This is a genomic window from Streptomyces sp. Root1310, assembly GCF_001426425.1.
Lineage (GTDB): Bacteria > Actinomycetota > Actinomycetes > Streptomycetales > Streptomycetaceae > Streptomyces.
Map to the genome: position 1 here is coordinate 1 of NZ_LMEQ01000006.1, position 57,671 is coordinate 57,671.

Here is a 57,671-nt window from a genome sequence, read left to right on the forward strand (position 1 = left end):
GTTTCGGTGGTCATAGCGTGAGGGAAACGCCCGGTTACATTCCGAACCCGGAAGCTAAGCCTTACAGCGCCGATGGTACTGCAGGGGGGACCCTGTGGGAGAGTAGGACACCGCCGAACAATCTTTGGAAGGACCCCTGGTCCCAGCGTTCAGCTGGGACCAGGGGTCCTTTTTGTTTTTCTGTAGCGCGCCGGGTACCCGGGTGCGCGAGAATGTTTGCGGTACCGAAGACAGGAGTCACCGATGTCCACCAACTCTCCCGACGATCGACCGGAGCGCGACCAGCGGCGACGGGACAGTAGTGGGGACCGTGACAACCGTGGCGGCGACCGCGGGGACCGTGGCGGCTTCCGACGTGACGACCGGCGTGATGATCGGGGTTCGCGTCCGGCGTTCCAGCGTGACGACCGTGGGCCGCGTCGCGACGACCGTGGTGAGCGTCCCCCCTTCCGTCGCGATGACCGACGGGATGACCGGCGTGATGATCGGGGTTCGCGTCCGGCGTTCCAGCGCGATGACCGYGGTGACCGTGGCCCGCGCCGCGACGACCGTGGTGAGCGTCCCCCGTTCCGTCGGGACGACCGTCGCGATGACCGCCGGGACGACCGTGGTGATCGGCCCGCCTTCCGTCGGGACGACAACCGTGGCGGTGGCTTCGACAGGGGTGACCGTGGGCCGCGTCGGGACGACCGTGGTGGACGGCCCGGTGGGTCCGGTGGGTTCCGGGGTCGTGACGGGCGGGACGACCGCCGGGACGACCGGCGTGGTGGCGGGCCTCGTTTCCGCGACGAGCGGGACCGGGACCGTGAGCCGATCAAGCGGCTGCCGATCCCGGAGGACGTCACCGGCGACGAGATCGACAAGGACGTACGGCAGGAGCTCCAGAGCCTGCCCAAGACCCTTGCCGAGGATGTCGCCAAGAACCTGGTGATGGTTGCCCGGTTGATCGACGAGGACCCCGAGGGTGCCTACGGGTACTCGAAGGTGGCCCTGCGGCTCGCTTCGCGTGTCGCCGCCGTGCGGGAGGCGGGCGGGTTCGCCGCGTACGCCACCCAGAGGTACAGCGAGGCGCTCGCCGAGTTCCGTGCCGCGCGCCGGATGAGCGGCGGTGTCGAGCTGTGGCCCGTCATGGCCGACTGTGAGCGTGGGCTCGGGCGGCCGGAGAAGGCGCTCGACATGGCCGGTGCTGCCGAGGTGAACAAGCTCGACAAGGCCGGCCAGGTGGAGATGCGGCTCGTCGCGGCGGGCGCCCGGCGTGACATGGGGCAGCTGGACGCGGCCATCGTGACCTTGCAGAGTCCTGAGCTCGCCGCCGGCTCCGTCCAGCCGTGGACCGCGCGGCTGCGGTACGCGTACGCCGACGCGCTGCTCGCCGCCGGGCGCGAGGGCGAGGCACGGGAGTGGTTCGCGAAGGCCCTCGAGGCCGACCGGGACGGCAGCACGGACGCCTCCGACCGGCTCGCCGAGATGGACGGGGTGGACTTCGTCGACGCCCTGGTCGAGGACGAGGACGAGACCGCGCCCGGGATCGAGTCCGAGGACACCGTCGTCGAGCAGGCGAGCGACGCGGAAGAGGCCGAGGACGCGGTCGAGGACTCGGGCGAGGGCCACGTTGGTCGGGACGAGGCCGGCCACGCCGTCGTCGACCGTGACGAGGACTGACGTAGGCCGCTAGCAGCGGCGAGGGGCGGGATCCGGTAGGCACCGGGTCCCGCCCCTTCGTGCGTTCGGGGTGCGGTGCGTTCAGAGATCGAGTGCGCGCAGGACCAGGCCCGAAGCGGGCTTCGGGCCGAACGACGTCGACTTGCGGGGCATCGTGACGCCCTGCCGGGCGAGATCGCGGACGACCTCCTCGCGGACGGGGTGCAGCAGGACCGCCGTACCGCCGTCGCGTTCCGCCTTGCGTACCGTCGCGGCGGTGTCGTGGATGTAGGCGATGCGGGCGGGGTCGTCCTCGGGGATGTGCCAGACGTGGTCGAGGAGCGTGGCGTGCAGGACCGTGGCGTCCAGGGTGCGCCAGGCCTCGGGGAAGTCGGCGGGGATCGTGCGGTCCAGCAGCGCGGGGTCCGGGCGGTCGACGAGGTGGAAGGCGCCGTCGCCCGCCAGCAGGAAGCCGTTGCCCGCGCAGGCCGCGTCCGCGAGGACGTCGAGGGCCTGCGCGAGAGGGACGTCCAGGCGCTGGACGCGGAAGCGGCCGTCCAGTGCGGCGAGCGCGTCGGCGACCGGGAAACCGTGCAGGAGGCGGTGGATGGCGCGGACGCGCAACGGGAAGCGGGCGGTGTCCACCAGGAGGACCAGACCGTGGTCCCAGGGACTGGGGGAGGGGTGCTCCGCGCGTAGACGCAGATAGGTCGCCCAGCGGTGGTGACCGTCGGCGATGAGGGCCTGGTGGTGGGCCAGGTCCGCGAGGACGCGGGCCGTCTCGGCGGGGTCGGTGATCGCCCAGAGGCGGTGGCTGTAGCCGTCCTCGGTGGTGGTGGACAGGAGCGGGGGACGCTCCGCCGCGCGGTCCACGATCTCTGCCGCCGTGCCGTTGCCGCGGTAGGTGAGGAGGAGGGGTTCGAGGTTGGCGTGCGTGGCACGCATCAGGGCGGCTCGGTCCGCGACGATGTGCGGCATGACGTCCTCGTGGGGAAGGACGATCCCCTCCGAGGGCTCCGAGACGCGCAGGGTGCCGATCAGGCCGCGCTGGAGCATGCCGTCCGCGTGCCGCTGCTCGTAGACGTACAGGGCGGGCTCGGGATCCGCGGTCAGGACGCCCTCGGCCAGCCAGCCGCGCAGGGTGTCGGCGGCCTGTTCGTTGCGGGCGGCGGGAGTGGTGGCCTGGGGCAGGATCAGGCGGACGATGTTGTACGGGTCCGCGTCCTGGAGGTGGTGCAGGCCGTCGGGACGGACCACTACGTCGTACGGCGGGGACGTGACGGCGGCGAGACTGCCGACCCGGTCGGGGTCGTAGCGCAGGCCTCGGAACGGGGTGAGTTCCAGGCCTCGGGGCGCCGTTGCTTCCGAGTGACCTGCTGAGTTCATCCCGGCATCGTACGTCTGTCGGTGTCTGTCGGTGGCATGCGGGATGATCGGGGGAAAGCGGAGCGAACGAGGAGCGATGTGGAATGAGCCGGAGCGTCAGGACGAGGCCCGAGGGCAGTGGGCAGGCCCTGAGCGAGGCGTACGACACGGCGCTGCTCGACCTGGACGGGGTGGTGTACGCGGGGGGCGACGCGATCGCGTACGCCGTCGAGTCGCTGGCCACCGCGCGTGCGGGCGGGATGCATCTCGCGTACGTCACCAACAACGCGCTGCGGACGCCGGACGCGGTGGCCGGGCATCTGACGGAGCTGGGGATACCGACGGGCGCCGGCGACGTCATCACCTCGGCGCAGGCGGTCGCGCGGCTGATCAGCGAGCAGGTGCCGGCCGGCGCGCGGGTGCTGGTGATCGGCGGGGAGGGCCTGCGGGTCGCGTTGCGCGAGCGCGGGCTCGAGCCGGTGGAGTCGGCGGACGACGACCCGGCGGCCGTGGTGCAGGGGTTCGGCGGGCCCGATCTGCCGTGGGGGCGGTTCGCGGAGGCTTCGTACGCCGTCGCGCGCGGGGTGCCGTGGTTCGCGTCCAACACCGACTTGACGATCCCCAGCGGGCGTGGCATCGCGCCGGGCAACGGCGCGGCGGTGCAGGTCGTGCGGATCGCGACCGGTGCCGAGCCGCAGGTCGCGGGCAAGCCGCTGCCTCCCATGCACCGGGAGACGATCCTGCGGACCGGCGCCGAGCGGCCGTTGGTCGTCGGGGACCGGCTGGACACGGACATCGAGGGGGCGTTCAACGGCGAGGTCGATTCGCTGCTCGTCCTCACCGGCGTCACCGACGGGGCGCAGCTGCTCGCCGCGCCGCCTCGGCACCGGCCGACGTATGTCGACGGCGATCTGCGGGGGATGCTCACCGGTCAGCCCGAAGTCGCCGTGGACGGTGGCGGTTTCCGCTGCGGTGGCTGGACGGCGAGCGCGGGTGCCGAGAGCCTGGAACTGGCGGGGGACGGCGAAGCCCTGGACGGGCTGCGGGCGTTGTGCGCGGCGGCCTGGACGGCGGCCGGTGAGGGGACGTGTGAGCTGGACGGAGGGAAGGCGCTGGCGCGGCTGGGGTTGTGAAGCGCGGGGCCTGAGGAGGCGTGGGCGGTGGGGCCGCGAAGCGGTGATGCTGTGAACCCCGGCACGGGTAGTGATCAGGGATCGAGACAGGTTGGCAGGGTAGGCTAACCTAACTGCGTGTTGGTCGACAGTGTTCCCGAACAGCGCGCGGAGACCGCCCCCGCGCCTCCAAACCGCCGGGCGATACGTTCCGTCGGGCTGCTCGCCGCCCTGGCGGTCCTGCTGCTGGTGGCGGTGGCGAGCATCGCCGTCGGGGCCAAGGAACTGTCCGTGGCGCAGGTGCTGCACGGACTGTTCGAGGACTCGGGGACCTACGCGGACGTCGTGGTCGACGAGCGGTTGTCGCGGACCGTGCTGGGGCTGCTGGTCGGGGCCGCGCTCGGACTCTCCGGTGCCGTGCTCCAGGCGCTGACGCGCAATCCGCTGGCCGATCCCGGGCTGCTCGGCATCAACGCGGGCGCCTCGGCGGCCGTCGTCACCGCCATCACCTACTTCGGCGTCACGAGCCTGACCGGCTATGTGTGGTTCGCCTTCTTCGGGGCGGCCGCCGTCGGTGCGCTGGTCTGGTTCCTCGGCGGGAGCCGGGGAGCCACGCCGGTGCGGCTCGCGCTCGCCGGCACGGCGATCAGCGCAGCGCTCTACGGCTATCTCCAGGCCGTGATGATCATGGATGGCGCGGCGCTCGCCAGGATGCGGTTCTGGACAGTCGGTTCGCTGTCCACGGCGACCGACGACACCATCCGGCAGGTGCTGCCCTTCCTGGTCGTCGGCAGCCTCCTCGCGTTCGTCCTCGCCCGGCCGCTGAACGCCGTGGCGATGGGCGACGACACCGCCAGGGCGCTCGGCGCCGACCTCAACCGCACGCGGGCGCTGTCGATGCTGGCCGCCACCGTGCTGTGCGGTGCCGCGACCGCGGCCTGCGGGCCGATCGTGTTCGTCGGGCTGATGGTCCCGCACATCGTCCGTTCGTTCACCGGCCCCGACCTGCGCTGGATCATGCCGTACGCGGCCGTCCTGTCGCCGGTGGTGCTGCTGGGCTCCGATGTCATCGGCCGGGTCGTCGCCCGGCCCTCGGAGGTCCAGGTCGGCATCATCACCGCGATCATCGGCGGGCCGGTCTTCATCTTTCTCGTACGACGGCGGAGGACGGCCCAGCTGTGAAGACCGCGCAGAAGATCCCGCACGGCCGCCCTCGGGCGCTGCGTACCCCGGGCGGGTTCTCCGTCCGGCTGGAGCCGCGGGCGCTGATCGTCGTCGCCGCGCTGGTGGTGGCCGCGCTCGCCGCGAGCGTGGTGCTGATCGGCACCGGCGACTTCCCGATCCCGCCCGCGGACGTCGTGAAGACGCTGCTCGGCGACGGCAACGCAGGCCAGGAGTTCATCGTCAACGAGCTGCGGCTGCCGCGGGTCCTCGTGGGCCTGCTCGTCGGGGCTTCGCTGGGGCTCGGCGGCGCGCTCTTCCAGGCCGTGTCGCGCAACCCGCTGGGCAGCCCCGATGTGCTGGGGCTCGGGCAGGGCGCGACGGCCGGTGCGCTCGTGATGATCGTGCTGTACTCCGGGACCGCCACCCAGGTGACCGTCGGCGCGCTGGTGGGCGGCCTGGTGACCGGGGCCCTCATCTACCTGCTGGCATGGAAGCGGGGCGTCCACGGGTACCGGCTGGTGCTCGTCGGCATCGGCATCTCGGCGATCGCGACGGCGGTCAACGGCTATCTGATGACCAAGGCCGACTTCGTCGACGCGGCCCGCGCGGTCGTGTGGATGACCGGCACCCTCGACGGCCGTGACTGGAAGCAGGTCTGGCCGCTGCTCGCGCTGGCCTGTGTGCTCGTGCCGCTCGTGCTCGCCAACGCGCGCGGGCTGCGGATGATGGAGATGGGCGACGACGTCTCCCACGCGCTGGGGGTGCGGGTGGAGCGCGTCCGGCTGGTACTGATGGTCTCCGCCGTGCTGCTGACCGCGGCCGCCACCGCCGCCGCCGGGCCCGTCAGCTTCGTGGCGCTGACCGCGCCGCAGCTCGCCCGGCGCCTGACCCGCTCGCCCGGGCCCAATCTCGTGCCGTCCCTGTGCATGGGCGCCGCCCTGCTGGTCACCGCCGACTGGGCCTCGCAGCGCCTCTTCGGCGACGGACACCTGCCCGTGGGCGTGGTCACCGGTGTGCTGGGCGGGGTGTACCTGCTGTGGCTCCTCGTCACCGAGCGCAGGGCGGGCCGGATATGAGAGGCGCGGTCGACGACACCGGCCGCCCGGCCGACCGGAACAATCCAAGGAGCACCGTGAACCGCCTGTCCGCCGAGAACGTCACCCTCGCCTATGACCAGCGGGTCATCGCCGAACAGTTGTCGGTGGAGATACCGGACAACTCCTTCACGGTGATCGTCGGCCCGAACGCCTGCGGCAAGTCGACGCTGCTGCGGGCGCTGTCGCGGATGCTGAAGCCGAGTCAGGGCCGGGTGCTGCTCGACGGGCAGGTCATCCAGTCGATGCCCGCGAAGAAGGTCGCGCGGACGCTGGGGCTGCTGCCGCAGTCGTCGATCGCACCCGACGGGATCACCGTGGCCGACCTCGTGGGCCGCGGCCGCTACCCGCACCAGGGCATCCTGCGCCAGTGGTCGGCCGAGGACGAGCGGATCGTTCAGGAGTCCATGGCGCAGACCGGGGTCGCCGAGCTCGCCGACCGCTATGTCGACGAGCTGTCCGGCGGCCAGCGCCAGCGGGTGTGGATCGCGATGGCCCTCGCCCAGCAGACACCGCTGCTGCTGCTCGACGAGCCGACGACGTTCCTCGACATCCAGCACCAGATCGACGTCCTGGACCTGTGCGCGGAGCTGCACGAGGAGCAGGGGCGCACGCTCGTCGCGGTGCTGCACGACCTCAACCACGCGGCCCGGTACGCGACCCACCTGATCGCGTTGAAGGACGGCGAGGTCATCGCGCAGGGCGCGCCGAACGACATCGTCACCGCCGCCCTGGTGGAGGAGGTCTTCGGGCTGCGCTGCCAGGTCATCGACGACCCGGAGACGGGGACCCCGCTGGTGGTTCCGGCGGCGCGCACGGCGCGGGCACGGGCCGGACAGGCGGCGCGGGCGGTCGCTACAGAAGTTTCCTGAGCTGGAACAGATCGCGCAGCCCCGCCTCGAGCTTCACCCGCCCCGAGCCCCAGGCCTTGGCGAAGTTCAGCTCGCCGGCGACCAGCGCGACCAGGTCGTCGCCCGTCATGGTCAGCCTGATCTGGGCCTTCTCCGCCGGAGGCCCCTGAAGGGTGTCCTGCACGACGATCCGGCCGTCCGTCATCCGGCCGACGAACGTGACGTCCAGGTCGGTGATCCGGCAGCTCACCGAACGGTCCAGGGCGGCGGCCGTCCGGACGTCCCCTTCGGCGCTGCGCATGTTGTCCGAGAGCTTCTCGAGTGCGGCGCGGCACTCCTCGATCGTGGCCATCGTGATCGACGGTACCCCAGGCCTTCGAGGTAGCGTCTTCGCATGAGCGACACAGCGCCGGAGCCGGGACCGGAGCCGGAGACGGAGACCGTCCCGCGGACCGTGCCCGAGGAACAGGAGCGGGAGCACGATCCCGCCGCGCCCGCCCCGCTGGGCGTCCCGCGGACCCCCACCGGCAACGCGGAGGCGGACGCGCTGCTGGACCGGCTGGCGGACGCCGACCACCTCGCCACCGACGGACACGTCGAGGTGTACGAGGATGTACACCGGGGGCTGCGCGACGCGCTCACCGCGCTCGACGCCCGCCCGGGACCTCCGGTGCCCCCGGCGTCACACCAACACAGGAGCTGAACCGAACGTGGCAGGAGTCGCACGACGCCGTCTGGACGCGGAGCTGGTCCGCCGCAAGCTCGCGCGCTCGCGTGAGCATGCCGGGCAGCTGATCGCCGCCGGGCGGGTCAGCGTCGGCAAGACGGTCGCGACCAAGTCCGCGACCCAGGTCGAGACGGCGGCCGCGATCGTCGTGGCCGCCGCCGACGACGACCCCGACTACGTGTCCCGGGGCGGCCACAAGCTCGCCGGCGCGCTGGCCGCGTTCGTGCCGCAGGGGCTCCTGGTGGAGGGGCGGCGGGCGCTGGACGCCGGCGCGTCGACCGGCGGGTTCACCGATGTTCTGCTGCGGGCGGGGGCCGCCCACGTGGTCGCCGTGGACGTCGGATACGGACAACTCGCGTGGTCTCTTCGGAGCGATGAACGCGTCACCGTCAAGGACCGTACGAACGTACGTGAGTTGACGCTTGAAGCGATCGATGGGAAGCCTGTGGATCTTGTCGTGGGGGACTTGTCCTTCATCCCGCTGGGGCTGGTGCTGCCCGCCCTGGCACGGTGCACCGCGCCGGACGCGGACCTGGTGATGATGGTCAAGCCGCAGTTCGAGGTGGGGAAGGAACGGCTCGGCAGCGGGGGTGTCGTACGGAGTCCGCAGCTGCGGGCGGAAGCGGTGCGGGGTGTGGCCGGGAAGGCGTGGGACCTGGGACTCGGGGTGAAGGGTGTCACCGCCAGCCCGCTGCCCGGACCTTCGGGCAATGTCGAGTACTTTCTGTGGCTAAGGGCCGGGGCGCCTGCCCTCGACCCGGCCGACGTCGACCGTGCAGTTGCGGAGGGGCCGCGTTGACTCAGAACCGAGCTCGTACTGTTTTCCTGCTCGCCCACACCGGGCGGCCCGCGGCCATCCGCAGCGCCGAGCTGGTCGTCAAGGGGCTGCTGCGTGAGGGCATCGGGGTGCGCGTCCTGGAGTACGAGGCCGCCGACCTGCCGCTGCCGGAGGAGGTGGAGCTGGTCTCCGAGGCCACCCCGCAGTGCCTGGAGGGATGCGAGCTGCTCATCGTCCTCGGCGGCGACGGCACGCTGCTGCGCGGCGCGGAGTTCGCGCGGGCGTCCGGGGTGCCCATGCTGGGCGTCAACCTGGGGAGCGTCGGCTTCCTCGCCGAGGCCGAGCGCGACGACCTCGACAAGGTCGTCGACCGGGTGGTGACCAAGGCCTACGAGGTCGAGGAGCGGATGACCGTCGATGTCGTCGTGCACCGCAACGGGGACATCGTGCACACCGACTGGGCGCTGAACGAGGCGGCCGTGCAGAAGGCCGGAGCGGAGAAGCTGCTCGAGGTCGTGCTGGAGATCGACGGGCGGCCGGTCACCGGGTTCGGGTGCGACGGGATCGTGCTGTCCACGCCGACGGGGTCGACCGCCTACGCGTTCTCGGCGGGCGGGCCCGTGGTGTGGCCCGAGGTCGAGGCGCTGCTGATGGTGCCGATCAGTGCGCACGCGCTGTTCGCGAAGCCGCTGGTGACCTCGCCGGACTCGGTGCTCGCGGTGGAGGTGCTGCCGCACATTCCGCCGGGCGTGCTGTGGTGCGACGGGCGGCGGACCGTCGAGCTGCCCGCCGGCGCCCGGGTGGAGGTACGGCGGGGGGCCGTACCGGTCCGGCTGGCCCGGCTGCATCACGCGTCGTTCACGGACCGGCTGGTGGCGAAGTTCGCGCTGCCCGTCTCCGGCTGGCGAGGGGCGCGTCACTAGCGGTCCGCACGCTCCGGGGCCCCGGGTGAAACTGCACTCACCCGGGTGACACGGCGCCGTCGATACACATTCTTCACCTGCGGGTTCCCCTTCCGGGGCCGGGGGGCGTCGCACTTCCTCCCCCCGACCTCGTAAGGTCTTGTCCGTGTTGGAGGAGATGCGGATACGGTCGCTCGGAGTCATCGACGACGCGGTCGTCGAGCTGTCGCCAGGCTTCACCGCTGTCACGGGTGAGACGGGCGCGGGCAAGACCATGGTGGTCACCAGCCTCGGGCTGCTGCTGGGCGGGCGCGCTGATCCCGCGCTCGTGCGGATCGGCGCCGAGAGGGCGGTCGTGGAGGGGCGCATCACCATGCCCCCGAACGCCTCGGTGGTGGTACGGGCCGAGGAGGCCGGGGCCGAGCTCGACGACGGGGCGTTGCTCATCAGCCGTACCGTTTCCGCCGAAGGGCGGTCGCGGGCGCACGTGGGCGGGCGGAGTGTGCCCATGGGCGTGCTCGCCGAGCTCGCCGACGAGCTGGTCGCCGTCCACGGGCAGACGGACCAGCAGGGGCTGCTGAAGCAGTCCCGGCAACGACAGGCGCTCGACCGGTACGCGGGCGACGCGGTGACCGTGCCGCTCGCCAAGTACACCGAGGCCTACCGGCGGCTGCGGGCCGTCGCCGTCGAGCTGGAGGAGATCGTCACGCGCGCGCGTGAGCGGGCCCAGGAGGCCGACATGCTGCGCTTCGGGCTCGACGAGATCGCCGGCGTCGAACCGCGCGCCGGAGAGGACGTGGAGCTGGCGGAGGAGGCCGAGCGGCTCGGGCACGCGGAAGCGCTGTCGTCCGCCGCCACGGCCGCCCACGCCGCCCTGGCCGGAAATCCGGAGGACCCCGAGGGCATCGAGGCCACCACGCTCGTCGCGGGCGCGCAGCGGGCCCTGGAGGCCGTCAGGTCGCACGATCCGGCCCTGTCCGCGCTCGCCGACCGGATCGGGGAGATCGGGATCCTGCTCGGCGATGTGGCGGGCGAGCTCGCGGGGTACGCCGACGACCTCGACGCCGATCCGCTGCGGCTGTCGGCCGTCGAGGAGCGGCGGGCCGCGCTCACCGCGCTCACCCGCAAGTACGGGCAGGACGTGGCCTCCGTGCTCGTCTGGGCCGAGCAGAGCGCCGCGCGGCTCACCGAGCTGGACGGCGACGACGAGCGCATCGACGAGCTGACCGCCGAGCGGGACGCGCTGCGCGCCGAACTCGGCGGGCTGGCGCAGGCGCTGACGGACGCGCGCACGGACGCCGCCGAGCGGTTCGCCGCCGCCGTGACCGCCGAGCTGGCCTCTCTCGCCATGCCCCACGCGCGCGTGTCGTTCGACATCCGGCAGACCGAGGACCCGGAGGGCGTCGAGGTCGGCGGACGTCCGGTCGCCTACGGGCCGTCCGGGGCGGACGAGGTCGAGCTGCTGCTCGCCCCGCACCCCGGCGCGCCGCCGCGGCCCATCGCCAAGGGCGCGTCCGGCGGTGAGCTGTCGCGCGTGATGCTGGCCGTCGAGGTCGTGTTCGCGGGGACGGATCCCGTGCCGACGTATCTCTTCGACGAGGTCGACGCGGGCGTGGGCGGCAAGGCGGCCGTCGAGATCGGGCGGCGCCTCGCCCGGCTGGCCAGGACCGCTCAGGTCGTCGTGGTCACCCACCTTCCGCAGGTCGCCGCCTTCGCCGACCGGCAGCTGCTGGTCGAGAAGACCAACGACGGGTCGGTGACCCGGTCCGGCGTGAAGGTCCTGGAGGGCGAGGACCGCATCCGGGAGCTGTCCCGGATGCTCGCCGGTCAGGAGGACTCCGAGACGGCCCGGGCACACGCCGAGGAACTGCTGGCCACGGCCCGCGCGGACGGCTAGCGGGGGTCGGCCCCGCCCCGCCCCGGTTTCGTCGGGTCCGGGCGCCGGGCGGCCGCCGGGCCGTCCCTGAGGGCGAAGGCACGGCCACCCAGGGGGACGGGGGCGGCGGGGCCCGGCGTTCGCGGTGGCGTCCGGGCGACCCGGGAGACGGCGACGGCTCTGCGCGCCTCGGCGCCCGCGTGGCCCGCACGCCGGGAGCGCGAGAACCGTGGGGGGCGGGCGGTCGGGCTGTGTCCCGGTTCGCTTCGCCCCGGCCGCCGTTGTGGCTGTCGGGCCTGTGGAGGGATGGGCCGCGTCGGCTGCCGTGTCTGGCGTTGGCCGCGGCCGGGAGTGCGAGGCCGCGTCGGCGGACGGTCGGGCTGTGTACGGTCCGCTGCCTGCGTGCCTGCGTGCCTGCGTGCCTGCGTGCCTGCGTGCCTGCGTGCCTGCGTGCCTGCGTGCCTGCGTGCCTGCGTGCCTGCGTGCCTGCGTGCCTGCGTGCCTGCGTGCCTGGCCGCTGCTGCGACTGGCGTGTTTGTGGAGGGATGGGCCGCGTCGACTGCCGTGCCGTGCCGTGCCGTGTCGGGCCTGGCGTGGCCGTTGCCGGGATCTGGGGGGAGCAGGTGAGCGAGGCGGCGGGGGCGGTGCTCGGGTAATCGAACGAAACCCCGGCTTATCTCACCCGTGTGGGTGATGAGGGGGGCCTTGTGACCGGGTGTCAGGGTGCTCGGCGGCACGGAACACCCGTACGTGCTGGCATCCTTGGGCGTAGTACGTGGAGGAACGCCAGCGGTCCACCCCTCCGCCCGGTCCCTCTGTACGTTTCTTCGTGACTGTCCGACGCCGAACCAGGAGCCCCGGCCACGTGAGCAGCCACTCACCGCACGGCCAGTCGTCGCTGCGCACCGTGCAGGTGCTGGGCGGCGGCAATGCCGGCAGCAGCGCGCACGTGCGTTCCCTGGCGGCGGGGCTTGTCGCGCGGGGCGTGCGGGTGACGGTGTGCGCCCCCGGAGAGGCGGATGACACCTACGACTTCACGGGGGCCGGAGCCGAACACGTGCACGTGCCGCGCAGCAGCGATCCGGGATCCGTGGCGGCGCTCCGGGCGGCCTGCACGGATGCCGACCTCGTCCACGCGCACGGACTGCACGCCTCGTTCCGGGCCGTCCTCGCGCTCAGCGGCCGGCGCACCCCGCTCATCGTCACCTGGCACAACCGCGCGCACGCCGAGGGGGCCCGCGCCCATCTGCTGCGGCTGCTGGAACGGCGGGTCGCGAGGACGGCGACCGTGGTCCTCGGCACCACCTCCGACCTCGTCGACCGGGCCCGCAGGACCGGGGCACGGGACGCACGGCTCGCCGCCGTGGCGCTGTCCCGGCCCCGCCGGACCGAGGGGAACGAGGAGTCAGATCGGCCGCCCTCGAAGCTGCGGGCCGAACTCGGCGCCATAGGGCGTCCGTTGTTCACGGCCGCCGGGCCCCTGGACGGTCTCCGCGGTCACGACCTGCTGCTGGACGCCGCGCGGGTGTGGCGCGGACTCGACCCCGTGCCGCTGGTCGTGGTGGCGGGGGAGGGGCCGCGGCGGGCGGAACTCCAGCGCCGCATCGAGGACGAGGAGCTGCCCGTCCGGCTGCTGGGGCGCCGCGACGACGTGGGCGAACTGCTCGCCGCGGCCGACCTCGCGCTGCTGCCCGGGGGCGGGGAGTCCCGGTCGGTCATGGCCCAGGAGGCCCTGCACGCGCGCGTGCCGCTCGTCGCCGCCCGCACCGGCGGCATCCGTGAACTCGTCGGCGACGCGGCCGAACTGGTCCCGCCGCACGACCCGGAGGCCTTCGCCGCGGCCGTCGTACGCCTCCTCGACGACCCCGGACGGGCCGAACGCCTCCGGGATCTGGGCACCCGGCAGGCGGCCGGCTGGCCCACCGAGGACGAGACCGTCGCCCAGGTCCTCAGCGTCTACGACGAGCTGACGCAGCCCCAGCCGATGATCTGATCCTCACGCCACGTGCCGCCGCGCCCGCAGGGCCAGGCTCAACGCCAGGACCGTCTGCGGGTCGTCGAGGTCGGTGCCGAGCAACTCCCCTATGCGGGCCAGGCGGTTGTACAGCGTCTGGCGGTTCAGATGCAGCTCGCGGGCCGTCTCCGCCTTGCGGCCGGCGTGGGCGAGGTAGGTCTCCAGGGTGGGCAGCAGGGGCGGCTTGGAGCGGTGGTCGTGGTCGCGGACCGGGCCGATCGCGCGGTCCACGAAGGCCGCCAGGTCGGGATGGTCGCGCAGCCGCCACAGCAGGAGGTCGATGTCCAGGCGACGGGCGTCGTACCAGGGGCGGTCCGACAGGCCCTGCGCGGCGGTCGCCGTCTCCGCGGCGTGTCTGAGGCCCGCCGAGGCGGCCGCCCAGCCGCCCGCCACCCCGACCACCACCACCGGCGGCTGAGCCCCCGGCCGCTGCATCCCGGCCCGTTCCACCCCGGCCCGCAGCGCCGCCGCGACCCGGTCCGCCACCGCCGAGCGCTCCGACTCCGATCGCAGGCCCAGCAGCAACGGCACCCGGCCCTCCACCGGCCGCACACCGAGCAGCACGGGCACGCCCACCGACGCCAGCTCCTCGGCGACCGCCCGCGCCAGCACCGCCCAGCCTCCGCCGGGGGAGAGACCGTCGCCCAGCCGCATGACGACCGGGAGCAGCGGACTGGGGCCCGGTTTGAAGCCGAGGACGCGCGCCTGCGCCGGGGCGTCCTCCGCGGCGATCCGGCCCTCGGCGAGGTCGGTGAGGAAGTCGCCCCGGCCGCGTGCCGCCAGCTCCTCCTCCTGGCGGGCCTGCATCAGCACCACGGCCAGGATCCCGGCCGCGCGCTCGGCGGCGATCCGGTGCACCGGTGCGAGAGGGGCGCGCACGGGCAGCAGCACGAGCCGGGCGCGCACCGAACCCGCCCCCGGCCCGCCCCCGGGCACGTCCACCAGCACCGAGCCGGCGGGCGGCGGCGCGTCCTTGTGCGGCCCGCGCAGGCCCTCCCACACCTGGAGCGGGTCCGCGCCCTCGGGCCCGGCTCCGGCGGCGTACAGAAGCTGCCCCTCGGTCGTCTCCAGGAAGACGGGGTTGCCGCTGAAGTCCGCCAGGATGCCCAGGACCTGCGGTATCCCACCCCCGCCGAGCAGCGCTTCGGTACAGCGCCGGTGCACTTCCTCGGCCCGCTGGAGCAGCGCGTAGTGCCCGTTGACGATCTCGGTGTGGATCTCCTCCGTGACGGTCACGAACGGCACCTCGCGGTGCAGCTGGACCAGGGGGAGCCCGGTCGTGCGCGCCGTCTCGACCAGGGCCGCGGGCAGCCGGGTGAAGCGCGGGCCCAGCTCCATCACCAGCGCCGCGATGCCCCGCTCGGCCAGCGTGCGGACGAACGCCCGCTGCTCGGCCGGACGGGTGCCGAGGCCGTAGCCCGTGGTCAGCAGCAGCTCGCCGCCCTTGAGCAGCGAGGCGATGTTCGGCACCTCGCCCGCGTGCACCCAGCGCACCGTGCGGCCCAGTCGGTCGGCGCCCGCCAGGATCTCGGGGAGCCCGCTGCGCAGGCCGGGCAGCTCCAGCGCGCGTCGCACGGTGATGCCGGCGCTCTGGCTGTCGAATCTGGGGTCCGTGCCGCTGTCCATGCAGCGGACGCTACCTGCGCGGACGTCCCGGTGACAGTTCCGTCCGGCATGGGGCGGTCGTCGCCGGGTAGCGGCGGCCACCGTGCGCGCCCGGATCGACGCCTACGCGGAGGCGGGACTCGACGAGATCGCGCTCGTCCCGGCGACGGCCGCAGATCCGGCGGGGGAGCGGACGCTGACGGCGCCGGCGGGTCTCGCGCAGGTCTGACGGGACGGACCCACCGCTCGCGCCGGCAGCCCGGGCCGACGGGTCGGCGGGCTTCGGCCCCGGCCCGGACGGCAGCCCGGAGGGCAGCCCGGAGGGCAGCACCAAACCGACAGCTCGGGCCGGGAGCCCGGATCGACTGCCCGGCCGGACGCCCGGACCCACTGCCCGGATGGACTGTCCGGACCCACTGCCCGGACCGACCGCTCGGGCGCCGGCGGATCTCAGGCCGGCTTGATGTTGTGGTTGAAGCGGAAGACGTTGTCGGGGTCGTAGCGACGCTTCACGTCCGCGAGCCGTCGGGCGTTCGCCTCGCCCACGCCCGCCACGACCCGGTCGGCACCCTCGTCGCCGATGAAGTTGAGGTAGACCGCGCCCGTGCTCCACGGCTGTACGTCGGCCCGGACGTCCCGGACCCACTGGACGCACCGCTCGTCGTCCGCCGGGTCCTCCCACAGCCCGAAGGGGTGCACGCCCCAGGGCGCGTCCCGGTAGGGCACGGGGTACTCGTGCGGCCCGGCGGCGATCGCGCCGCCCTGCGGGAACAGCGCGTGCATGGTCCCCGTCGGCACGGGCATGGCCCGGCCACGGGCGCAGTACACGTCCACGAAGTCGTCCGGGGCGCCCGTCAGGTACTCCGCAGACCAGTAGTTCCGCATCCCGGGCGGATCGTCGATCATGCACTGGACGTCGGCGTACGGCATCGCCCCGACGACCTCGCTCTCGTGCGGCATCGCCAGCAGGGGTTCGGCGAGCTTGCGCATGTCCTCCTCGGAGCCGGCGTACGTCAGCAGCACCCCGCACAGCAGCGTGCCGATCAGGTGCGGCGGGACGAACTCCTCCGGCGGCCCGGTGAGGTAGATGACGGCGCCGGACGCCTCGTCCGGACCGGCCGTGATCACGTCCCGGTAGGTGCGGGTGACCTCGGCGCCGAACTCGGGCAGGTACAGCAGCAGCGCGATGGAGAACTCGGGCAGCTCGTACAGCTTCAGGGTGAGCGCGGTGGCGACGCCGAAGTTTCCGCCGCCGCCGTGCAACGCCCAGAACAGGTCCGGATTCTCGTCGGCGTTCGCGTGGACCCGCCGGCCGTCGGCGGTGACCAGCTCGACGCCGAGCAGGTTGTCGACGGCCAGCCCGCAGCAGCGGTCCAGCCAGCCGGTGCCGCCGCCGAGGACGAAGCCGCCGACGCCGGTGGTGGAGGCCCGTCCGCCGGTCGTGGCCAGACCGTGCGGCTGGCAGGCGCGGTCCAGGTCGCTCATCGTGGCCCCGCCCGCGACCCGTACCGCCTCGGCGGCCGGGTCGACGGTGACCCCGCGCATATGACGCAGGTCCACCACCACGGCCCCGTCGCCCAGTGCCATGCCCGCGACGCTGTGTCCGCCGCCGCGCACCGCGACGTGCAGGTCCAGGTCCCGCGCGAAGCGCACCGACCGCACGACATCGGCCTCGTCCACGCACTGGGCGATCACGGCGGGACGGCGGTCGATCATCGAGTTGAAGACCGTACGGGCCTCGTCGTAGCCCGGATCCTCCGGGGCGAACACGTCGCCGACCAGTTCCTCGCGCAGCGCGGCGAGGGCCGCGCCCGCCTTCGATGGGGAGGCCATGAGGCGCCCCCTTCCGTACAGGGGCAGAGGGCTCCAGCGTAGGCGCGCGCGGCCGCCCGGTCCTGTTCGGCGGCCGCGCGTCACCGGTCCGTAAGATCCCGGTGCCGGCGTTCAGCCGCCGTACGCCCCCGACGCCGTCAGGCGCAGGGCCGTGTCGATCAGCGGGACGTGGCTGAAGGCCTGCGGGAAGTTGCCGACCTGGCGCTGCAGGCGCGGGTCCCACTCCTCGGCGAGCAGACCGAGGTCGTTGCGCAGCGAGAGCAGCTTCTCGAACAGCTTGCGGGCCTCGTCCACCCGGCCGATCATCGCGAGGTCGTCCGCCATCCAGAACGAGCAGGCCAGGAAGGCGCCCTCGTCGCCCGGCAGGCCGTCGACGCCCTCGTCGCCGCCCGAGGTGGGGTAGCGCAGGATGAAGCCGTCCGGGGTGGACAGCTCGCGCTGGATCGCCTCGATGGTGCCGATCACGCGCTTGTCGTCCGGGGGCAGGAAGCCCATCTGCGGGATGAGCAGCAGGGACGCGTCCAACTCCTTGGAGCCGTAGGACTGCGTGAAGGTGTTGCGTTCCTTGTCGTAGCCCTTCTCGCACACGTCCCGGTGGATGTCGTCGCGCAGCTCGCGCCACTTCTCCAGCGGGCCGTCCGCGTCGCCCGACTCGATCAGCTTGATCGTGCGGTCGACGGCGACCCAGGCCATGACCTTGGAGTGCACGAAGTGGCGGCGCGGACCGCGCACCTCCCAGATGCCCTCGTCCGGCTCGTCCCAGTGCTGCTCCAGGTAGCGGATCAGCTTGAGCTGGAGCAGGGAGGCGTAGTCGTTGCGGGCCAGGCCGGTCATGTGGCCCAGGTGCAGGGCCTCGGTGACCTCGCCGTAGACGTCCAGCTGGAGCTGGTGCGCGGCGCCGTTGCCGACCCGGACCGGACCGGAGTTCTCGTAGCCGGGCAGCCAGTCCAGCTCGGCCTCGCCCAGCTCGCGCTCACCCGCGATGCCGTACATGATCTGCAGGTTCTCGGGGTCGCCGGCGACGGCCCGCAGCAGCCACTCGCGCCAGGCGCGGGCCTCCTCGCGGTAGCCGGTGCGCAGCAGCGAGGACAGCGTGATGGCCGCGTCGCGCAGCCAGGTGTAGCGGTAGTCCCAGTTGCGGACGCCGCCGATGTCCTCGGGCAGCGAGGTGGTGGGCGCGGCGACGATGCCGCCGGTCGGGCCGTAGGTCAGCGCCTTGAGCGTGATCAGCGAGCGGATCACCGCCTCGCGGTAGGGGCCGTGGTACGTACAGTGCTCGACCCACTCGCGCCAGAAGTCCTCGGTCGCCTGGAGCGACTGCTCGGGCTCGGGCAGCGCGGGCGGCTCCTTGTGCGAGGGCTCCCACGAGATCGTGAACGCGATCCGGTCACCCGGCGCGACCGTGAAGTCCGCGTACGTGGTGAGCGACTTTCCGTAGGTCTCGCACTCGGTGTCGAACCACACGGAGTCCGGGCCCGCGACGGCGACGGTGCGGCCCTCGTGCTTGTGCACCCACGGCACGACCCGGCCGTAGGAGAACCGCATCCGCAGCGCGGAGCGCATCGGGACGCGGCCCGAGACACCCTCGACGATCCGGATCAGCTGGGGCGCGCCGTCGCGAGGGGGCATGAAATCGGTCACCCGGACGGTGCCGCGCGGGGTGTCCCACTCGGATTCCAGGATGAGCGAGTCGCCCCGGTAGGTGCGCCGGGCCGCGCTCGGCGGCGGGGCGTCGGAGGCGTGCGCGGGGCCGAGGCGCCAGAATCCGTGTTCCTCGGTGCCGAGCAGACCTGCGAAGATCGCGTGCGAGTCGAAGCGGGGCAGGCACAGCCAGTCGACTGTGCCGTCCCGGCAGACCAGTGCGGCGGTCTGCATGTCTCCGATGAGTGCGTAATCTTCGATGCGCCCGGCCACGTGCAACTCCAGTCGAACGGCCACGTCACCCCCAGATGGAACGGGGGCGGTCGCTAGTGCGGTCAAGGGGTCGTTTGTAATGCGTCGTTGAGCGCTGAAGCAAAGCAGCCGCTCAGCCATATAGGCAAAACGCCGATTCCTGCTCAACGAACTGACGAGCTCTCGTTGTTCCGGTGGGATACGGACTGGGGTGTGCCGTCTTGCCGACCGGGCTCGGCAGCGAGTGTCCGAGCAGGATACGACGCACGTAGATGATCTGCGTGCCGCTCCGGACAACGCGGGTGGGCCGAACGGGTGAGCACGGGGTGAGAAACCGGTGCGCGGGGGCGGCCCGTGTCGGCCTGTGCGCGGAGCGTGGCCGGAAGCCATCTCTCCGAGGCGCTGATACCCTGGTAGCCCGTGGACCGGTGGTCTCGAAGCCCCCGAACCGCACCTCCGAATCGCGACCACGGGAGCCCCCTCTTGGCCATGACGCCCAAATCCACGACGACCAAGCACATCTTCGTCACCGGGGGTGTCGCCTCCTCGCTCGGCAAGGGCCTGACGGCCTCCAGCCTCGGCATGCTGCTGAAGGCGCGGGGTCTGCGCGTCGTGATGCAAAAGCTCGACCCGTACCTGAACGTCGACCCGGGCACGATGAACCCCTTTCAGCACGGTGAGGTGTTCGTCACCAACGACGGTGCCGAGACCGACCTCGACATCGGACACTACGAGCGCTTCCTCGATCGTGACTTGGACGGCTCCGCCAATGTCACTACAGGCCAGGTCTACTCGACGGTGATCGCCAAGGAGCGGCGTGGCGAGTACCTGGGCGACACCGTGCAGGTCATCCCGCACATCACCAACGAGATCAAGCACCGTATCCGGCGGATGGCCACTGACGAGGTCGACGTCGTGATCACCGAGGTCGGCGGCACGGTCGGCGACATCGAGTCGCTGCCGTTCCTGGAGACGGTCCGCCAGGTCCGTCACGAGGTGGGCCGGGACAACGTCTTCGTGGTGCACATCTCGCTCCTGCCGTACATCGGTCCCTCGGGTGAGCTGAAGACCAAGCCGACCCAGCACTCGGTCGCGGCGCTCCGGAACATCGGTATCCAGCCGGACGCGATCGTGCTCCGCTGCGACCGTGAGGTGCCGACCGCCATCAAGCGCAAGATCTCGCTGATGTGCGACGTCGACGAGGACGCGGTGGTGGCCTGTCCCGACGCGCGCTCGATCTACGACATCCCGAAGACCGTGCACGGCGAGGGCCTGGACGCCTACGTCGTCCGCAAGCTGGACCTGCCGTTCCGTGACGTGGACTGGACGACCTGGGACGACCTGCTCGACCGCGTCCACAACCCCGACCACGAGATCACCCTCGCCCTGGTCGGCAAGTACATCGACCTGCCCGACGCCTACCTCTCGGTCACCGAGGCGCTGCGCGCCGGCGGCTTCGCCAACAAGGCCCGCGTGAAGATCAAGTGGGTCACGTCGGACGACTGCAAGACCCCGGCGGGCGCCAAGGCGCAGCTCGAGGACGTCGACGGCATCTGCATCCCGGGCGGCTTCGGCGACCGCGGAGTGCTCGGCAAGGTCGGCGCGATCCGCTACGCCCGGGAGAACCGGATCCCGCTGCTCGGCCTGTGCCTCGGCCTGCAGTGCATCGTGATCGAGGCCGCGCGCAACCTGGCCGACATCGGCGACGCCAACTCCACCGAGTTCGACCCGGCCACCGGCCACCCGGTCATCTCCACCATGGCCGAGCAGCTCGACATCGTGGCCGGCGAGGGTGACATGGGCGGAACGATGCGCCTGGGCATGTACCCGGCCAAGCTGGCCGAGGGCTCCATCGTCCGTGAGGTGTACGACGGCAAGGAGTACGTCGAGGAGCGCCACCGGCACCGCTACGAGGTGAACAACGCCTACCGCGCGGAGCTCGAGAAGAAGGCGGGCATCCTGTTCTCCGGCACCTCGCCCGACGGCAAGCTCGTCGAGTACGTCGAGTACCCGCGTGACGTCCACCCGTACCTGGTGGCCACCCAGGCCCACCCCGAGCTGCGCTCGCGGCCCACGCGTCCGCACCCGCTGTTCGCGGGCCTGGTGAAGGCCGCGGTCGAGCGGACCCTCGAGGTGGAGAAGACGTCGAAGTAACACACCAGTTGTACGGTGGCCGGGGTGCAAACCTTCAAAGGTGGGCACCCCGGTCTTCGTTTGCGCAGGTGGCACGTGGAAGGACGCATGGCATGACGATCAAGGACACCCCCGAGGCGTGGGAGGTCCGGTCGACCGAGACCCCCTTCGTCGGCAACAAGACCTCCGTCCGCACGGACGAGGTGGTCATGCCCGACGGTTCGGTGGTCCGCCGGGACTTCCAGGTCCACCCGGGTTCCGTGGGCGTCCTCGCCCTCGACGAGGAGGGCCGTGTCCTGCTCATCAAGCAGTACCGCCACCCCGTCGGGCAGAAGCTGTGGGAGATCCCGGCCGGTCTGCTCGACGTGCCCGGTGAGAACCCCCTGCACGCCGCCCAGCGCGAGCTGTACGAGGAGGCGCACGTCAAGGCCGAGGACTGGCGGGTGCTGACCGACGTCTATCCCACCGCCGGCGGCTGTGACGAGTCGGTGCGCATCTTCCTGGCCCGCGATCTGTCCGAGGCGGACGGGGAGCGCTTCGCGGTGGAGGACGAGGAGGCCGACATGGAGCACGCGCGGGTGCCGGTCGACGAGCTGGTCCGCGCCGTGCTCGCGGGCGACGTGCACAGCAACTGCCTCGTCGTGGGCGTCCTCTCCCTGGTCGCCGCGCGTACCGGCGACGGGCTCGACGCGCTGCGCCCGGCCGAGGCGCCCTGGCCGGCTCGCCCGTTCGAGGCGTGACGCCCTCCACCGCCGTCCCGAGGCCGTCGCGCGCGCGGCCGACGCCCGCGAGGCCGTCCCGCGTGCGGAAGCACCTTTCCGAGGCTGTCCCGCCCCGTCCGGTGTGACGATCGGCTGATCCGATCGAGGGACCTCTCGGCGGTGCCCGCCGTACTCCACCCGGAACGTCGCAGAGCGTGAACTAGGCTCTGGAAACGCCCGATCCGGAGTCCCGGCGGGCTTGCGCGTGCGGTGGGACGGGAGTGTGGCCCGTGACGGATCAGGCAGTGGACACAGGCGGCGTGCAGCTGTCGGGACACGCTGCGACAGAGGGCCATTTCCTGGGCAGAGTCCGGGAGTTGAAAGAGCTGCGCGCCGACATCGAGCGCGCGGGGCTGGACACCATCTCCGGGAAGAAGGCGCCACGCGCGCGCGTGCTCCTGATCGCCGGGCGGCCCGGCTCCGGGCGTACGGCGCTCGCCGAGGAACTCGTCCGGCAGGTCGCCGGCGACTACCGGGACGGCGTCCTGCGTGCCCGCCTCGCCGAGCCCGACGGCACGCCCGTGCCGGTCGAGCGGGCCGCCCGTGAACTGCTCACCGCGCTGGACGTGCCGACCCCGCCGGGCGCCGACGAGGACGATCTCGCGGCCCTCCTGCGCCAGGCCCTCGCGCAGCGCCGCGTCCTGCTCCTGCTCGACGACGCGGCCGGCGCCGAACAGGTCGACGCGCTCCTCCCGGACACCCCGCAGTGCCTCCTCGTCGCCGTCTCCGCCGGGCCGCTCACCGGCATCGCGGACGTCCGCCCCTGCACCCTGGGCGGCCTGGACACCAAGTCCGCCCTCGAACTGCTGAGCCGGCACACCGGCTCGGTCCGCATCACCGTCGACCCGCGCTCCGCCGAAGGTCTCGTGGAGGCGTGCCAGGGCGAGCCGGCCGCGCTCAACCTGGCGGGCGGCTGGCTCGCCGCCCGCCCGAAGGCCGCCGTCGCCGACCTCGCCAAGCAGCTCCACGCGGAGGGGGACGAGGGCTCCCCGCTCAGCCGGGTCTTCCGGCTCGTGCACGCCACGCTGCCCGCCCCCGCCGCCCGGATACTGCGACTGCTCTGCCTGGCCCCGGCAGGCCTGGCGGACCCGCACACCGCCTCCGCGCTCGCCGGCTGCTCGGTGGGCGCCGCCCGCACCACCCTGGACGACCTCGCCGCCCTGGGTCTGCTGCGGCCCCTGGACTCCCCGCTGCCCCAGTACGAGGTGCCCGCCTGCCTCCACCCCCTGCTGCGCGCCGCCGCCGAGAGCCACGACCGCCCGGCGGAGCTCCAGCTGGCCCGCGCCCGCATGCTGGAGCGGACGGTGCGGCTGCTCCAGTCCTGCCGGGCCATCACCGAGACCGACAACCCCCAGGCCCGCGAGAAGCTCCAGGGCATGCCCAGCGCCCTGCGCTTCCCCACCCCGCGCGCGGCCGCCGACTGGCTGCGGGTCCGCCGGCCCGCCCTGCTCGCCTCGGCCCGCCTGGCGGTCGCCGACGGCGAGCTGGACACCCTGGCCCGCCGTCTGATGTCCCAGCTGGTCAGGGCGATGGTCGCGCACCTCGGCACCCAGGCGGCGGCGCCCGACCTGTACGGCGTCCACCAGCTCGTCCTGGACGTGGCCGAGCGGCGGAACCTGCCCCGCGAGAAGGCCGCCGCCCTGCTGAACCTCGCCGACGTCGACGCCAGGACCGGCCGCACGGCGGAGGCCCTGGTGCGCTACCGGGCCGCTCTGGACGCCGGACGCGAGGCGAACGACCCGTATGCGATCGGCCGCGCGATGGAATCCGTAGGCGGTGCGCATCTCGAGCTCGGGGACTACGACCGGGCCGCCGACTGGTTCGGACGGGCCCTCGCCCAGCGGCTGGCCCGCGACGAGCGCGCGGACGCCGCCCGGCTCTACGGCCGGATCGCCACCGCGCTCACCTACGCGGGCCGATACGGCGAGGCACAGCGGGCCTGGCGGGCCGCGGCCGCCGGGCACCGCAAGAACGGCGACCTCGGCGCGTACGCGCGGGCGCTGAGCGAGCTGGCCCGGGTCCAGGAGTACGCGGGGCGCCCCGAGGAGTCGCTGCGGACCTGCCAGGAGGCGGTGGAGTGGGCCGGGCGCGCCGAGGACACGCGTCTGCAGGCCGCGGTGCAGCTGAGACTGGCCGACACCCTGGAGCGCCTCGGCGACCCGGTGGCGGCCGGCCTGCACCGGGGCGCGGCCGAGCGCATCCTGGGAGAGGAGCTCCCGAACCGCGCGCCGGAGCCGGAGCCGGAGCCGGGACCGCAGCCGGAGTTCCGGTCGTCGGAACCGGTACCGGTACCGGAGTCGCGGCCCGGGTCAGGGATCGGGTCGGGGCCGGAGCCAGGGCCAGAAGCAGGGCCGGCATCAGGGCCGGAACGGCCTGATCTCCCGGAACACCGCGCTAACACCTGCGAAATCCGTAGTACACCCGCTGAAGATTGATGCAATGAAAGGCTAGACAGCGGGAACACCTTCATTAGACTGGCTCTGCCGCTCGTTCTCCTGCGGTGCATCCCGGTGTGTCCTGTATCTCCGGGTATGTCTTTGCTGTGCCCCCACATCTACTGAGCCAAGGACCGTGATCGACGTGAAGGTCGGCATCCCCCGCGAGGTCAAGAACAACGAGTTCCGGGTGGCCATCACCCCCGCCGGTGTGCACGAACTGGTGCGCCACGGCCACCAGGTCGTCGTCGAACGCAACGCCGGTGTCGGCTCGTCCATCACGGACGAGGAGTACGTGGCCGCCGGCGCGCGCATCCTCGAGACCGCCGACGAGGTGTGGGCCACCGCCGACCTGCTGCTGAAGGTCAAGGAGCCCATCGCCGAGGAGTACCACCGCCTCCGCAAGGACCAGACGCTCTTCACCTACCTGCACCTGGCCGCGTCCAAGGAGTGCACGGACGCCCTCGTCGAGTCCGGCACCACGGCGATCGCCTACGAGACCGTCGAGCTGCCGAACCGCGCGCTGCCGCTGCTCGCCCCCATGTCCGAGGTGGCCGGCCGGCTGGCCCCTCAGGTCGGCGCCTACCACCTGATGCGCGCCAACGGCGGCCGCGGCGTGCTGCCGGGCGGGGTGCCGGGCGTGCTGGCCGCCAAGGCGGTCGTCATCGGCGGCGGTGTCTCCGGCTGGAACGCGGCGCAGATCGCCATCGGCATGGGCTTCCACGTGACGCTGCTCGACCGCGACATCAACAAGCTCAAGGAGGCCGACAAGATCTTCGGTACGAAGATCCAGACGGTCGTCTCCAACGCCTTCGAACTGGAGAAGGCCTGCCTCGAGGCCGACCTCGTCATCGGTGCCGTCCTCATCCCGGGCGCCAAGGCTCCCAAGCTGGTCACCAACGAGCTCGTGTCTCGGATGAAGCCCGGAAGTGTCCTTGTCGACATCGCCATCGACCAGGGCGGCTGCTTCGAGGACTCCCGTCCGACCACGCACGCCGAGCCGACCTTCCCGGTCCACGAGTCGGTCTTCTACTGCGTCGCCAACATGCCCGGCGCGGTCCCCAACACCTCCACCTACGCGCTCACCAACGCCACCCTGCCGTACATCGTCGAACTCGCCGACAAGGGCTGGGTGGAGGCGCTGCGCCGCGACGCCGCGCTGGCCAGGGGCCTCAACACCCATGACGGCAAGGTCGTTTACCGTGAGGTCGCGGAGGCGCACGGCCTGGAGCACATGGAGCTCGACCAGCTGCTCGGCTGAGCCGTCGTGCCGAGCCGATCGGCCAAGTAGCCCCGCGGGAAAAGGCGATACGTCAACACAGGTCGTCAACCCCGCACACCCGGCCGGACCTTGCCCGACAAGGTCCGGCCGGATGTGTGTATGGTCACTTTGCGGCTCTCGGCCAACTCGCCTCGAACGTAACGCTTCGACCGATTCGTACACCGGCGAATCCTGCCGTGCGACGGCCGTACGCCCTTGACAGCGGGATGTTTCATTGCCGACACATCGGGCCGGGTCCGGCGGATTGTGTTGCTGCGAACACCCGACACGCCATAGAGTCGCCGACTGTCGGCATGGTGCCACGCTGACCTTGTCTAGAAGTTTCCTGGTCACCAAGGAGGTAAGACGACTTGTGAATGAGTCGACATTTGCTCCCGGGGGTGGTCAACCAGGAATGCCGACGCGGGCCCAGGTCTCCGCGGGGCTCGAGGCTGTCGGCTCCGTCGCTGTCCGAACCTTCGCAGCCCACCAGAGCCAGCGCAGCACCCATGTGGCTCTGTCAGCACACCAGAGCATGGATGGCCATCACGTGAACGCCATGGCCGGCGACGGAAGTGGCGCGCCCCGCAACCACTTCGCCGACTACGACGAACTGCCCGAAGGGCATTTCTACGATCCCGATGCCGAGTACGAGCCGGACCCGGAGTACGCGGCCACGCTCGCGCCCGACGCGGCCCGACAGCGCCGTGAGCGCGTCGGTCCGACCGGACGCCCGCTGCCGTACTTCCCGATCCCGGGCCCGCTGACCCAGCACGGCCCCGCGACGATCATCGCGATGTGCAACCAGAAGGGCGGCGTGGGCAAGACGACGTCGACCATCAACCTGGGTGCCGCACTCGCGGAGTACGGTCGGCGCGTGCTGCTCGTGGACTTCGACCCGCAGGGCGCGCTGTCGGTCGGTCTCGGCGTCAATCCGATGGAGCTCGACCTGACCGTCTACAACCTGCTCATGGAGCGGGGCATGGCGGCGGACGAGGTGCTCCTGAAGACGGCGGTCCCGAACATGGACCTGCTGCCCAGCAACATCGACCTGTCGGCCGCCGAGGTCCAGCTGGTCTCCGAGGTCGCGCGCGAGTCCACGCTCCAGCGTGCGCTCAAGCCGCTGATGGACGACTACGACTACATCGTCATCGACTGTCAGCCCTCGCTCGGCCTGCTCACCGTCAACGCCCTGACGGCCGCTCACAAGGTGATCGTGCCGCTGGAGTGCGAGTTCTTCGCCCTCCGGGGTGTGGCGCTGCTGACCGAGACCATCGAGAAGGTCCAGGAACGGCTCAACCCGGAACTGGAACTCGACGGGATCCTCGCCACGATGTACGACTCGCGCACCGTGCACAGCCGTGAGGTGCTCGCGCGCGTCGTCGAGGCCTTCGACGACCACGTCTACCACACGGTGATCGGGCGCACGGTCCGCTTCCCGGAGACCACGGTCGCCGGGGAGCCGATCACCACGTACGCCTCCAACTCCGTCGGCGCCGCCGCCTACCGCCAGCTCGCCAGGGAGGTGCTCGCCCGGTGTCACGCCGAGTGAGTCTGCCGGGGGCCGACGAACTCTTCCGTACGACAGGGGGAATGGCGCTTCAGCCGTCCGCGCCCCGGCGCCCCGCCAACGGCGAGGCCCGGGTACCGGCGCCGGCCGGCGAGAGCGACGCGGTGGCGGCCGGCGGCGCGGAGGACGCGCCGCAGGCCGTGCCCGCGCAGGGCGGTGACGGCGAGGGCGCCGAGCACGCGGCGGCCGACGCCGGCCAGGGCGACGCCGGGGAGTCCCGTACCCGGGGCGCCCCCGGGGAGCGCCCCGAGCGGCGCCAGGGCCCGCAGGAAGGTTCTGCCTCCGCCGCCGACGGCCAGTCGCGCAAACGCGCACGGCAGGCGTCCCGCAGGCCCAGCGGCCGTGAACGGCACGACGAGAAGATCACCGTCTACGTCTCCGCCGAGGAGCTCATGGATCTGGAGCACGCCCGGCTGGTGCTCCGGGGCGAGCACGGGCTGGCCGTGGACCGGGGGCGCATCGTCCGCGAGGCGGTCGCCGTGGTCCTCGCCGACCTGGAGAGCCGCGGGGACGCCAGCATCCTCGTCCGCCGACTTCGCGGGCGGTAGCGGTAGCCTGCGGGGGCCATGACCTCGAACGACGCTCCCGTCCCCGGCCCCGGCGCAGCAGCCGGCCGTCGGCGTGCGCTGGGGCGGGGGCCCGGGACGGCGCCGGTACCCACCGAGCCGGACCCCGGGGCGGCCGCACCGGACCCGGCACCCGATCCCGTCGCGCCGGACCCGGCACCGGATCCCGTCGGGCCGGATCCCGTCGGGCCGGATTTCGCTGAACCCGATCCCGTCAGGCCGGACCAGGCCGCACCGGATCGGGTCGAACCCGACCTCGGCGAACCGGAATCTCTGGGCTCGGAGCCCGTGGGGCCGGAGCCCGTGGGGCCGGAAGAATCCGTCGACCTGGAATCTGCAGGCCCGGAATCCGTGGGGCCGGAAGAATCCGTCGACCTGGGATCCGTGGGCTCGGAGTCCGCAGGCCGGGAATCCGCAGGCCCCGAATCCGTGTGGCCGGAGTCCGTGGGCCCGGAGTCCGCAGGCCCGGACTCCGTCGACCTGGGATCCGTGGGCTCGGAGTCCGCAGACCCGGAGTCCATGGGCCTGGGATTCGTCGCATCCGCGGGTGGGTCGGGGGCCGGTGGAGCGGAGTCCGTGGGGTCTGGACCCGGTTCCGAGGGCCAGGAGGCTTCCGACGGTGTCTTCAAGGTGCGCCTCGCCAACTTCGAGGGGCCCTTCGATCTGTTGCTCCAGCTGATCTCCAAGCACAAGCTGGACGTCACCGAGGTCGCGCTGTCGAAGGTGACCGACGAGTTCATGGCGCACATCCGGGCGATGGGCCCCGACTGGGACCTGGACCAGACGACCGAGTTCCTGGTCGTGGCCGCCACGCTGCTCGATCTCAAGGCGGCCCGGCTGCTGCCCGCCGCGGAGGTCGAGGACGAGGCCGACCTGGCCCTCCTGGAGGCCCGGGACCTGCTGTTCGCCCGGCTGCTCCAGTACCGGGCCTACAAGCGGGTCGCCGACATCTTCACGCACCGGCTGGAGAGCGAGGCCCGGCGCTACCCCCGTACCGTCGGTCTCGAACCGCACCACGCGGAGCTGCTGCCCGAGGTCGTCATCAGCATCGGCCCGGAGGGGTTCGCGCGGCTCGCGGTCAAGGCGATGCAGCCGCGGGCCAAACCGCAGGTGTACGTCGACCACATCCACGCGCCGCTGGTGAGCGTGCAGGAACAGGCCGGGATCGTCGTCACGCGGCTCAGGGAACTCGGCGAGACCAGCTTCCGCACGCTGGTGGCGGACACCGAGGACACCCTCACCGTCGTGGCCCGCTTCCTCGCGCTGCTGGAGCTGTACCGGGAGAAGGCGGTCGCGCTCGACCAGGAGACCGCCCTCGGTGAGCTGCTGGTGCGCTGGACCGGCGGGGACGGGGACACGCAGCCCCTGGTCACGGACGAGTTCGACCGGCCGCCCGAGGAGCCCGAGAAGGAGACGAAGACGTGAGCGAGGAGACCGTCGCCGCACTCGACCTCAAGCCGGCCCTGGAGGCCGTCCTGATGGTCGTCGACGAGCCCGCGACCGAGGAGCACCTCGCGAAGATCCTCCAGCGGCCCCGGCGGCACATCGCGGACGCGCTGCGCGAGCTGGCCGACGAGTACACCGTGCAGGGGCGTGGCTTCGAGCTCAGGCTCATCGCGGGCGGCTGGCGGTTCTACACCCGGCCCGAGTACGCCGCGGCCGTCGAGGGCTTCGTGCTGGACGGCCAGCAGGCCCGGCTCACACAGGCGGCGCTGGAGACCCTGGCGGTCGTCGCGTACCGCCAGCCGGTCAGCCGCAGCAGGGTCTCCGCGGTGCGCGGAGTGAACTGCGACGGCGTGATGCGCACCCTGCTCCAGCGCGGTCTGGTCGAGGAGGCGGGCGCGGAACCCGAAACAGGTGCGATCCTGTACGTGACGACGAACTACTTTCTGGAGCGGATGGGCCTGCGCGGTCTGGACGAGCTCCCGGAGCTCGCGCCCTTTCTCCCCGAGGCGGAGGCGATCGAGGCCGAGATGCTGGAAGGGGTCCCGTCGTTCGATCCGGACGCACCGGATGCAGATGCAGACGACACGACGACGACGGAACTTTGATGCGAAGCAGTGGCAGCGGCAGTGGCAGGAACAACGGGCGCGGCAAGCCCCGGGGGACCGGCGGGGGCGGTTCCCAGCCGAGGGGCGGCTCGGGAGGCCGTGACGACCGGTCGAGGGGCGGCTCCGGAGGCCGTGACGACCGGTCGAGGGGCGGCTCGGCAGGCCGGGACGACCGTTCGGCGGGCGCGGGGGGCCGCGACGACAGGCCGAAGCGTCCGAGCAAGCCCCGTCCCGAGGAGCGTCGCTACGACGTAGGCCCCGGCGCGACCCACGAGGGCCCGAAGGCGGGGCGCGGCGGTGCGGCCCGGGGCGGCGCCAAGGGCGGCCCCCGGCAGGGCCAGCAGCGCGGCGGACGCACGGAGCCGGCGCGTTCCCGTGAGTACGAGACGCGCGCCGAGGAGCGCAACCGGGACCGGTACGCCGGCAAGAAGGAAGTGAAGCTGCCCAAGACCTTCCCGGGCGCCGAGCAGGAGGGCGAGCGGCTGCAGAAGGTGCTCGCGCGCGCGGGCTACGGCTCCCGGCGCGCCTGCGAGGAGCTGATCGAGCAGGCGCGGGTCGAGGTCAACGGCGAGATCGTCCTGGAGCAGGGCAAGCGCGTCGATCCGGAGAACGACGAGGTCAAGGTCGACGGCCTGACGGTCGCCACCCAGTCGTACCAGTTCTTCTCGCTGAACAAGCCGGCAGGTGTCGTCTCCACGATGGAGGACACCGAGGGCCGTCAGTGCCTCGGCGACTACGTGACCAACCGCGAGACGCGGCTGTTCCACGTCGGCCGGCTCGACACCGAGACCGAGGGCGTCATCCTGCTCACCAACCACGGCGAGCTGGCGCACCGGCTGACCCACCCCAAGTACGGGGTGAAGAAGGTCTACCTCGCGCACATCGTGGGTCCCATCCCGCGTGACCTGGGCAAGCGTCTGAAGGACGGCATCCAGCTGGAGGACGGGTACGCGAAGGCGGACCACTTCCGGGTCGTCGAGCAGACCGGCAAGAACTACCTGGTCGAGGTGACTCTGCACGAGGGCCGCAAGCACATCGTGCGCCGGATGCTGGCGGAGGCCGGCTTCCCGGTCGACAAGCTGGTCCGCGTCGCCTTCGGCCCGATCACCCTGGGCGACCAGAAGTCGGGCTGGCTGCGACGGCTGTCCAACACCGAGGTCGGCATGCTGATGAAGGAAGTCGAGCTCTAGGACGTATCCGCGGGTTCCCGGGGCTCCCGGGGCTTGTGCGTGACCGCACCCCCTTTTTATAGTCGTGGTGACTATTAAGAGGGGGTGTTCGTCGTGCCGGGTTACGACAAGTACGCCCACGAACCCTTCGCCGTCACCGTCGATCTCGCCGTCCTCACGCTCCGCGCGGGCACCCTGCACGTCCTGCTCGTCGAGCGGGGCCAGGAGCCGTACGCCGGCCGGTGGGCGCTGCCGGGGGGCTTCGTGCTGCCGGACGAGTCCGCGGAGACCGCCGCCCGGCGGGAACTCGCCGAGGAGACCGGCCTGAAGGACGACTCCGGACTGCACCTCGAGCAGCTGCGCACCTACAGCGAACCCGACCGCGACCCCCGGATGCGGGTCGTGTCCGTCGCCTTCGCCGCGCTGCTGCCCGACGCCCCCGAGCCGACGGGCGGCGGCGACGCGGCCCAGGCGCGCTGGCTGCCGTACGACGACGCGAAGCAGCTCGCCTTCGACCACGACCGGATCCTGGCCGACGCCCACGACCGGGTCGGCGCCAAGCTCGAGTACACCTGCCTCGCCACGGCCTTCTGCCCGCCGGAGTTCACCCTCGGCGAGCTCCGGCAGGTCTACGAGACGGTGTGGGGGACCGGCCTGGACCGGCCCAACTTCCGCCGCAAGGTGCTGGCCACCCCGGGCTTCGTCGAGCCCGTGCCCGGCGGCGCGCGCCTCACCGGCGGCCGCGGCAAGCCCGCCGCCCTCTACCGGGCGGGCGCCGCCACCGCGCTCCACCCGCCCCTGCTGCGACCGCCCCGGGAAGGACGATCCGCATGACCACCTCGACCACCGTCAGGAAGCGGGCCACCGGGTCCCTGCTGGGACTCGCGCTGGGGGACGCGCTCGGGTTTCCCACCGAGTTCAACGACGTTCCGTCGATCCTCGCCAAGTGCGGGCCCTGGCCGGAGATGGAACTGCCGAAGCGCGCCTTCGTCTCCGACGACACCCAGATGACCCTGGCCGTGGGCCGGGCCCTGCGGACCGCCATGGACCGCGGACTGCTCGTGCCGACGTCCCTCGCGCACCCGCTGCGCGCGGAGTTCGTGGACTGGTACCGGTCGCCGGACAACAACCGGGCCCCCGGGCGGACCTGCCTGACGGCGTGCGGCCTGCTCGAGGACGAGAACCTCGGCTGGCAGGACGCCAGTCAGATCGGTTCCAAGGGCTGTGGCGCCAACATGCGGGTGGCGCCCGTCGGGCTCGTCCCCGGGCTCAGCGACGAGCAGCGTGCCGGTGCCGCCCAGCTCCAGTCCGCTCTCACCCACGGGCACCCCACCGCGCTCGCCGCCTCCGACCTCACCGCCCATGCCGTACGGCTGCTCACCCAGGGTGCCGAGCCCGGGGCCCTGGTCGGCCTCCTGCGGGCCTACGCCGTGGACAACCGCTCCCGCTACCACCACCGCTGGCTCGGCGACCTGTGGACCCGCAGCCAGGACCCCACCCCGGAGCACTTCATCGCGCGCGGCTGGGACGACTGCCTCGGTGTGCTGGAGCGCCTCAGGGAGGCGCTGCGCGAACCCGCGCCGGAGACCGATCCGTGCCTGGCCACGGGGGCGGGGTGGATCGCCGAGGAGGCCATGGCGACCGGTCTGCTGTGCTTCCTGCTCTTCCCGGACGAGCCGGTGACCGTGCTGCGCCGGGCCGCCTGCTCCTCCGGGGACTCCGACTCCATCGCCTGTCTGGCGGGCGCCTTCGCGGGCGCGTACGCCGGGGCCGACGCCTGGCCGACGGCGTGGGCGGACCGGATCGAGTACCAGGGGGAGCTGGTGACGCTCGGGGCGCTCTGGGACCAGTGACCCGGCAGGGGTTCGGTGATCCGGCAGGGGCTCAGGCCAGCTTGATAGAGCTGCCCTGGACGGTGATCTGCTCCGTGGGCAGCGGCTTGGTCGCCGGGCCGCCGGCCACCGAGCCGTCGGCGATACGGAACTCGCTCTTGTGGCAGGGGCAGTGGATGATGCCGTCGGCGACGCTGCCGACGGTGCAGCCCTGATGGGTGCAGACCGCGGAGAACGCCTTGAAGTCGCCCTGCGTCGGCTGGGTGACGACTACCTTCTCCTCCGCGAAGATCTTGCCGCCGCCGACGGGGATGTCGGTGGTCTTCGCCAGCTCCTGGCCGGCGGAGGCCTTCGAGGACTGCTCGGACGAGGAGTCGTCCTTGTTGCCGTACTCGCCGCAGCCCGTGGCGAGCGCGGCTGCCGCGCCGCCCGTCGCCAGGAGAACCGTGCGCCGTGTCGCGGGGAGGGTCATGTCGTCACTCCGAAAGTGCGGAAGAACCAAAGGGCCGAGGTCAGCCAGAGGACCGTGAGTACGGCGAAGACGAGTCCGCCGACGACCGGCAGCAGCCATCCCGGGAGTCGCTCCGAACGGAGCAGCAGCATCTTGGCACTGAATGCGCCGAAGAAGAAGCAACCCAGGAGGGAGTGCCACATCACGCGCGTTTCATATGTCTGATAGCCAAGCGCGTACAGACAGTGCACCGCAACCGGGACCGCGATCAGGAAGGCCGCGCGGCCCGACCAGCGGTGCAGGGTGCCGGACCAGGCGGGTCCCGGCAGTCTGCCGTACAGCATCGCGGCCGACACGAGCTGGACCAGCGCGAAGAACATCGCGGCCGTCGCCAGCCAGGACTTGACCGCGCCCGTGCTGCTGAAGCCGGCCAGGTTGAAGGCCGTCCCGGCCGGGTCGTGGACCTTGCCGTACACGCCCAGGGCGAGCGCCACGGCGGCCGCGACGAGTGCCGGGACCAGATAGCGGGCGGGGTGCGGGCCGCCCCGCCCGGGGACGGGGCCGGGGAAGCCCTGGGTGGCGGCGTTCGGGTCGACGGTCATGGTGGCTCCCTGCTCGAAGGGGTCAGGGCGTGGCGGGGCGGGCCGTGAGCTGCTGTCCGTCGACCGTCACCGCGCCGGTCTCCGGGTCGATGCGGGGCGCGGGGGAGGGCGTGCCGTCGCGGGTGAGGATGCCGACCTGGGTGCCGTCCTTCAGCACGATCCAGCCGCCGTCGATCTTCGCGGAGCGCACCGTGGCCGTCGTCCGCCACAGCCCGGACGGCTTCTTCGCCCGGTCCGCCGAGAAGGCGTGCCGCCCGCCGCCCACGGTGACCGTGCCGTCGACGCGCTTGCCGTCCTGGAGCGTGCCGTCGAGTTTCGCGCCGTGCTCGCCGGTGAGCCGCAGGGTGCCGTCGTCCTCGACGTCGCCCTTGAGCCAGGACTCCTCGGCGCGGCCGTCGCAGTAGTACGCGATCGCCTTGCCGTCGCGGACGGTGACGGCGATGGCCGCCGCGTCGTCGTCCGTGCGGCCGGCGTAGTCGGCGTCGGCGGCCGGGACGCGCGAGGGGGAGGGGGCCGGGGTGGACGCGGCCGGGGCGGTGCTCCGGACGGGTGCCGGGCTCGGTGACTTCTCCTCGTACGAGGAGGAGGCGGTCTTCGTCCCCGTCGTCGCGTTGAGCGTCAGCAGGAACAGGCCGAGCACCAGTCCCGCGAGAAGGGTGAGCAGGGGTCCTGGACGCTTCATGTCGGGCCTTCCCCGATGCGGGTGTCCTGCCGTCAGAGTGCCATGAGAGCGCAGGCCGCACCCGCAGTAAAGGGCGTACGGAGGCGTTCCCGTCTCGGCACGCGGGCGGCGCGCACCGGACCGGCGCGGGCTGACTAGGCTGGCTGCGTCAGGAGCCGTAGTCGGCAGTGGGTACGTCAGCAAGGAGCAGCGCCGTGGCGGTACGAGCGGTCCGGGGAGCCGTCCAACTCGAGCGGGACGAGGCCGGCCACATGGACGAGCAGGTCGGAGCCCTGCTCACCGCCGTCCTGGAACGGAACTCGCTCGGCGCCGACGACCTGATCAGCATCTGGTTCACGGCCACCCCCGACCTGCACAGCGACTTTCCGGCGGCCGCGGCCCGCAAGCTCGGCATCGTCGACGTGCCGCTGATCTGCGCCCAGGAACTCGACATCGCGGGCGCCATGCCGCGGGTCGTGCGCATCCTGGCGCACGTCGAGTCCGACAAGGCGCGCGCCGACATCAACCACGTCTACCTCGGGGCCGCGGCCGCCCTGCGCAAGGACATCGCACAGTGAGGACCGCGCTCGTCATCGGAACCGGGCTGATCGGCACGTCCGCCGCGCTGGCCCTGGCCCAGCGGGGCGTCGTCGTCCACCTCGCCGACCACGACCCCGGGCAGGCCCGTACGGCGGCGGCGCTCGGCGCCGGAACCGACGCGGAGCCCGAGGGCCCGGTCGACCTCGCGATCGTCGCCGCGCCGCCCGCGCACGTGGCCGGTGTGCTCGCCGACGCGATGCGCCGCGGGGTGGCCCGCGGCTATCTCGACGTGGCCAGCGTGAAGGGCGGGCCGCGCCGTGAGCTGCAGGCGCTCGGCCTCGACCTGTCGGCGTACATCGGCAGCCACCCCATGTCCGGCCGGGAGAAGTCGGGCCCGCTGGCCGCGACCGGTGACCTCTTCGAGGGCCGCCCATGGGTGCTGACGCCGACCCGGGACACCGACACCGAGGTGCTGAACCTCGCCCTGGAGCTCGTCTCGCACTGCCGTGCCGTCCCGGTGGTCATGGACGCGGACGCCCACGACCGCGCGGTGGCGCTCGTCTCGCACATGCCGCACCTGGTCTCCAGCATGGTCGCGGCGCGTCTGGAGCACGCCGAGGAGGCCGCCGTACGGCTGTGCGGGCAGGGCATCCGGGACGTCACCCGGATCGCCGCCTCCGACCCCGGCATGTGGATCGACATCCTGTCCGCGAACCCGGGACCGGTCGCCGACCTGCTCACCGACGTCGCCGCCGACCTGGAGGAGACGGTCCGGTCCCTGCGCGCCCTCCAGTCCTCCGACGACTCCAAGCGCCGCGAGGGCGCCGACGGCGTCCAGGACGTGCTGCGTCGCGGCAACGCGGGCCAGGTCCGTGTCCCCGGCAAGCACGGGGCCGCTCCGCGGGCGTACGAGGTGGTGGCGGTCCTCATCGACGACCAGCCCGGCCAGCTGGCCCGCATCTTCGCCGACGCCGGACAAGCGGGCGTCAACATCGAGGACGTACGCATCGAGCACGCGACCGGGCAGCAGGCGGGTCTGGTGCAGCTGATGGTCGAGCCGAAGTCCGCGGTGGTGCTGTCCTCGGCGTTGCGCGAGAGGGGCTGGGCGATCCGGCAGTAGCGCGTCCCGCGTCCCGGGCGCCCGGCGCGGACCAGGTACCGGCCGGACGAGTGACGCGCGGCCGGTAACCTTGTGCGGGGCGCGGTCGCGTCCCGCACACCCACCGCCTCGCACCAGGAAGGTGTCCCCCCGTGGAAAACGGCGCCGCCCAGCCCGTGATTGTCGCCATCGACGGCCCCTCCGGCACGGGCAAGTCGAGCACGTCCAAGGCCGTGGCCGCCCAGCTGGGGCTGAGCTACCTGGACACCGGCGCCCAGTACCGGGCGATCACGTGGTGGATGGTGACCAACGGGATCGACATCGAGGACCCCACGGCGATCGCCGCCGTCGCGGGCAAGCCGGAGATCCTCTCCGGCACCGACCCGGCCGCCCCGACGATCACGGTCGACGGCGTCGACGTGGCCGGCCCGATCCGCACCCAGGAGGTCACGGCCAAGGTCAGCGCGGTGAGCGCGGTACCCGAGGTGCGGGCCCGGATCACCGAGCTCCAGCGCTCGCTGGCGGCCTCCACCGAGAAGGGGATCGTCGTCGAGGGCCGGGACATCGGCACGACCGTGCTGCCCGACGCCGACCTGAAGATCTTCCTCACCGCCTCTCCGGAGGCCCGGGCCGCCCGGCGCAGCGGCGAGCTGAAGGGCGCGGACGTCCACAGCACCCGGGAGGCGCTGATCAAGCGGGACGCCGCCGACTCCTCCCGCAAGACCTCCCCGCTCGCCAAGGCGGACGACGCCGTCGAGGTGGACACCACCGAGCTGACGCTGGCCCAGGTCATCGAGTGCGTCGTCACCCTCGTCGAGGAGAAGCGGGCCGCGAAGTGACCGCCGGGTCCGTGCCCTCGGAGAAGGGCGCCGAGGTCGGGCGGCGCATCGGCGTCGGCCTGATGTACGGGCTGTTCAAGCCGCGGGTGCTGGGCGCCTGGAAGGTGCCGGCGAGCGGCCCGCTGATCTTCGCGATCAACCACTCGCACAACGTCGACGGTCCGATGGTGATGGGCGTGGCACCGCGGCCGACGCACTTCCTGATCAAGAAGGAAGCGTTCATCGGCCCCCTGGACCCGTTCCTGACCGCCATCGGCCAGCTCAAGGTCGACCGCGACACCACCGACCGGACGGCGATCACCCGTGCGCTGGGCGTGCTGGAGAACGGCGGGGTCCTCGGGATCTTTCCGGAGGGGACCCGTGGCGAGGGAGACTTCGCCGCCCTGCGCGCCGGGCTCGCGTACTTCGCGGTGCGCGGCGGGGCGCCGATCGTGCCCGTCGCCGTGCTGGGAAGTTCCGAACGGCGCGGACGGTTGATAAAGGCACTGCCCCCGCTGCGCTCCCGCGTCGACGTCGTCTTCGGCGAACCGTTCGACGCGGGCGACGGCAGCGGGCTGCGCACCCGCAAGGCACTGGACGCCGCCACCGAACGCATCCAGAAGCAGTTGGCCGCACACCTGGAAAACGCCAGGCGCCTGACCGGGCGCTGAGCGACACTGAATACCGAGTAGTGGATCAACCCGAACAAAACGGCTGTTCCACCGATCACCACGAATGAACGACGAGGTACGGACTTCATGAACGACCACATCCAGCCCGACGGCTCGGAAGCCTTCGAGCACGATCACGGGGCGCTCGGCGACGCCGAGTACGCGGAGTTCATGGAGCTCGCCGCCGTCGAGGGCTTCGACATCGAGGACGTCGAGGGGGCGATCGAGGCCGCGGGCCATGGGCCGCTGCCCGTGCTCGCCGTCATCGGCCGCCCGAACGTCGGCAAGTCGACCCTGGTGAACCGGATCATCGGCCGTCGCGAGGCCGTCGTCGAGGACAAGCCGGGCGTCACCCGCGACCGCGTCACCTACGAGGCCGAGTGGTCGGGCCGCCGCTTCAAGCTCGTCGACACCGGCGGCTGGGAGCAGGACGTCCTCGGCATCGACGCCTCCGTGGCCGCGCAGGCCGAGTACGCGATCGAGGCCGCCGACGCCGTCGTCTTCGTCGTCGACGCCAAGGTCGGCGCCACCGACACCGACGAGGCGGTCGTACGGCTGCTGCGCAAGGCGGGCAAGCCCGTCGTGCTGGCCGCCAACAAGGTCGACGGCCTGAGCGGCGAGGCCGACGCGGCCGCCCTGTGGTCCCTGGGCCTCGGCGAGCCGCACCCGATCTCCGCTCTGCACGGCCGCGGCACCGGCGACATGCTGGACGCCGTCCTGGAGGCGCTGCCGGAGGCCCCCGCGCAGACCTTCGGCACCGCGGTCGGCGGCCCGCGCCGCATCGCGCTCATCGGCCGCCCGAACGTCGGCAAGTCCTCGCTGCTGAACAAGGTGGCCAACGAGGACCGTGTCGTCGTCAACGAGATCGCGGGCACCACCCGCGACCCGGTCGACGAGCTGATCGAACTCGGCGGTGTGACCTGGAAGTTCGTCGACACGGCGGGCATCCGCAAGCGCGTCCACCTCCAGCAGGGCGCCGACTACTACGCCTCGCTGCGCACCGCGGCCGCCGTCGAGAAGGCCGAGGTGGCGGTCATCCTGATCGACGCCTCCGAGTCCATCTCGGTCCAGGACCAGCGCATCGTCACCATGGCGGTCGACGCGGGCCGCGCCCTCGTCCTCGCCTACAACAAGTGGGACACCCTCGACGAGGAGCGCCGCTACTACCTGGAGCGGGAGATCGAGACCGAGCTCGGTCAGGTCGCCTGGGCGCCGCGGGTGAACGTCTCGGCGCGCACCGGCCGGCACATGGAGAAGCTGGTCCCGGCGATCGAGGCCGCCCTGGCCGGCTGGGAGACCCGCGTCCCGACGGGCCGTCTCAACGCCTTCCTGGGCGAGCTGGTCGCGGCCCACCCGCACCCGGTCCGCGGCGGCAAGCAGCCGCGCATCCTCTTCGGCACCCAGGCCGGGACCAAGCCCCCGCGCTTCGTCCTCTTCGCCTCCGGCTTCATCGAGGCGGGCTACCGGCGCTTCATCGAGCGCCGCCTGCGCGAGGAGTTCGGTTTCGAGGGCACCCCGATCCACATCTCGGTGCGGGTGCGCGAGAAGCGCGGCGCCAAGAAGAAGTGACGGCACCATGACCGGAGGGCGGCACCCGTGACGGGTGCCGCCCTCCGGTCATGATCCGTGCTCAGAAGGTCCTGCGGGGGGCCGGTGGGAGCGCCGCGGGGACGTGGTGCATCGTGGTCGGCGCGGCCTGCTGGCCGAGCTGCCCGACCCGCTGCCACTGGGACTGCTGCCCGACCCGCGCGCTCTGCGCCCCCGCGCTGTAGGCGCTGTAGGAGCTGCTGAACGACCCCGGGCGGGGCGCCGGGTAGGAACCCGTGTGGTGCGGGATGTTCCCGAAGGCGGTGAACCCCAGCTCGTCCTCGCCGCTGCGGTCGCCGGGCAGCGAACGGAACGTCTTGACGTACTCGGCGTAGAGCGCGTCGTAGATCGGCGTGGCCGATGGGCCGCCGGACGCGTCCTGGGCCGGTCGCGCGGACGGGATCGACTGGAAGGACGGGCGGCGGGGAACGTCGTAGGTGTGCACGTATGTCCAAACGACGCGGCACGGGAAGGGATGCGGCTCGGCACGCGGCCTCGGGGCGGCGCGGGACCGCGTCCGTGGACGCCCTTTCGGTCGCCGTAGGGCCGCGGTCCCCGCCCGGTGGGCGAACTCAGGTGCCGGCGAGCGGAAGTGCCGCGCCGACCAACTGCCCATTGGCCGCCGCCTTGTCCAGCGCGTCCCGCAGCAGGTCCTCCCGGGGCTGACGCCCGATGGAGCCCACCGGAGCCGCGAACATCAGCACCTGCTGGTGCTTGTTGGCGGCGGCCCGCCAGCCCTCCGTCACCTGCAGCGGCTGGTGCGCCTGCCACCAGGCGACCGGCTGCCCGCCGTTCACCGAGGGCTGGAGCACCGCGTGCAGCTGGCCCATAGCGAGCAGCACGGACCAGCCGTGCTGTACCGGCGGCACCTCGGTCAGCTCGGACAGCGGCATGAAGCCCTGCTCGATGAGGAGCGGCAGGAAGTCGTCGCCCGCGCCGGTGGTGCCGGGCCGCACGATGGGCGCGGTCGGCTCGACGACCAGGGCCGGGTGCAACTCCCCGGCGATCAGGACGAGTCCGCTGGTGACGCCGAGCACCGCCTGCTCGGGTGCGACCTTGTCGGGGTCCAGGTCGACGGTGTCGCCGCTGATGGAGCGGACCGCGCCCTGGAGCTGCTCCTCGGTGACCTGGACGACCTGCGAGGGCAGGCAGGTGGAGTGGGCGAAGGCGAGAACGGCGGTCTCGTCCCCGATGAACAGCACGGTGCTGGTGCGCTCGTTCTCGGAGTCGCCCGGGGTGCGGCAGGACGTGCAGTCGTAACTGCCCGGGGCGTTGTCTCCGGCGAGCAGCCGGTCGGCTTCTTCGTTGCCGATCTCGGCGCGTACCTCGTCGCTGACGTCGAGCATGCGCGGCACGGGTGACTCCCTCGGATGCGGTGCGTGGGCGAGGCGGGTGGCCCCCGGCTCGTGGTCCGGGTGGGTCCCCGGCTCATGAAGAAGACAACGGGCGATCTGTGGCCAGGGTCACGCTGGACGGCGAACGGAATCGAACCAACCTGCGCGCGCGGTCACGATACGTGCGGAATCCGCCACTCCATGTCAAGTAACGGAGAGGTCACGGAAGTTGATCCGGTGAGCTGACTCACAGTCTGCGCGGAGTGCTGGTCGACAAATCCGGAAATGGGGGAGCGAAGTAGGTGGCCGAAATTCGCCCCTACCTACGGTAACCGTCAACTGGCCTGGGGCAACGGCGAGTTGGTTGATAACGAACCGTCAGCTGCCTAGATTGCTCCGCCGTGTGCAACGAGCACCGCTCGGGTACGTCCGCCGGCCGCGCAGAGCCAGACAACGCGCAGCACCACCGCCGGCGGACGGGCCGGGCGTGACGACCGCGTCCCTGCGCGGCCGACACGCCCCGGCAGGGGGAGCCCGGGTTCGTAGAGAGGGATCTACATGTCCGAATGTGCCGATATCCACACCCGCACCTCGTCGCGCAAGACGGCGGTCCTCGCCGGGGCGATCCTGCTCGCCCCCCTCGGACTGCTCTCCGCGACCGGCAACGCCACGGCGGCCGACAGCGGGGTGTGGGACCGCATCGCCCAGTGCGAGAGCGGCGGCAACTGGTCGATCAACACCGGCAACGGCTACTACGGCGGGCTCCAGTTCTCCGCCGGTACCTGGCGCGCGTACGGCGGCACCGCCTATGCGTCGACCGCCGACAAGGCCAGCAAGGCACAGCAGATCTCCGTCGCCACCAAGGTGCAGAACGCACAGGGGTGGGGCGCGTGGCCGACCTGCTCGGCGCGCGCCGGAGCGTCGGGCAGCGCACCGGGGGCCGGATCGTCCTCGGCCGAGTCGAGCTCCGCCAAGTCGGGCTCGTCGAAGTCGGGCTCCTCGAAGTCCGGTTCGTCGAAGTCCGGTACCTCGAACTCCTCGCAGTCGGGTTCCTCGCAGGCGCCGGAGCGCTCGACGGCCCAGACCTCGCGCGGCACGGGCCGCGGTGACTACACCGTCCGGCAGGGCGACACCCTCAGCACCATCGCGGCTAGCCACGGGCTGACCTGGCAGCGGGTCTACGCCGCCAACAAGACGATCGTCGGCGGCGACCCCGACCTGATCGTGCCCGGACAGCGCCTCACGCTCTGAGCCGTTCCGCCTCCGGGACACGGTGACCCCATCCGGCGGGACGGCCGGGTGGGGCCCACCCACCTCGTGAGACACACTGGGCGCATGCTGGAGACCTCCGCCCGACTGCTGCGCCTGCTCTCCCTCCTCCAGGCCCACCGCGAGTGGTCGGGCGCCCAGCTCGCCGACCGGCTGGGAGTCACCTCGCGCACGGTCCGCCGGGACGTGGACCGGCTGCGCGAGCTGGGCTACCCGGTCAACGCCAGCCCCGGTACGGGAGGCGGCTACCAGTTGGGCGCCGGCGCCGAGCTGCCGCCGCTGCTGCTGGACGACGACGAGGCCGTCGCCGTCGCGGTGGGGCTGCGGACGGCCGCCGGGCAGGGCATCGAGGGCATCGGCGAGAGCTCCGTACGGGCCCTGGCCAAGCTGGAGCAGGTGCTGCCGCACCGGCTGCGGCGCCGGGTGGGCGCCCTGAACGCCTTCACCGTGCCGATGCTGCGCCGCCCGCGGTCCTCCGCCGTCGACCCGGCCGTCCTCACCGAGCTCGCCCATCTCTGCCGGGACGCCGGGCGCCTGCGCTTCGACTACCGGGGGCACGACGGTACGGCGACCCGCCGCACCGTCGAACCGCACCGCCTGGTGTGCACCGAGCGCCGCTGGTACCTGGTCGCCTGGGACGTCGACCGTGCCGACTGGCGTACGTTCCGGGTGGACCGCCTGACGCCGAGGCCGCCGCACGGGCCGCGCTTCGTACCGCGCGAGCCGCCCGCTGAGGACCTCGCCGCGTACGTCTCGCAAGGCGTCTCCACGCGCGCGTACGCCACCCGGGCCACCGTCCGGCTGTTCGTGCCGCAGGCCGAGGCCGCCGAACGCATCTCGCCCTCGGCCGGCACGCTGGAGCCCGACGGTGACCGGGCCTGTCTGCTGCGCACGGGGGCCGCCGGCCTCGACGTGATGGTGATCCACGTGATGATGGCGGGCTTCGAGTTCGAGGTGCTGGAGCCCGTGGAGCTGATCGAGGCGATCAGGACGGCCCGTGACCGGCTTGATGGCGCTTTGGCTCGGGCTGCGGCGTCTCGGCCGCGTACTGCGGATGGTTCAGGTCGAACGCCGGGGACTCCGAGCGGATCCTCGGCAGCGCCGTGAAGTTGTGCCGGGGCGGCGGGCAGGACGTCGCCCATTCCAGGGAGCGGCCGAAGCCCCAGGGGTCGTCGACCTCGACCTTCGTGCCGTACTTGGCGGTCTTCCAGACGTTGTAGAGGAACGGCAGGGTGGAGAGGCCGAGCAGGAACGAGCCGATCGTCGAGACGGTGTTGAGCGCGGTGAACCCGTCGGCGGCGAGATAGTCGGCGTACCGGCGCGGCATGCCCTCGGCGCCCAGCCAGTGCTGCACCAGGAACGTGGTGTGGAAGCCGACGAACAGCGTCCAGAACTGGATCTTCCCGAGCCGCTCGTCGAGCAGCTTGCCGGTGAACTTCGGCCACCAGAAGAAGAAGCCGGCGAAGATCGCGAAGACCACCGTGCCGAAGACGACGTAGTGGAAGTGGGCGACCACGAAGTACGAGTCGGAGACGTGGAAGTCCATCGGCGGCGACGCCAGGATCACCCCGGTGAGGCCTCCGAACAGGAAGGTCACCAGGAAGCCCGTCGCCCACAGCATCGGGGTCTCGAAGGAGATCGAGCCCTTGATCATGGTCCCGGTCCAGTTGAAGAACTTCACACCCGTGGGAACGGCGATCAGGAAGCTCATGAGGGAGAAGAACGGCAGCAGCACCGCGCCCGTGACGAACATGTGGTGCGCCCACACCACGATCGACAGCCCGGTGATCGCCATCGTCGCGCCGACCAGGGTGAGGTAGCCGAAGATCGGCTTGCGGCTGAAGACCGGGATGATCTCCGTGATGATCCCGAAGAACGGCAGCGCGATGATGTAGACCTCGGGGTGCCCGAAGAACCAGAACAGGTGCTGCCACAGCAGCGCCCCGCCGTTGGCCGCCTCGAACACCTGCGAGCCGAACCGCCGGTCCGCCTCCAGCACCAGCAGCGCGGCCGCCAGCACGGGGAACGCCATCAGGATCAGGATCGACGTGAAGAGCGTGTTCCAGGTGAAGATCGACATCCGGAACATCGTCATGCCGGGCGCGCGCATCCCGATGATCGTGGTGACGAAGTTGACCGCGCCGAGGATCGTCCCGAAGCCGGCCAGCGCCAGGCCCATGATCCACAGGTCGGGGCCGATGCCCGGCGAGTAATGCCGGCTGTTCAGCGGCGCGTAGGCGAACCAGCCGAACGCCGCCGGGCCGTCCGGTGTCAGCAGCGAGCCCAGTACGGTCAGCCCGCCGAACAGGAACAGCCAGTACGAGAGCATGTTCAGTCGGGGGAAGGCCACGTCCGGGGCACCGATCTGGAGGGGCATCAGCTCGTTGGCGAAGCCCGCGAAGGACGGGGTCGCGAACAGCAGCAGCATGATCGTGCCGTGCATCGTGAACAGCTGGTTGTACTGGTTGCCGTCCATGATCTGCAGCCCGGGCCGGGCCAGTTCGGCCCGCATCAGGAGCGCCATGATCCCGCCGACCAGGAAGAAGGCGAAGGACGTGATCAGGTAGAGGTGGCCGATCTTCTTGTGGTCGGTGGTGGTCAGCCAGTCGACGACCACCCGGCCACGGCCTCGGTGACCGATGTCCCTGGTTCGTGCCGTCGCCACGGTCTGCGTCCCCATCGCTCGCCCCTTCGTTCGCCCTGTCCCCGGGCCGCCGACGTCCCGGGTGCGTACGGAGGATGTGTGGGGGAGCCGTGTATTTCCTATGCGCAGTCAGCTCCCGCGATCCCGCACGGAATCGTAATGCGGCGGAGTCCTGGGACGGTACCCAGCGAACTTTCCGACGGCTTATTCGGGACGGCCGGGCGACACGCGGGAATTGCGTTCGAATTCGCGCGGAAGGCGCACGAAACCGCTCGTCCGTGTGAGTGAGTTCGACCGAAACGCATGTCGTGATCCTGTGACAGAAGTGTGACCGGAGTGATCCGTATCGTCGGTCCGGGGTTCCCGGGGCGGGCCTCGCGGCCTAGCGTGGCGGTATGGCACCGAATCCCACTCCGCCAGCGGAGCCCCAGGACAATCCGGACGGATACGTCGGCCTCGAGGCGGCACGGGCCGAGCGGCTCGCGCGCGAACGGGGGTGGTCGACGGTGCGTGAGCTGGCCCCCGGGACGATCGTCACGATGGAGTACCGCTTCGGGCGGCTGAACTTCGAGGTGCGCGACGGGCTGGTGGCCCGCGCCTGGAAGGGCTGAGACGCCCGAAGCGGCCGGACGAGCACGGCGAAGGCCCCGGTTCCCGTCCTGGGGGAACCGGGGCCTTCGGGCGCGGAACCGGGTTGTGCGTACCGGGGTCCCGCTGTTCGGGGAGGTCGGCCGCCTGTCAGCCGCCCGTCAGCGGTCGGGCCGCGGAGGTCGCGGCACCGCGCGGGAGGCGGTCGGCGTGCGGTGGCCGGCGGCTGCCGACCGGGGTGACCGGAGTGCGCTCCGAGCGGGTCGTGTGCGGGCCCGGCGCCAGATGGACCGGCGTGCGCGGCGGACGGGCCGGTTGCGCCGGCTCGCGGGCCGCTGAGGCCTCCTCCTGGGCCGGCGCGCCCGAGGTGAACGGCACGGGTACGGCGACGGGTGCGGCCGGAGCCGGAGCCGGGGACGGAGCGGGGGCCGGGGACGCACCGGCGCGGCGGTCGCGCCAGCGGTCGCGCAGGTCGAAGATCGCGACCTCGGCGCGCGCGATCAGCGGCTCGCACCAGGGCAGCGCCAGCAGGATCAGCAGCCCCGCGGCCCAGCCGAGCACCACGTCACTGAGCCAGTGCGTGCCGAGGTAGACCGTGGCGAGGCCGACGCCCAGCGAGGTCACCGCGGAGAGCGCGGACAGCCAGCGGCGGGCCCTCGGAGTGGAGGCCAGATACGCCAGGATTCCCCAGGTCACGACCGCGTTGGCAGTGTGTCCGCTGGGAAATATATCGCCGCCCAGACCCATCTCGTTCGAGCCGATGGTGGTCGCGTAGTGCGGTCCGAGCCGCCCCATGCCGAGCTTGGCGGCCCCGACGGTGAGGTTCAGCAGCAGCAGCGAGGCGCCGAGCGTGAGCAGCGGGCGCAGGGTGTGCTGCCGCCACGATCTCCAGCCGAGCCAGGCGGCGACCATCACGGCGGTCGGGCCGCGCTGGCCGAGCACCACGTAGTAGTCGACGAACCAGTGGATGCCGGACCACTGCTGGTACGGCCGGAAGAACATGACCAGCCAGTCGAGGCGGACCAGCCACGAGGTGATCACCACGAGCCACACGATCGCCAGATAGAAGGCCAGGGTCGCCAGGAACAGCGCGACCCGGTGCCTGCTCATCTTCGGCACATCGATGTGGGCCGGTCGTTCCGGCTCACGGTCGAGCCTGGCGAACACCCGGTCCAGACGGGTGAGGTTTTGTTCGGTACGCACCTAAACGACGTTACAGCGAGTGAGCTCGAGACCCGGCCGATTCCGCTGGTTTGTGATGACGATGTGATGTGGGATTGCTCTCAGAAGGGCGACTATTCCTGTGGAATCGCTAATAGTCGAACAGTGTTCCCTTCAATTCCTTTGATCATTCCAGGAGATAGTTTTAGGGAACGTATGAAAGGGTTCACCGAAAAGCCGGATTCCCTTATGGCGGACCGCTGCCGTTCAGCCACCACGCGCCGTACACGGCCGAGGCCGCCGCGAGGCACCCCACCACCAGCGCCGACCGGGACGTCCGCAGCCGGGCCAGGGCCAGGGCGAGCGGCAGCAGCAGCGGGAAGGCGGGCAGCAGCAGGCGCGGCTTGGAGCCGAAGTAGCTCGACGCGCACAGGGCGAGCGCGAGCACCGCACCCGCGTACACCAGCAGCGGGAGGGGCTGGCGCTGCCTTACGCAGACGACGTACAGCCACAGCAGCAGGGCGACGCCGACGATCAGCCCGAGGCCGGCGAGGGCCGACGGGAACGACGTGAACTTGTCGGCGACGAAGCGGGCGAAGGCGTAGCCGCCGTCGAAGCCGTTGCGCCAGCCCGCCTGGACGTCGAAGTAGCCGAGCGGGCCCTTGGCGGTGTGGTGGCCGACCCACAGGACGTATCCGGCGGCGCCGACAGGGGCGAGGAGCATGCCGAGGACGCGTGGCGCGACGCGGGCGGCGGCCGCCCCGGCCCCGCGCCGGGCACGGGCGTCGCCGGCGGGCGCCTTCCGGTCCTGGACGAGGGACGCCAGGGCCGCCGCCCAAACCGCCGCGACCACCGCGAGCCCCACCGGGCGGGTCAGACCGGCCAGCGACGCCAGCGCCCCCGCGGTCACCCACCGGCCGGTGAGCACCGCGTACAGCGACCAGGCGGCCAGCGCGGTGAACAGTGACTCGCTGTACGCCATCGACTGCACGATCCCGACGGGCAGGACGGCCCACACCAGCACCGCGCACACCCCGGCCCGGCGCCCGTACACCTGGTCGGCGACCGCGAACACGCCCCAGGCCGCGGCGAGCGAGGCGAGCAGGGACACGACGAAACCGGCGTCGGCGTACGACAGCGGGGTCACCGCGTGCAGGAGCCTTTCCAGCCAGGGCAGCAGCGGGAAGAAGGCGAGGTTGGAGTGGACGTCGCCGTTCGGCAGACGGACCTCGTAGCCGTACCCCAGCTCGGCGACCCTGGTGTACCAGAGGGCGTCCCAGCGGGCGGTCAGCAGCGTGTACGCGCTCTTGTCGCGGGCGGCGCTCCACCCGGCCAGGGCGAGCAGACCGAGGGCACGCACGGCCGCGTACCCCAGGAGGGCGGGGGCCGCCCGGCGCAGGGCCGCGGAGCCGGGGGGCGTCACGCGCGTCTCAAGATCGGTCACGGGCTCGATTATCGACGGCCGGCCCGGCGACCCGGTCCGCCGGGGCGGCGGCGACCCCCGGGCGGAGGCGCGCGGAGGCGGGCCGGGGAGGGGTGCGGGGGTGGTCCGGGGAGGGGTACGGGGGGTGGCCCGGACATGGCGCGGGAGTGGCGTACGCCACACGGGTTGCCCGTGAGTGGTGAGAGGTCCGCCACGTGGCCCTGGCGCGAACTCGCGTACGCTGCGTTTCACTCGTGTTCGTTTGCGCGGGCCGGAGACACCGCTCCTCTCCGGCCGAGCCGCGGGGAGTCCCCACCCCGTGAGCCCGCCGAACCGGGGGATCACCTGGGAGGTACGTACATGTCCGGGACGACCACGGCCGCCGCTGGGCTGCGCCGTCGGGCGGCCGGGGCCGGTGCCAACCGCTGGGTCGTCCTGGTGGTGCTGTGCGTCAGCCTGCTGCTGGTCGCCGTCGATGCGACCGTGCTGCATGTGGCGGTGCCGGCGGTCACCGAGGACCTGCGGCCCGGCGGCATCGAGCTGCTCTGGATCGTCGACACCTATCCACTGGTCTGTGCCTCGCTGCTGATCCTGTTCGGCACGCTCGGCGACAAGGTGGGCCGCAGACGCGTCCTGCTGCTCGGCTACGCCCTGTTCGGCGTCGCCTCCGCGCTGGCGGCGTTCGCCGGGACCGCGCAGACCCTGATCCTGGCGCGGGCGCTGCTGGGTGTCGGCGGCGCCATGATCATGCCCGCGACGCTGTCGATCCTGCGCCAGGTGTTCCCGGACCGGCGTGAGCGGGCGCTCGCGATCGGTATCTGGAGCGCGGTGGCCGCGGTCGGTGCCGCGGTCGGCCCGCTCCTGGGCGGCTTTCTGCTGGAGCACTTCTGGTGGGGCTCCGTCTTCCTCGTCAACATCCCGCTGATGCTGGTCAGCCTGCCGGTGGGGCGGCTGCTGCTGCCCGAGTCGCGGGGCGCGGCGGACGGCCCCTGGGACGTGGTCGGCGCGCTGACGGCGGCGGCCGGTCTCTTCGGTGTCGTGCTGGGCGTGAAGCGGCTGGGCGGCGGGGAGCTCGGACTGTTCACCGTGGCGCCGCTGCTGGTGGGCGCGGCGCTGATCGTGCTGTTCGTCCGCCGTCAGCGGCGTCGCCTGCATCCGCTGGTGGACCTGGGGATGTTCGGGCGGCCGGCGTTCAGTACGTCGGTCGGGTGCATCGTGCTGGCGATGCTGGCGCTGGTGGGTCTCGAACTGATCGCGGCACAGTATCTGCAACTGGTGCTGGGGCTGTCTCCGCTGGAGACGGGCCTGCGACTGCTGCCCCTGACGTTCGCCGCGATGGCGGCCGGGCTGGCCGGGGCGCGGCTGCTCCGGCAGTTCGGGCCGCGCCGGATGGTGTGCGGGGGGTTCGTCCTCACGGCGCTGGCCGTGCTGACGCTGACCGCGATGGGCGGTTCGGACAACACCGGGCTGCTGCTGTTCGCGTTCCTGCTGCTGGGTTTCGGCCTGGAGACGACCTTGTTCGCGGCGTACGAGTCGATGCTGAGCGAGGCACCGCCCGAGCAGGCGGGCGGGGCGGCGGCGATCGGGGAGACGTCGTACCAGCTGGGGGCAGGGATCGGGATCGCGCTGCTGGGAAGCGTGATGAACGCGGCGTACGCGCCCGGACTGAAGTCCGTGCCGGGGGTGCCGGCGTCGGCGTCGGACGCGGCGGGGCATTCGCTGGGCGAGGCCTACGAGGTCGCCGGGCAGTTGGGCGGGCCGGTCGGGGTCACGCTGCGGCGGGTCGCGCGGGACAGCTTCGTGCACGGGTTGCATGTCACGCTGTCGGTGAGTGCGGGGCTGTTGCTGCTGGGGGCGCTGATGGCGTTGCGGTTGCCGCGGGTCATGCAGTGCGAGGCGCCCGTGGCGGGGGTGGAGCTTCCCTCGCCCCGGGAGGTCGTGGAGTCCCGCGTCTCCGCATGACCCTCCCACCCACGCGCCGTCCGTTCACCGTCGATCGAAGGGTGGGCGTTTCCTGCGGGGGCGCCTCGCCGTCGGCGGCCTGCGGCCTGCGGCGCGCGCGGCGCGTACTGGACGTGCGGGACGGCGCGTCGTAACGTCTCGGGCGATAGTGTGACTAGCGGTGCTAGTTTTTCGGAGGCTCTCTCATGTCCGCGTCCTCGAAGTTGCCCCCGTTCGACCCCGCAGACCCCCTGGGGATCGACGATCTGCTGGAGCCGGAGGATCTCGCGATCCGTGACACCGTGCGGAACTGGGCCGCTGACCGGGTGCTGCCGCGGGTCGCCGAGTGGTACGAACGCGGGGAGCTGCCGGAGATCCGGGAGCTGGCGCGCGAGCTCGGCGCCATCGGAGCGCTCGGGATGTCGCTCAGCGGATACGGGTGCGCCGGTGCCAGCGCCGTGCAGTACGGCCTCGCCTGTCTCGAACTCGAGGCCGCCGACTCCGGCATCCGGTCCCTCGTCTCCGTGCAGGGTTCGCTCGCCATGTACGCCCTGCACCGTTTCGGCAGCGAGGAGCAGAAGCGGAGCTGGCTGCCGGGCATGGCCGCGGGCGAGATCATCGGGTGCTTCGGGCTCACCGAACCCGATCACGGCTCCGACCCGGCCGGCATGCGGACGTACGCCAAGCGGGACGGCTCCGACTGGGTGCTCAACGGCCGCAAGATGTGGATCACCAACGGGTCCGTCGCCGGGGTGGCCGTCGTCTGGGCGCAGAGCGACGACGGGATCCGCGGCTTCGTGGTGCCCGCCGGCACTCCGGGGTTCTCCGCGCCCGAGATCAAGCACAAGTGGTCCCTGCGGGCCAGCGTGACCAGTGAGCTCGTGCTCGACGACGTGCGGTTGCCCGCGGACGCCGTCCTGCCGGAGGTCACCGGGCTGCGCGGACCGCTCAGCTGTCTGTCCCACGCGCGCTACGGCATCGTGTGGGGCGCGATGGGAGCGGCGCGCTCCTGCTTCGAGACCGCCGTCGCGTACGCGAAGACCCGCGAGCAGTTCGGGCGGCCCATCGGGGGCTTCCAGCTCACCCAGGCCAAGCTCGCCGACATGGCGGTCGAGCTGCACAAGGGGATTCTGCTCGCCCATCATCTGGGGCGGCGCATGGACGCCGGCCGCCTGCGTCCCGAGCAGGTCAGCTTCGGCAAGCTCAACAACGTACGGGAGGCGATCGAGATCTGCCGGACCGCCCGTACCGTCCTCGGTGCCAACGGGATCTCGCTCGAATACCCCGTCATGCGGCACGCGACCAATCTCGAGTCGGTGCTCACCTACGAGGGCACCGTCGAGATGCACCAGCTCGTGCTGGGCAAGGCGCTCACCGGACTCGACGCCTTCCGCTGACCCGGCCCGGGGCCGAGGCAGGGCCGGTGAGCGGCCCTGCCTCAGCTCTGGTTGAAGAAACCGTCCGTCCGGTGCGCGGACGGGTCTCCGTTCACGATCTCCGTGTTGGCGGGGGTCAGCAGGAACACCCGGGTGGACACCCGCTCGATCGAACCCCGCAGGCCGAAGATCAGCCCGGCCGCGAAGTCGACGACGCGCTTGGCGTCCCCGGCCTCCATGGCCGTGAGGTTCATGATGACCGGCACGCCCTCGCGGAACAGTTCACCGATCGCCCGCGCGTCCCGGAAGCTGTCCGGGGTGACGGTGCCGATCCGGCGGCCCTTCTCCTCGGCCGTGTCCGTCGCCACCTTCACGCGGGGGTCGGTGACCCAGGCGTCCCCGGAGTCGGTCCCCTCGGAATAGTCGTCGTCGTAGTAACGCTCGTCATCGTTGTCGTCGACGAGGCCAAGCCAGGCACTCGCCTTGCGCACCGATCCCATGGACGCCTCCTCTCACAGCGGTCTTTCTGCTTTCCGCATTCCCCATGTTCGTCCATGGTGCGGATGTCGCGCCAAGTGGATAGACGCCGCGCGGGGGGTTTGTGACGGTACTGGTGCACAGCGAATACGTCGAGAGCCCGCGTCTCCCAAGGGTCGTACCGCATACGGCTGCTGACTGTGAGTGAAATATGATTCTTCGTGGCGAACGAGTGACGCACGGTGCGTCCGGGTGAACCGGGTGCCCCCGATCCGGCGTGACAATCGGCCGATAGCATCCGCAGCTCAATGTCCCAAGGACGACGGGGGTTGTCGTGTTCGGAATCGTCAGGCCATGCAGTCACCGGCTCGGAGAGGGCCTCAAGACCCAGTGGATGGCTCATCTGTGCGGGCTGTGTCTCGCGCTGCGTGGCGACCACGGGCAGTTTTCGCGGGTCGTCACCAACTACGACGGCCTGCTCATATCGGTTCTGACGGAGGCTCAGGCCGACCGGGCGCCGGCCGACGGATGGCGGCGGACGGCGGGACCGTGCCCGTTGCGCGGGATGCGCACCGCGTCCGTCGCGCAGGGCGAGGGCGCCCGGCTCGCGGCCGCCGTCTCGCTGGTGCTCGCCTCGGCCAAGGTGCGTGACCACGTCGCCGACGGGGACGGCCTGCTGGCACGGCGGCCCGTCGCCGTCGCCGCGCGCAGGGTCGCCGCGAGCTGGGGCCGGGCCGGCGAACGCGGCGGGGCCGCCGTCGGGTTCGACACCGCCGTCCTCGTCGACGCGGTGGAACGGCAGGTGGGCATCGAGGCGCTCGCCGGGCCCGGCACCCCGCTGTGCGTCGTCACCGAGCCGACCGAGACCGCCACCGCCGCCGCCTTCGCGCACACCGCGGTCCTGGCGGGCCGGCCGGGCAACGCCGCTCCGCTCGCCGAGGCCGGCCGTCTCTTCGGGCGGCTGGCGCATCTGCTGGACGCGGTCGAGGACCGGGAGGCCGACGCCGCGGCCGGTGCCTGGAACCCGCTGACGGCCACCGGGACCCCGCTCACCGAGGCCCGCCGGCTCGCCGACGACGCCCTGCACGGCATCCGGCTCGCACTGCGCGACATGGAGTTCGTGGACGGCAGGCTCGCGCACCTGCTGCTGGCGCACGAGCTGGAGCGGTCGGTCGACCGGGCGTTCGGGACACAGTCGTGCGGCCACGCGCACGCCCCGGAGGGCGCCTTCGGGCCGCCGACCGGCCCGTACGCACCCCGGGGTCCGGTGGACCCCCGCACGCCCGGCGATCCGTACGCGCCGGGCAACCCTCACGGCGGCAACCCCTTCGGCGAGCCGCCGCGGCCCGGGAAGCGGGGCTTCTGGGCCGGGTGCGCGGTCGCGCTCGGGCTGTGCTGCACCTGCAAGGTCTGCTGCGCCGACGAGTTCGAGGGACCCTGGTCGCGGAAGAAGCACGAGGGCTGGTGCCGCGACGGCTGTGACGGCTGCGACTGCTGCTGCGACGGGTGCCAGTGCTGCGAATGCTGTGAGTGCTGCTCCTGCGACTGCTGACGCGGCGTCACCCTTTCGCCCCGTGACGCTCCGTGGCGCCCCGTGGGGGCGGCACGGTGAGCGGCTGGCATCCCCGGGACGTATCTCCGGTCGAGGGCGCGGACTTCGCAGGGCCGTCCGTCGGGACCGGCGGCCGGCCGTTCGCGTGCCGGCAACCCGCGGAGCCGCCGCTCCGGATGCTCGAAAGGATCGATGATCATGCCCGGGCGTTCTGACAAAACCGTTCCGCTCGCCGTGAAGATCGTGGTGAGCGGCGGGCTCGGGGTCGGTAAGACGACCTTCATCGGGGCCGTCTCCGAGATCGACCCGCTCGACACCGAGGCGCCGATCACCCAGGTCTCGGTCGGGGTCGACTCGCTCGAGGGCGTGGAGTCCAAGACCACCACCACCGTCGCGCTCGACTTCGGACGCATCACGCTCGACCCGGCCATCGCGCTGTACCTGTTCGGCACGCCCGGACAGGACCGCTTCTCCTTCCTGTGGGACGACCTGGTGGAGGGAGCGCTCGGAACGGTGGTGCTCGCGGACACCCGGCGGATCGAGGAGTGCTTCCCGGCCGTCGACTACTTCGAGGCCCAGGACGCGCCGTTCGTCCTCGCGGTGAATCGCTTCGACGGGGCCGAGCACTTCGAACTGGAGGAGGTGCGGGCGGCGTTGGGGCTCAGCGCCGAGGTGCCCGTGCTGGAGTGCGACGCGCGCGAGCGCGGCTCCGTACGGGACGTGCTGGGGGCGTTGATGGATCGGGTGGTCGGGTTTCGCGCCGCTCCGGGGCGGACGGCGGTCGTGGCGCGCTGATCGCCGAAGGCGGCGGATCGCCTCAGAACAGGCGTGAGGCGGGGCGAAAGCGAGGGAAAAGGCGCATATCGAGGGGAGGGCGCGGAGGTGAAGGCGGAGCTGGGTGAGGGGAGAACGCGAAGAGGGCGCCCCGGGAGCGGGGGCCGCAGTGGGTCAGCTCAACAGGAACAGGACCACACGCGACCGAAGTCGATGTGGGAGCGGGTGACCAGACACTGCTGCGGATGCATGGGCCAAGTGGAACAGGTCTCCGGTTACGCGTCAACCGACTTGAGACGTACGGCTCACAGTGTGGACGGCCTTGACAGTGAGGGGAAACGCACACGTACTCTCGCTGCACGGCCCTGCTGAGGGGCTCGGCCGTATCTGCGCCGCGCGGCGCGCCCCATTCGGTGTGTGAAGGCACCTACCCGTGTTCGATCCCAGCTGTCACGGAGCCTTCGCATGTCTTCCGAAACCCTCGACCCCGAAGCGCCCGCCACCCTCGTGATCGTCGGGGCCGGGCCGCGGGGGACCGGCCTCATCGAGCGGATCGCCGCCAACGCCCCCGAGCTGTACGCCGGTTCGGGACTCGACATCCACCTCGTCGACCCGCATCCGCCGGGCGCCGGACGCATCTGGCGGGCCGCCCAGTCGCCGCTGCTGTGGATGAACTCGCACGCCGAGGACGTCACCATGTTCACCGACGAGTCGGTGGAGATGGCCGGGCCGGTGCGGCCCGGCCCGACACTGCACGAATGGGCGGGCGTCGACGGACGTACCTTCGCCGACCGGCAGCTCCAGGGCTCCTATCTGCGCTGGGTGCACGAACAGGCGGTCGCCGCCCTGCCCCCGGAGATCACCGTCCACCACCATCCGGGGCGCGCTCTGCGGGTGAGCGGCCCCCGTGCGGGACGCCAGCAGGTGTGGCTGGAAGGCCGGGACCAGCCCCTGTCCGCCGATCTCGTCGTCCTCGCCCTCGGTCACCTGGACGCCGAACTCGACCAGGAGCAGCGTGAGTTGGCGGCATACGCGGCGGAGCACGGGCTCGTCCACCTGCCGCCGGACTTCACGGCCGACAGCGACCTGTCCGCGCTGCCGGCCGGCGAACCCGTGCTGGTGCGCGGTTTCGGGCTCGCCTTCGTCGACCTGATGGTGCTGCTCACCGAGGGACGCGGCGGGCGGTACGAGGGGGACACCTATGTGCCCTCGGGGCGGGAACCTGTGCTGTACGTCGGCTCGCGGCGCGGAGTGCCGTACCACTCGAAGATCGGCTACGACTGGACCGGCGAGCGGCCGCCGCTGCCCCGGTTCCTGGGACCCGCCGAGATCGACGCACTGCTCGCGCGGCCCGAGGGCTTCGACTTCCGGCGGGATGTCTGGCCGCTGGTGGAGAAGGAGCTGGGCTTCGCCCACTACCACCGGCTGTTCACGGTCCACGCCGAGCGGACCGCGATCGCCTGGACCGACTTCGAGGAGAAGTACGAGGCCGCGTCCGAGGGCGCCGAGCGGGAGGCCCTGGTGGCGTCCGCCGTGCCCGACCCCCGGGACCGGCTCGACCTGGCCGCCCTCGACCGGCCGTTGGACGGGGTGACGTACGGGTCCTTCGCGGAGTTCCAGGAAGGCCTGCGCGGCTATGTGGAGGACGACCTCGGTCGCCGGCACGACGCCGCGCACAGCACCGACCTGGCCGTGTTCCTGGGACTGCTGTCCGTCTACGGACAACTGGTCCGGCTCGGCGACATCGGCTCCTGGTGGCACGGGTTCTTCAGCTACCTCGCCTCCGGGCCGCCGGGCCCCCGGCTGAGACAGCTGCTCGCGCTGTCCCGGGCGGGGGTGCTGAAGTTCGTCGGCGCCGACATGGCCGTACAGGCGCGGGACGGGGTCTTCCGGGCGTCGAGTGCCACGGTGCCGGGTTTCTCGGTCGAGGCGCGGGCGCTGGTGGAGGCCCGGCTGCCGGAGCCGACGCTGCGGCGCGCCCTCGACCCGCTGCTGCGGGAGCTGCACGCCGACGGCGCCGGCGAGACCCCGGACGGGCTGCTGCGGGTGGACCGCGCAGACGGGCGGGTCCTGGACCGGGCCGGCCGGCCGCACCCACGGCGCTTCGCGCTCGGGCCGCACACCGACGGCCGTACGCCGGGCGCGTTCACCCGGCCGCGCACCGGCGGCCCCGCGTTCCGGCAGAACGACGCCACCGCCCGGGCCGCCCTGGTGTTCCTGCGGGACCTGGGCGCCGATGCCGTCGGGTGAACCGCTCCACTTCGAAGCGTCACGGAAGAAAGGGTTCTCCCCCATGACCTCATCGCACGGCCGGGGCCCGCTGCATCTGGCGGCCGCCGTCGACCAGCCGGGGGTGTACGACGCCGGCCCCTACGTCGAACTGGCGCGGCTCGCCGAGCGGGGCGGACTCGACTTCGTGACGCTGGACGACACCTTCGCCCGGCCCGGGCCCGACGCGTCGGCCGTGCTGTCCCGGGTGGCGCCCGCCACGCACCGCGTCGGACTGGTCCCCACCCTCACCACCACCCACACCGAGCCCTTCCGCATCCAGGCCACGGTCGCCACGCTCGACCGGGTCAGCCGGGGCCGGGCCGGCTGGCGGATCGACGTCTCCACCACGGAGGGGGAGGCCCGGCTCTTCGGCCGCCGGCACACCGCGCCGCTGGCCGCGCTGTGGCAGGAGGCCGGTGAAGTCGCCGACGTGGCGGCGAAGTTGTGGGACAGCTGGGAGGACGGCGCCGCGACACGCGCCGTGCCGAGCGGCCGTTTCCTCGACCGCGACAAGCTGCACCCCGTCGACTTCACCGGCGCGGCCTTCTCGGTGCGGGGCCCCGCCCTGGCGCCCAGACCTCCGCAGGGACACCCGGTGCGCGTGGTCGACGCCACCGAGGAACACGCCCGGCCCGCCGCCGCCCGCCACGCCGACGTGGCCCTCGTGCGCGCCGCGAGCCCCGCCCAGGCCCGCAGCGTCCGCGACCGGTTGCGGGCCGACGCGGCCGGAGCGGGGCGCGACCCGAACTCCCTGCTGGTCCTGGCGAGTCTGCTGATCGACCTCGGGGACGGCGAGCACGCCGCCGAACCCGGCCACGGCGGTGGCGGCCCCCGGCAGACCGCGCAGGGCCCGCTCTACCGGGGCGGACCCGTCGACCTCGCCGACCTGATCGCCTCCTGGTACAGGGACGGCACCGCCGACGGCTTCCACCTCACCCCCGTCGAACCGCGCCGCGATCTGGAACGGCTGGTCAACGGCACGGTCGCGCTGCTCCAGCACCGTGGTCTGTTCCGCACCTTCTACCCCGGCAGCACACTCCGCGAGCACCTGGGGCTGGCCCGGCCCGCCAACCAGTACGCGGGGGGCGCGGCATGAGCGGGCATCGATCACAGGGCCCGAGGCCGTTCGGCAGGCACTGCCACCTGGCCGCGTACTTCCCCGGTGCCGACACCACCACCGTCTGGACCGGCCCCGACGCGAAGTCGCCGATCGAGTTCTCCTCCTTCGAGCACCTCGCCCGGACCGCCGAACGCGGCCTGTTCGACTTCTTCCTCCTCGCCGAGGGGCCTCGGCCGCGCGCACACCAGGGCGGTGTCCACGACCTGGACGTGGCCGGCCGCCCCGAGCCGCTCACCGTCCTGAACGCGCTCGCCGCCGTGACCGAGCGCCTGGGGCTGGCCGCCACGGCCGACGCCACGTTCAACGAGCCGTTCGAACTCGCCCGCAGACTGGCCACCCTGGACCATCTCAGCGGCGGCCGGGCGGCCTGGCACGTGGTGACCTCCTCGGACGACCGCACCGGCGAGGACTTCCGCCGCGGGGACTATCTGGACCGCGCCGACCGGTATCCGCGGGCCGCCGAGTTCGTCGCCACCGCGAGAAGGCTGTGGGACTCCTGGACACCGGACGAGGCGCCCCGGCCGTTCGCGCACCGGGGCCGGCACTTCGACATCGCCGGGGAGTTCACCGTGCCGCGCTCACCGCAGGGACACCCGGTGGTGATCCAGGCGGGAGATTCGCGGGAGGGCCGGGAGTTCGCGGCGGCCACCGCCGACGTCGTCCTCGCGCGGCCCGGGAC

Annotated in this window: 49 protein-coding genes, 1 rRNA gene and 2 pseudogenes (1 of these 52 running past the window's edge); 38 read left to right on the forward strand and 14 right to left on the reverse strand. The window is 72.2% G+C overall.

What is annotated here, in order from left to right; genetic code table 11:
- Window positions 1-2: 2 nt before the first annotated feature.
- A 5S ribosomal RNA gene (rrf, locus tag ASD48_RS14560) occupies window positions 3-119 on the forward strand.
- Window positions 120-822: 703 nt separating this feature from the next.
- Window positions 823-1,662: a tetratricopeptide repeat protein gene (locus tag ASD48_RS14570; RefSeq protein WP_079073771.1), complete on the forward strand. Its 840-nt coding sequence runs from the start codon at window positions 823-825 to the stop codon at window positions 1,660-1,662.
- Window positions 1,663-1,743: 81 nt separating this feature from the next.
- Here ASD48_RS14570 and ASD48_RS14575 read toward each other — a convergent pair whose 3' ends face one another.
- Window positions 1,744-3,027: a DUF1015 domain-containing protein gene (locus ASD48_RS14575; RefSeq protein WP_057602014.1), complete on the reverse strand. Its 1,284-nt coding sequence runs from the start codon at window positions 3,025-3,027 to the stop codon at window positions 1,744-1,746.
- An 83-nt stretch (window positions 3,028-3,110) separates the two neighbouring features.
- Between ASD48_RS14575 and ASD48_RS14580 the strand changes: the two genes are divergently transcribed.
- From ASD48_RS14580 to ASD48_RS14595, 4 genes are all read left to right on the forward strand, one after another.
- The gene (locus ASD48_RS14580; protein WP_057602015.1) at window positions 3,111-4,139 is read left to right on the forward strand and encodes an HAD hydrolase-like protein; all 1,029 of its coding nucleotides are present in this window, start codon (window positions 3,111-3,113) and stop codon (window positions 4,137-4,139) included.
- A 117-nt stretch (window positions 4,140-4,256) separates the two neighbouring features.
- Window positions 4,257-5,300, forward strand: coding sequence for an iron chelate uptake ABC transporter family permease subunit (locus ASD48_RS14585; protein ID WP_057602016.1), 1,044 nt, complete (start codon window positions 4,257-4,259; stop codon window positions 5,298-5,300).
- A complete protein-coding gene (locus tag ASD48_RS14590; protein ID WP_079073757.1) occupies window positions 5,297-6,358 on the forward strand; it encodes an iron chelate uptake ABC transporter family permease subunit in 1,062 nt (353 codons plus the stop codon). The genes ASD48_RS14585 and ASD48_RS14590 overlap by 4 nt, the downstream gene beginning before the upstream one ends.
- A complete protein-coding gene (locus ASD48_RS14595; protein ID WP_057602017.1) occupies window positions 6,355-7,248 on the forward strand; it encodes an ABC transporter ATP-binding protein in 894 nt (297 codons plus the stop codon). Before ASD48_RS14590 ends, ASD48_RS14595 begins: the two co-directional genes overlap by 4 nt.
- Here the strand turns inward: ASD48_RS14595 and ASD48_RS14600 are convergent.
- Window positions 7,232-7,579 (reverse strand): alkyl sulfatase C-terminal domain-containing protein, encoded by a 348-nt coding sequence (locus ASD48_RS14600; RefSeq protein ID WP_057602018.1) that lies wholly within the window; start codon window positions 7,577-7,579, stop codon window positions 7,232-7,234. The two genes, ASD48_RS14595 and ASD48_RS14600, sit on opposite strands and share 17 nt — an antisense overlap.
- A gap of 42 nt (window positions 7,580-7,621) precedes the next feature.
- Between ASD48_RS14600 and ASD48_RS14605 the strand changes: the two genes are divergently transcribed.
- The 5 genes from ASD48_RS14605 to ASD48_RS14625 all read left to right on the forward strand — a co-directional run bounded on the left by ASD48_RS14605 (window position 7,622) and on the right by ASD48_RS14625 (window position 13,503).
- The gene (locus ASD48_RS14605) at window positions 7,622-7,930 is read left to right on the forward strand and encodes a hypothetical protein (RefSeq protein WP_057602019.1); all 309 of its coding nucleotides are present in this window, start codon (window positions 7,622-7,624) and stop codon (window positions 7,928-7,930) included.
- Window positions 7,931-7,937: 7 nt separating this feature from the next.
- Window positions 7,938-8,753, forward strand: coding sequence for a TlyA family RNA methyltransferase (locus ASD48_RS14610; RefSeq protein ID WP_057602020.1), 816 nt, complete (start codon window positions 7,938-7,940; stop codon window positions 8,751-8,753).
- Window positions 8,750-9,655 carry an NAD kinase gene (locus ASD48_RS14615; protein ID WP_020128151.1) on the forward strand — a complete coding sequence of 302 codons (906 nt, stop codon included), beginning with the start codon at window positions 8,750-8,752 and terminating at the stop codon, window positions 9,653-9,655. The genes ASD48_RS14610 and ASD48_RS14615 overlap by 4 nt, the downstream gene beginning before the upstream one ends.
- A gap of 157 nt (window positions 9,656-9,812) precedes the next feature.
- Window positions 9,813-11,531: a DNA repair protein RecN gene (gene recN, locus ASD48_RS14620; RefSeq protein WP_057602021.1), complete on the forward strand. Its 1,719-nt coding sequence runs from the start codon at window positions 9,813-9,815 to the stop codon at window positions 11,529-11,531.
- Window positions 11,532-12,375: 844 nt separating this feature from the next.
- Complete coding sequence (locus tag ASD48_RS14625) at window positions 12,376-13,503, forward strand: glycosyltransferase family 4 protein (protein ID WP_079073759.1); 1,128 nt, start codon at window positions 12,376-12,378, stop codon at window positions 13,501-13,503.
- Window positions 13,504-13,506: 3 nt separating this feature from the next.
- On the opposite strand, the gene ASD48_RS14630 is transcribed toward ASD48_RS14625, so the two are convergent.
- The gene (locus tag ASD48_RS14630) at window positions 13,507-15,150 is read right to left on the reverse strand and encodes a PucR family transcriptional regulator (protein WP_057602022.1); all 1,644 of its coding nucleotides are present in this window, start codon (window positions 15,148-15,150) and stop codon (window positions 13,507-13,509) included.
- 79 nt (window positions 15,151-15,229) lie between these two features.
- On the opposite strand from ASD48_RS14630, the pseudogene ASD48_RS45965 reads away from it, so the two are divergent.
- Window positions 15,230-15,358: pseudogene (locus ASD48_RS45965) on the forward strand (LLM class F420-dependent oxidoreductase); the annotation flags it as partial.
- 221 nt (window positions 15,359-15,579) lie between these two features.
- Here ASD48_RS45965 and ASD48_RS14635 read toward each other — a convergent pair.
- Entirely contained in the window at window positions 15,580-16,962 is a 1,383-nt protein-coding gene (locus tag ASD48_RS14635; protein WP_057602023.1) for an FAD-binding oxidoreductase, read from the reverse strand.
- Window positions 16,963-17,073: 111 nt separating this feature from the next.
- Window positions 17,074-18,876, reverse strand: coding sequence for a glycoside hydrolase family 15 protein (locus ASD48_RS14640; protein WP_057602024.1), 1,803 nt, complete (start codon window positions 18,874-18,876; stop codon window positions 17,074-17,076).
- Window positions 18,877-19,344: 468 nt separating this feature from the next.
- Between ASD48_RS14640 and ASD48_RS14645 the strand changes: the two genes are divergently transcribed.
- From ASD48_RS14645 to ASD48_RS14695, 11 genes are all read left to right on the forward strand, one after another.
- Window positions 19,345-21,009, forward strand: coding sequence for a CTP synthase (locus ASD48_RS14645; protein WP_057602025.1), 1,665 nt, complete (start codon window positions 19,345-19,347; stop codon window positions 21,007-21,009).
- A 92-nt stretch (window positions 21,010-21,101) separates the two neighbouring features.
- Entirely contained in the window at window positions 21,102-21,728 is a 627-nt protein-coding gene (locus ASD48_RS14650; RefSeq protein ID WP_057602026.1) for an NUDIX hydrolase, read from the forward strand.
- Window positions 21,729-21,979: 251 nt separating this feature from the next.
- Complete coding sequence (locus ASD48_RS14655; protein ID WP_057602027.1) at window positions 21,980-24,184, forward strand: tetratricopeptide repeat protein; 2,205 nt, start codon at window positions 21,980-21,982, stop codon at window positions 24,182-24,184.
- A 136-nt stretch (window positions 24,185-24,320) separates the two neighbouring features.
- Window positions 24,321-25,445, forward strand: a complete 1,125-nt coding sequence (gene ald / locus ASD48_RS14660; protein ID WP_020128160.1) for an alanine dehydrogenase — start codon at window positions 24,321-24,323, stop codon at window positions 25,443-25,445.
- A gap of 415 nt (window positions 25,446-25,860) precedes the next feature.
- Complete coding sequence (locus ASD48_RS14665; RefSeq protein WP_028806581.1) at window positions 25,861-26,997, forward strand: ParA family protein; 1,137 nt, start codon at window positions 25,861-25,863, stop codon at window positions 26,995-26,997.
- Window positions 26,982-27,563 carry a hypothetical protein gene (locus ASD48_RS14670; protein WP_079073761.1) on the forward strand — a complete coding sequence of 194 codons (582 nt, stop codon included), beginning with the start codon at window positions 26,982-26,984 and terminating at the stop codon, window positions 27,561-27,563. The genes ASD48_RS14665 and ASD48_RS14670 overlap by 16 nt, the downstream gene beginning before the upstream one ends.
- Window positions 27,564-27,581: 18 nt before the next feature.
- Window positions 27,582-29,006: a segregation/condensation protein A gene (locus tag ASD48_RS41290; RefSeq protein WP_063887443.1), complete on the forward strand. Its 1,425-nt coding sequence runs from the start codon at window positions 27,582-27,584 to the stop codon at window positions 29,004-29,006.
- Window positions 29,007-29,059: 53 nt separating this feature from the next.
- Entirely contained in the window at window positions 29,060-29,632 is a 573-nt protein-coding gene (scpB, locus tag ASD48_RS14680) for an SMC-Scp complex subunit ScpB (RefSeq protein ID WP_242432594.1), read from the forward strand.
- On the forward strand, window positions 29,632-30,822 hold the full coding sequence (locus tag ASD48_RS14685) for a pseudouridine synthase (RefSeq protein WP_057602030.1): 1,191 nt from the start codon (window positions 29,632-29,634) through the stop codon (window positions 30,820-30,822). The genes scpB and ASD48_RS14685 overlap by 1 nt, the downstream gene beginning before the upstream one ends.
- 84 nt (window positions 30,823-30,906) lie before the next feature.
- On the forward strand, window positions 30,907-31,635 hold the full coding sequence (locus ASD48_RS14690) for an NUDIX domain-containing protein (RefSeq protein WP_199875796.1): 729 nt from the start codon (window positions 30,907-30,909) through the stop codon (window positions 31,633-31,635).
- The gene (locus ASD48_RS14695; protein ID WP_057602031.1) at window positions 31,632-32,654 is read left to right on the forward strand and encodes an ADP-ribosylglycohydrolase family protein; all 1,023 of its coding nucleotides are present in this window, start codon (window positions 31,632-31,634) and stop codon (window positions 32,652-32,654) included. The genes ASD48_RS14690 and ASD48_RS14695 overlap by 4 nt, the downstream gene beginning before the upstream one ends.
- Window positions 32,655-32,685: 31 nt before the next feature.
- Here ASD48_RS14695 and ASD48_RS14700 read toward each other — a convergent pair whose 3' ends face one another.
- From ASD48_RS14700 to ASD48_RS14710, 3 genes are read right to left on the reverse strand one after another with little or no spacing between them, the layout of a single operon-like run.
- A complete protein-coding gene (locus ASD48_RS14700; protein WP_057602032.1) occupies window positions 32,686-33,105 on the reverse strand; it encodes a Rieske (2Fe-2S) protein in 420 nt (139 codons plus the stop codon).
- Window positions 33,102-33,686 carry a DUF6529 family protein gene (locus ASD48_RS14705; RefSeq protein ID WP_057602033.1) on the reverse strand — a complete coding sequence of 195 codons (585 nt, stop codon included), beginning with the start codon at window positions 33,684-33,686 and terminating at the stop codon, window positions 33,102-33,104. The genes ASD48_RS14700 and ASD48_RS14705 overlap by 4 nt, the downstream gene beginning before the upstream one ends.
- A 22-nt stretch (window positions 33,687-33,708) precedes the next feature.
- Window positions 33,709-34,368: a hypothetical protein gene (locus ASD48_RS14710; protein WP_057602034.1), complete on the reverse strand. Its 660-nt coding sequence runs from the start codon at window positions 34,366-34,368 to the stop codon at window positions 33,709-33,711.
- A gap of 194 nt (window positions 34,369-34,562) precedes the next feature.
- Here ASD48_RS14710 and aroH point away from each other — a divergent pair, with 194 nt between their 5' ends.
- The 5 genes from aroH (at window position 34,563) to der (ending at window position 39,044) form a co-directional block, all read left to right on the forward strand.
- The gene (gene aroH, locus ASD48_RS14715; RefSeq protein WP_057602035.1) at window positions 34,563-34,925 is read left to right on the forward strand and encodes a chorismate mutase; all 363 of its coding nucleotides are present in this window, start codon (window positions 34,563-34,565) and stop codon (window positions 34,923-34,925) included.
- Complete coding sequence (locus tag ASD48_RS14720) at window positions 34,922-36,007, forward strand: prephenate dehydrogenase (protein ID WP_020128172.1); 1,086 nt, start codon at window positions 34,922-34,924, stop codon at window positions 36,005-36,007. The genes aroH and ASD48_RS14720 overlap by 4 nt, the downstream gene beginning before the upstream one ends.
- A 131-nt stretch (window positions 36,008-36,138) precedes the next feature.
- Entirely contained in the window at window positions 36,139-36,825 is a 687-nt protein-coding gene (cmk, locus tag ASD48_RS14725) for a (d)CMP kinase (protein ID WP_057602036.1), read from the forward strand.
- Window positions 36,822-37,475, forward strand: a complete 654-nt coding sequence (locus ASD48_RS14730; RefSeq protein ID WP_057602037.1) for a lysophospholipid acyltransferase family protein — start codon at window positions 36,822-36,824, stop codon at window positions 37,473-37,475. The genes cmk and ASD48_RS14730 overlap by 4 nt, the downstream gene beginning before the upstream one ends.
- Window positions 37,476-37,562: 87 nt before the next feature.
- Window positions 37,563-39,044, forward strand: a complete 1,482-nt coding sequence (der, locus tag ASD48_RS14735; protein ID WP_057602038.1) for a ribosome biogenesis GTPase Der — start codon at window positions 37,563-37,565, stop codon at window positions 39,042-39,044.
- A gap of 61 nt (window positions 39,045-39,105) precedes the next feature.
- Here der and ASD48_RS14740 read toward each other — a convergent pair whose 3' ends face one another.
- Together ASD48_RS14740 and ASD48_RS14745 are read right to left on the reverse strand one after the other, a co-directional pair.
- On the reverse strand, window positions 39,106-39,507 hold the full coding sequence (locus ASD48_RS14740; protein WP_057602039.1) for a hypothetical protein: 402 nt from the start codon (window positions 39,505-39,507) through the stop codon (window positions 39,106-39,108).
- 127 nt (window positions 39,508-39,634) lie between these two features.
- Window positions 39,635-40,417: a hypothetical protein gene (locus ASD48_RS14745; protein ID WP_057602040.1), complete on the reverse strand. Its 783-nt coding sequence runs from the start codon at window positions 40,415-40,417 to the stop codon at window positions 39,635-39,637.
- 537 nt (window positions 40,418-40,954) lie between these two features.
- Here ASD48_RS14745 and ASD48_RS14750 point away from each other — a divergent pair.
- Window positions 40,955-41,647: a transglycosylase family protein gene (locus tag ASD48_RS14750; protein WP_057602041.1), complete on the forward strand. Its 693-nt coding sequence runs from the start codon at window positions 40,955-40,957 to the stop codon at window positions 41,645-41,647.
- A gap of 84 nt (window positions 41,648-41,731) precedes the next feature.
- Window positions 41,732-42,772 (forward strand): YafY family protein, encoded by a 1,041-nt coding sequence (locus ASD48_RS41825; RefSeq protein ID WP_079073763.1) that lies wholly within the window; start codon window positions 41,732-41,734, stop codon window positions 42,770-42,772.
- A gap of 43 nt (window positions 42,773-42,815) precedes the next feature.
- Here the strand turns inward: ASD48_RS41825 and ctaD are convergent.
- Window positions 42,816-44,345: pseudogene (gene ctaD / locus ASD48_RS14755) on the reverse strand (cytochrome c oxidase subunit I); the annotation flags it as partial.
- Between the two features lie 359 nt (window positions 44,346-44,704).
- Here ctaD and ASD48_RS14760 point away from each other — a divergent pair.
- Complete coding sequence (locus ASD48_RS14760; protein ID WP_057602043.1) at window positions 44,705-44,920, forward strand: I78 family peptidase inhibitor; 216 nt, start codon at window positions 44,705-44,707, stop codon at window positions 44,918-44,920.
- Between the two features lie 127 nt (window positions 44,921-45,047).
- On the opposite strand, the gene ASD48_RS14765 is transcribed toward ASD48_RS14760, so the two are convergent.
- Window positions 45,048-46,100: a phosphatase PAP2 family protein gene (locus tag ASD48_RS14765; RefSeq protein WP_057602044.1), complete on the reverse strand. Its 1,053-nt coding sequence runs from the start codon at window positions 46,098-46,100 to the stop codon at window positions 45,048-45,050.
- 205 nt (window positions 46,101-46,305) lie between these two features.
- Window positions 46,306-47,502: a glycosyltransferase family 39 protein gene (locus tag ASD48_RS14770; protein WP_057602045.1), complete on the reverse strand. Its 1,197-nt coding sequence runs from the start codon at window positions 47,500-47,502 to the stop codon at window positions 46,306-46,308.
- A gap of 339 nt (window positions 47,503-47,841) precedes the next feature.
- Here ASD48_RS14770 and ASD48_RS14775 point away from each other — a divergent pair, with 339 nt between their 5' ends.
- Complete coding sequence (locus tag ASD48_RS14775; protein ID WP_057602046.1) at window positions 47,842-49,443, forward strand: MFS transporter; 1,602 nt, start codon at window positions 47,842-47,844, stop codon at window positions 49,441-49,443.
- 185 nt (window positions 49,444-49,628) lie between these two features.
- Window positions 49,629-50,819, forward strand: a complete 1,191-nt coding sequence (locus tag ASD48_RS14780) for an acyl-CoA dehydrogenase family protein (protein ID WP_057602047.1) — start codon at window positions 49,629-49,631, stop codon at window positions 50,817-50,819.
- 41 nt (window positions 50,820-50,860) lie between these two features.
- Here ASD48_RS14780 and ASD48_RS14785 read toward each other — a convergent pair whose 3' ends face one another.
- Window positions 50,861-51,298 (reverse strand): cell division protein SepF, encoded by a 438-nt coding sequence (locus ASD48_RS14785; protein WP_020128186.1) that lies wholly within the window; start codon window positions 51,296-51,298, stop codon window positions 50,861-50,863.
- Window positions 51,299-51,609: 311 nt separating this feature from the next.
- On the opposite strand from ASD48_RS14785, the gene ASD48_RS14790 reads away from it, so the two are divergent.
- The 5 genes from ASD48_RS14790 to ASD48_RS14810 form a co-directional block, all read left to right on the forward strand.
- On the forward strand, window positions 51,610-52,827 hold the full coding sequence (locus ASD48_RS14790) for a DUF5685 family protein (RefSeq protein ID WP_057602048.1): 1,218 nt from the start codon (window positions 51,610-51,612) through the stop codon (window positions 52,825-52,827).
- Between the two features lie 198 nt (window positions 52,828-53,025).
- Window positions 53,026-53,622, forward strand: a complete 597-nt coding sequence (locus ASD48_RS14795) for an ATP/GTP-binding protein (RefSeq protein ID WP_057602154.1) — start codon at window positions 53,026-53,028, stop codon at window positions 53,620-53,622.
- Window positions 53,623-54,066: 444 nt separating this feature from the next.
- The gene (locus ASD48_RS14800) at window positions 54,067-55,851 is read left to right on the forward strand and encodes an FAD/NAD(P)-binding protein (RefSeq protein WP_057602049.1); all 1,785 of its coding nucleotides are present in this window, start codon (window positions 54,067-54,069) and stop codon (window positions 55,849-55,851) included.
- Between the two features lie 43 nt (window positions 55,852-55,894).
- A complete protein-coding gene (locus ASD48_RS14805) occupies window positions 55,895-56,968 on the forward strand; it encodes an LLM class flavin-dependent oxidoreductase (protein WP_057602050.1) in 1,074 nt (357 codons plus the stop codon).
- Window positions 56,965-57,671, forward strand: the 5' portion of a protein-coding gene (locus tag ASD48_RS14810) for an NtaA/DmoA family FMN-dependent monooxygenase (protein ID WP_057602051.1). The gene runs 625 nt beyond the window's last position; 707 of the gene's 1,332 nt are visible here — the first part of the coding sequence; it begins with the start codon at window positions 56,965-56,967; the stop codon falls past the right edge of the window. The genes ASD48_RS14805 and ASD48_RS14810 overlap by 4 nt, the downstream gene beginning before the upstream one ends.

Bases quoted from the DNA above. Each gene is read 5' to 3' on its own strand.
- ASD48_RS14575 (WP_057602014.1), bottom strand. From the start codon at position 3,027: ATGAACTCAGCAGGTCACTCGGAAGCAACGGCGCCCCGAGGCCTGGAA.
- ASD48_RS14580 (WP_057602015.1), top strand. From the start codon at position 3,111: ATGAGCCGGAGCGTCAGGACGAGGCCCGAGGGCAGTGGGCAGGCCCTG.
- ASD48_RS14595 (WP_057602017.1), top strand. From the start codon at position 6,355: ATGAGAGGCGCGGTCGACGACACCGGCCGCCCGGCCGACCGGAACAAT.
- ASD48_RS14600 (WP_057602018.1), bottom strand. From the start codon at position 7,579: ATGGCCACGATCGAGGAGTGCCGCGCCGCACTCGAGAAGCTCTCGGAC.
- ASD48_RS14605 (WP_057602019.1), top strand. From the start codon at position 7,622: ATGAGCGACACAGCGCCGGAGCCGGGACCGGAGCCGGAGACGGAGACC.
- recN (WP_057602021.1), top strand. From the start codon at position 9,813: ATGCGGATACGGTCGCTCGGAGTCATCGACGACGCGGTCGTCGAGCTG.
- ASD48_RS14630 (WP_057602022.1), bottom strand. From the start codon at position 15,150: ATGGACAGCGGCACGGACCCCAGATTCGACAGCCAGAGCGCCGGCATC.
- ASD48_RS14635 (WP_057602023.1), bottom strand. From the start codon at position 16,962: ATGGCCTCCCCATCGAAGGCGGGCGCGGCCCTCGCCGCGCTGCGCGAG.
- ASD48_RS14645 (WP_057602025.1), top strand. From the start codon at position 19,345: ATGACGCCCAAATCCACGACGACCAAGCACATCTTCGTCACCGGGGGT.
- ASD48_RS14650 (WP_057602026.1), top strand. From the start codon at position 21,102: ATGACGATCAAGGACACCCCCGAGGCGTGGGAGGTCCGGTCGACCGAG.
- ASD48_RS14665 (WP_028806581.1), top strand. From the start codon at position 25,861: ATGCCGACGCGGGCCCAGGTCTCCGCGGGGCTCGAGGCTGTCGGCTCC.
- ASD48_RS41290 (WP_063887443.1), top strand. From the start codon at position 27,582: ATGACCTCGAACGACGCTCCCGTCCCCGGCCCCGGCGCAGCAGCCGGC.
- scpB (WP_242432594.1), top strand. From the start codon at position 29,060: ATGGTCGTCGACGAGCCCGCGACCGAGGAGCACCTCGCGAAGATCCTC.
- ASD48_RS14685 (WP_057602030.1), top strand. From the start codon at position 29,632: ATGCGAAGCAGTGGCAGCGGCAGTGGCAGGAACAACGGGCGCGGCAAG.
- ASD48_RS14695 (WP_057602031.1), top strand. From the start codon at position 31,632: ATGACCACCTCGACCACCGTCAGGAAGCGGGCCACCGGGTCCCTGCTG.
- ASD48_RS14700 (WP_057602032.1), bottom strand. From the start codon at position 33,105: ATGACCCTCCCCGCGACACGGCGCACGGTTCTCCTGGCGACGGGCGGC.
- ASD48_RS14705 (WP_057602033.1), bottom strand. From the start codon at position 33,686: ATGACCGTCGACCCGAACGCCGCCACCCAGGGCTTCCCCGGCCCCGTC.
- ASD48_RS14710 (WP_057602034.1), bottom strand. From the start codon at position 34,368: ATGAAGCGTCCAGGACCCCTGCTCACCCTTCTCGCGGGACTGGTGCTC.
- der (WP_057602038.1), top strand. From the start codon at position 37,563: ATGAACGACCACATCCAGCCCGACGGCTCGGAAGCCTTCGAGCACGAT.
- ASD48_RS14750 (WP_057602041.1), top strand. From the start codon at position 40,955: ATGTCCGAATGTGCCGATATCCACACCCGCACCTCGTCGCGCAAGACG.
- ASD48_RS41825 (WP_079073763.1), top strand. From the start codon at position 41,732: ATGCTGGAGACCTCCGCCCGACTGCTGCGCCTGCTCTCCCTCCTCCAG.
- ASD48_RS14760 (WP_057602043.1), top strand. From the start codon at position 44,705: ATGGCACCGAATCCCACTCCGCCAGCGGAGCCCCAGGACAATCCGGAC.
- ASD48_RS14775 (WP_057602046.1), top strand. From the start codon at position 47,842: ATGTCCGGGACGACCACGGCCGCCGCTGGGCTGCGCCGTCGGGCGGCC.
- ASD48_RS14780 (WP_057602047.1), top strand. From the start codon at position 49,629: ATGTCCGCGTCCTCGAAGTTGCCCCCGTTCGACCCCGCAGACCCCCTG.
- ASD48_RS14785 (WP_020128186.1), bottom strand. From the start codon at position 51,298: ATGGGATCGGTGCGCAAGGCGAGTGCCTGGCTTGGCCTCGTCGACGAC.
- ASD48_RS14795 (WP_057602154.1), top strand. From the start codon at position 53,026: ATGCCCGGGCGTTCTGACAAAACCGTTCCGCTCGCCGTGAAGATCGTG.
- ASD48_RS14800 (WP_057602049.1), top strand. From the start codon at position 54,067: ATGTCTTCCGAAACCCTCGACCCCGAAGCGCCCGCCACCCTCGTGATC.
- ASD48_RS14805 (WP_057602050.1), top strand. From the start codon at position 55,895: ATGACCTCATCGCACGGCCGGGGCCCGCTGCATCTGGCGGCCGCCGTC.